Annotated in this window: 56 protein-coding genes and 2 pseudogenes (2 of these 58 cut by a window edge); 33 read left to right on the plus strand and 25 right to left on the minus strand. The window is 69.8% G+C overall.

Annotated features, from left to right (window positions below; translation table 11 throughout):
- Positions 1-10 carry the start of a YcnI family copper-binding membrane protein gene (locus tag EER30_RS49910; protein ID WP_127500367.1) on the minus strand. It extends 608 nt beyond the left edge of the window, so 10 of the gene's 618 nt are visible here — the first part of the coding sequence; its start codon is at positions 8-10; the stop codon falls past the left edge of the window.
- A 150-nt stretch (positions 11-160) separates the two neighbouring features.
- Here EER30_RS49910 and EER30_RS11440 point away from each other — a divergent pair, with 150 nt between their 5' ends.
- Positions 161-385 (plus strand): tautomerase family protein, encoded by a 225-nt coding sequence (locus EER30_RS11440; RefSeq protein WP_127500368.1) that lies wholly within the window; start codon positions 161-163, stop codon positions 383-385.
- Between the two features lie 166 nt (positions 386-551).
- Here the strand turns inward: EER30_RS11440 and EER30_RS11445 are convergent, their stop codons facing one another.
- The gene (locus EER30_RS11445; protein WP_205650188.1) at positions 552-1,343 is read right to left on the minus strand and encodes an IclR family transcriptional regulator; all 792 of its coding nucleotides are present in this window, start codon (positions 1,341-1,343) and stop codon (positions 552-554) included.
- Positions 1,344-1,545: 202 nt separating this feature from the next.
- Here EER30_RS11445 and kduI point away from each other — a divergent pair, with 202 nt between their 5' ends.
- From kduI to EER30_RS11500, 11 genes are all read left to right on the plus strand, one after another.
- Positions 1,546-2,325 carry a 5-dehydro-4-deoxy-D-glucuronate isomerase gene (gene kduI / locus EER30_RS11450; RefSeq protein ID WP_205650189.1) on the plus strand — a complete coding sequence of 260 codons (780 nt, stop codon included), beginning with the start codon at positions 1,546-1,548 and terminating at the stop codon, positions 2,323-2,325.
- Positions 2,322-3,077: a 2-dehydro-3-deoxy-D-gluconate 5-dehydrogenase KduD gene (kduD, locus tag EER30_RS11455; RefSeq protein ID WP_127500371.1), complete on the plus strand. Its 756-nt coding sequence runs from the start codon at positions 2,322-2,324 to the stop codon at positions 3,075-3,077. Before kduI ends, kduD begins: the two co-directional genes overlap by 4 nt.
- Positions 3,078-3,174: 97 nt before the next feature.
- Complete coding sequence (locus EER30_RS11460) at positions 3,175-4,248, plus strand: sugar ABC transporter substrate-binding protein (RefSeq protein WP_127500372.1); 1,074 nt, start codon at positions 3,175-3,177, stop codon at positions 4,246-4,248.
- 113 nt (positions 4,249-4,361) lie between these two features.
- Complete coding sequence (locus tag EER30_RS11465) at positions 4,362-5,246, plus strand: ABC transporter permease (protein WP_205650190.1); 885 nt, start codon at positions 4,362-4,364, stop codon at positions 5,244-5,246.
- Positions 5,243-6,754 carry a sugar ABC transporter ATP-binding protein gene (locus EER30_RS11470; RefSeq protein ID WP_127500373.1) on the plus strand — a complete coding sequence of 504 codons (1,512 nt, stop codon included), beginning with the start codon at positions 5,243-5,245 and terminating at the stop codon, positions 6,752-6,754. Before EER30_RS11465 ends, EER30_RS11470 begins: the two co-directional genes overlap by 4 nt.
- Positions 6,751-7,734: an ABC transporter permease gene (locus EER30_RS11475; protein WP_127500374.1), complete on the plus strand. Its 984-nt coding sequence runs from the start codon at positions 6,751-6,753 to the stop codon at positions 7,732-7,734. The genes EER30_RS11470 and EER30_RS11475 overlap by 4 nt, the downstream gene beginning before the upstream one ends.
- Before the next feature lie 14 nt (positions 7,735-7,748).
- Complete coding sequence (locus EER30_RS11480) at positions 7,749-9,233, plus strand: aldehyde dehydrogenase family protein (RefSeq protein WP_127500375.1); 1,485 nt, start codon at positions 7,749-7,751, stop codon at positions 9,231-9,233.
- Entirely contained in the window at positions 9,230-9,853 is a 624-nt protein-coding gene (gene eda, locus EER30_RS11485; RefSeq protein WP_127500376.1) for a bifunctional 4-hydroxy-2-oxoglutarate aldolase/2-dehydro-3-deoxy-phosphogluconate aldolase, read from the plus strand. Before EER30_RS11480 ends, eda begins: the two co-directional genes overlap by 4 nt.
- Positions 9,850-10,947, plus strand: coding sequence for a sugar kinase (locus EER30_RS11490; RefSeq protein ID WP_127500377.1), 1,098 nt, complete (start codon positions 9,850-9,852; stop codon positions 10,945-10,947). Before eda ends, EER30_RS11490 begins: the two co-directional genes overlap by 4 nt.
- 183 nt (positions 10,948-11,130) lie before the next feature.
- On the plus strand, positions 11,131-15,369 hold the full coding sequence (locus tag EER30_RS11495) for a LamG-like jellyroll fold domain-containing protein (RefSeq protein ID WP_127500378.1): 4,239 nt from the start codon (positions 11,131-11,133) through the stop codon (positions 15,367-15,369).
- A 577-nt stretch (positions 15,370-15,946) separates the two neighbouring features.
- On the plus strand, positions 15,947-16,459 hold the full coding sequence (locus EER30_RS11500) for a hypothetical protein (protein ID WP_127500379.1): 513 nt from the start codon (positions 15,947-15,949) through the stop codon (positions 16,457-16,459).
- A gap of 235 nt (positions 16,460-16,694) precedes the next feature.
- On the opposite strand, the gene EER30_RS11505 is transcribed toward EER30_RS11500, so the two are convergent.
- Entirely contained in the window at positions 16,695-18,773 is a 2,079-nt protein-coding gene (locus tag EER30_RS11505) for a DUF4153 domain-containing protein (protein WP_127500380.1), read from the minus strand.
- A gap of 270 nt (positions 18,774-19,043) precedes the next feature.
- Here EER30_RS11505 and EER30_RS11510 point away from each other — a divergent pair, with 270 nt between their 5' ends.
- The 6 genes from EER30_RS11510 to EER30_RS11540 all read left to right on the plus strand — a co-directional run bounded on the left by EER30_RS11510 (position 19,044) and on the right by EER30_RS11540 (position 24,573).
- On the plus strand, positions 19,044-19,382 hold the full coding sequence (locus EER30_RS11510; protein ID WP_127500381.1) for a hypothetical protein: 339 nt from the start codon (positions 19,044-19,046) through the stop codon (positions 19,380-19,382).
- A 62-nt stretch (positions 19,383-19,444) separates the two neighbouring features.
- Complete coding sequence (locus EER30_RS46995) at positions 19,445-20,533, plus strand: sensor histidine kinase (RefSeq protein ID WP_164842289.1); 1,089 nt, start codon at positions 19,445-19,447, stop codon at positions 20,531-20,533.
- A complete protein-coding gene (locus EER30_RS11520; RefSeq protein ID WP_127500382.1) occupies positions 20,530-21,192 on the plus strand; it encodes a response regulator in 663 nt (220 codons plus the stop codon). The genes EER30_RS46995 and EER30_RS11520 overlap by 4 nt, the downstream gene beginning before the upstream one ends.
- Positions 21,193-21,325: 133 nt before the next feature.
- Positions 21,326-22,783, plus strand: coding sequence for a multicopper oxidase family protein (locus tag EER30_RS11525; RefSeq protein ID WP_205650191.1), 1,458 nt, complete (start codon positions 21,326-21,328; stop codon positions 22,781-22,783).
- A 25-nt stretch (positions 22,784-22,808) separates the two neighbouring features.
- Positions 22,809-23,303, plus strand: coding sequence for a nuclear transport factor 2 family protein (locus tag EER30_RS11530; RefSeq protein ID WP_127500383.1), 495 nt, complete (start codon positions 22,809-22,811; stop codon positions 23,301-23,303).
- Positions 23,304-24,117: 814 nt separating this feature from the next.
- Entirely contained in the window at positions 24,118-24,573 is a 456-nt protein-coding gene (locus tag EER30_RS11540) for a hypothetical protein (RefSeq protein ID WP_127500384.1), read from the plus strand.
- A 69-nt stretch (positions 24,574-24,642) separates the two neighbouring features.
- On the opposite strand, the gene EER30_RS11545 is transcribed toward EER30_RS11540, so the two are convergent.
- Positions 24,643-27,504 (minus strand): M4 family metallopeptidase, encoded by a 2,862-nt coding sequence (locus EER30_RS11545; protein WP_127500385.1) that lies wholly within the window; start codon positions 27,502-27,504, stop codon positions 24,643-24,645.
- 190 nt (positions 27,505-27,694) lie between these two features.
- Between EER30_RS11545 and EER30_RS11550 the strand changes: the two genes are divergently transcribed.
- The 6 genes from EER30_RS11550 to EER30_RS11575 all read left to right on the plus strand — a co-directional run bounded on the left by EER30_RS11550 (position 27,695) and on the right by EER30_RS11575 (position 31,000).
- Complete coding sequence (locus tag EER30_RS11550; protein ID WP_127500386.1) at positions 27,695-28,699, plus strand: helix-turn-helix transcriptional regulator; 1,005 nt, start codon at positions 27,695-27,697, stop codon at positions 28,697-28,699.
- Between the two features lie 97 nt (positions 28,700-28,796).
- The gene (locus EER30_RS11555; RefSeq protein ID WP_127500387.1) at positions 28,797-29,216 is read left to right on the plus strand and encodes a YbaB/EbfC family nucleoid-associated protein; all 420 of its coding nucleotides are present in this window, start codon (positions 28,797-28,799) and stop codon (positions 29,214-29,216) included.
- 8 nt (positions 29,217-29,224) lie between these two features.
- A complete protein-coding gene (locus EER30_RS11560; protein WP_240669955.1) occupies positions 29,225-29,539 on the plus strand; it encodes a WXG100 family type VII secretion target in 315 nt (104 codons plus the stop codon).
- 3 nt (positions 29,540-29,542) lie between these two features.
- On the plus strand, positions 29,543-30,037 hold the full coding sequence (locus EER30_RS11565; RefSeq protein WP_127500389.1) for a WXG100-like domain-containing protein: 495 nt from the start codon (positions 29,543-29,545) through the stop codon (positions 30,035-30,037).
- A gap of 6 nt (positions 30,038-30,043) precedes the next feature.
- Positions 30,044-30,538 (plus strand): EndoU domain-containing protein, encoded by a 495-nt coding sequence (locus EER30_RS11570; protein ID WP_240669956.1) that lies wholly within the window; start codon positions 30,044-30,046, stop codon positions 30,536-30,538.
- 33 nt (positions 30,539-30,571) lie between these two features.
- Positions 30,572-31,000: a hypothetical protein gene (locus EER30_RS11575; protein WP_240669957.1), complete on the plus strand. Its 429-nt coding sequence runs from the start codon at positions 30,572-30,574 to the stop codon at positions 30,998-31,000.
- Between the two features lie 3 nt (positions 31,001-31,003).
- Here the strand turns inward: EER30_RS11575 and EER30_RS11580 are convergent, their stop codons facing one another.
- From EER30_RS11580 to EER30_RS11605, 6 genes are all read right to left on the minus strand, one after another.
- Positions 31,004-32,578 carry an acyl-CoA dehydrogenase family protein gene (locus EER30_RS11580; RefSeq protein WP_127500391.1) on the minus strand — a complete coding sequence of 525 codons (1,575 nt, stop codon included), beginning with the start codon at positions 32,576-32,578 and terminating at the stop codon, positions 31,004-31,006.
- Between the two features lie 244 nt (positions 32,579-32,822).
- Positions 32,823-33,305 (minus strand): GAF domain-containing protein, encoded by a 483-nt coding sequence (locus EER30_RS11585; RefSeq protein ID WP_240669958.1) that lies wholly within the window; start codon positions 33,303-33,305, stop codon positions 32,823-32,825.
- Entirely contained in the window at positions 33,274-33,957 is a 684-nt protein-coding gene (locus EER30_RS11590) for a GTP-binding protein (protein ID WP_127500393.1), read from the minus strand. The genes EER30_RS11585 and EER30_RS11590 overlap by 32 nt, the downstream gene beginning before the upstream one ends.
- A complete protein-coding gene (locus EER30_RS11595) occupies positions 33,935-34,312 on the minus strand; it encodes a DUF742 domain-containing protein (protein ID WP_127500394.1) in 378 nt (125 codons plus the stop codon). Before EER30_RS11595 ends, EER30_RS11590 begins: the two co-directional genes overlap by 23 nt.
- Positions 34,309-34,743: a roadblock/LC7 domain-containing protein gene (locus tag EER30_RS11600; protein WP_127500395.1), complete on the minus strand. Its 435-nt coding sequence runs from the start codon at positions 34,741-34,743 to the stop codon at positions 34,309-34,311. The genes EER30_RS11595 and EER30_RS11600 overlap by 4 nt, the downstream gene beginning before the upstream one ends.
- 34 nt (positions 34,744-34,777) lie before the next feature.
- Entirely contained in the window at positions 34,778-36,049 is a 1,272-nt protein-coding gene (locus EER30_RS11605) for a sensor histidine kinase (RefSeq protein ID WP_164842290.1), read from the minus strand.
- 543 nt (positions 36,050-36,592) lie between these two features.
- Between EER30_RS11605 and EER30_RS48545 the strand changes: the two genes are divergently transcribed.
- The 3 genes and pseudogenes from EER30_RS48545 (at position 36,593) to EER30_RS48555 (ending at position 37,602) form a co-directional block, all read left to right on the plus strand.
- On the plus strand, positions 36,593-37,039 hold the full coding sequence (locus EER30_RS48545) for a PAS domain-containing protein (RefSeq protein ID WP_240669959.1): 447 nt from the start codon (positions 36,593-36,595) through the stop codon (positions 37,037-37,039).
- A pseudogene (locus tag EER30_RS49680) lies at positions 36,942-37,169 on the plus strand (histidine kinase); the annotation flags it as partial. The gene EER30_RS48545 and the pseudogene EER30_RS49680, both read left to right, overlap by 98 nt.
- Positions 37,170-37,251: 82 nt before the next feature.
- Positions 37,252-37,602, plus strand: coding sequence for an ATP-binding protein (locus EER30_RS48555; protein ID WP_240669961.1), 351 nt, complete (start codon positions 37,252-37,254; stop codon positions 37,600-37,602).
- 15 nt (positions 37,603-37,617) lie between these two features.
- Here EER30_RS48555 and EER30_RS49370 read toward each other — a convergent pair whose 3' ends face one another.
- Positions 37,618-37,752, minus strand: coding sequence for a hypothetical protein (locus EER30_RS49370; RefSeq protein WP_255436560.1), 135 nt, complete (start codon positions 37,750-37,752; stop codon positions 37,618-37,620).
- A gap of 201 nt (positions 37,753-37,953) precedes the next feature.
- Here EER30_RS49370 and EER30_RS11615 point away from each other — a divergent pair, with 201 nt between their 5' ends.
- Positions 37,954-38,241 (plus strand): hypothetical protein, encoded by a 288-nt coding sequence (locus EER30_RS11615; RefSeq protein ID WP_127500397.1) that lies wholly within the window; start codon positions 37,954-37,956, stop codon positions 38,239-38,241.
- Here the strand turns inward: EER30_RS11615 and EER30_RS11620 are convergent, their stop codons facing one another.
- The 5 genes from EER30_RS11620 to EER30_RS11640 all read right to left on the minus strand — a co-directional run bounded on the left by EER30_RS11620 (position 38,242) and on the right by EER30_RS11640 (position 43,061).
- Entirely contained in the window at positions 38,242-38,724 is a 483-nt protein-coding gene (locus EER30_RS11620; RefSeq protein ID WP_127500398.1) for a hemerythrin domain-containing protein, read from the minus strand. It lies immediately after the preceding gene.
- Positions 38,725-38,799: 75 nt separating this feature from the next.
- Complete coding sequence (locus EER30_RS11625; protein WP_127500399.1) at positions 38,800-39,837, minus strand: glycosyltransferase; 1,038 nt, start codon at positions 39,835-39,837, stop codon at positions 38,800-38,802.
- The gene (locus tag EER30_RS11630) at positions 39,834-40,973 is read right to left on the minus strand and encodes a glycosyltransferase (protein WP_127500400.1); all 1,140 of its coding nucleotides are present in this window, start codon (positions 40,971-40,973) and stop codon (positions 39,834-39,836) included. The genes EER30_RS11625 and EER30_RS11630 overlap by 4 nt, the downstream gene beginning before the upstream one ends.
- 67 nt (positions 40,974-41,040) lie before the next feature.
- Positions 41,041-42,054 carry a glycosyltransferase family 4 protein gene (locus tag EER30_RS11635; protein WP_127500401.1) on the minus strand — a complete coding sequence of 338 codons (1,014 nt, stop codon included), beginning with the start codon at positions 42,052-42,054 and terminating at the stop codon, positions 41,041-41,043.
- A gap of 185 nt (positions 42,055-42,239) precedes the next feature.
- Positions 42,240-43,061 carry an ATP-binding protein gene (locus tag EER30_RS11640; protein WP_127500402.1) on the minus strand — a complete coding sequence of 274 codons (822 nt, stop codon included), beginning with the start codon at positions 43,059-43,061 and terminating at the stop codon, positions 42,240-42,242.
- Positions 43,062-43,321: 260 nt separating this feature from the next.
- On the opposite strand from EER30_RS11640, the pseudogene EER30_RS11645 reads away from it, so the two are divergent.
- Positions 43,322-43,892: pseudogene (locus EER30_RS11645) on the plus strand (AI-2E family transporter); the annotation flags it as partial.
- A gap of 118 nt (positions 43,893-44,010) precedes the next feature.
- Positions 44,011-44,397 carry an STAS domain-containing protein gene (locus EER30_RS11650; protein WP_127500403.1) on the plus strand — a complete coding sequence of 129 codons (387 nt, stop codon included), beginning with the start codon at positions 44,011-44,013 and terminating at the stop codon, positions 44,395-44,397.
- 37 nt (positions 44,398-44,434) lie between these two features.
- Here the strand turns inward: EER30_RS11650 and EER30_RS11655 are convergent, their stop codons facing one another.
- The 7 genes from EER30_RS11655 to tkt form a co-directional block, all read right to left on the minus strand.
- On the minus strand, positions 44,435-45,658 hold the full coding sequence (locus EER30_RS11655; protein WP_127500404.1) for an alpha/beta fold hydrolase: 1,224 nt from the start codon (positions 45,656-45,658) through the stop codon (positions 44,435-44,437).
- A gap of 8 nt (positions 45,659-45,666) precedes the next feature.
- Positions 45,667-46,080 (minus strand): PRC-barrel domain-containing protein, encoded by a 414-nt coding sequence (locus EER30_RS11660; RefSeq protein ID WP_127500405.1) that lies wholly within the window; start codon positions 46,078-46,080, stop codon positions 45,667-45,669.
- Between the two features lie 281 nt (positions 46,081-46,361).
- Positions 46,362-48,020, minus strand: coding sequence for a Na+/H+ antiporter (locus EER30_RS11665; protein WP_127500406.1), 1,659 nt, complete (start codon positions 48,018-48,020; stop codon positions 46,362-46,364).
- Between the two features lie 70 nt (positions 48,021-48,090).
- Entirely contained in the window at positions 48,091-48,540 is a 450-nt protein-coding gene (locus EER30_RS11670; RefSeq protein WP_127500407.1) for a DUF5994 family protein, read from the minus strand.
- Between the two features lie 122 nt (positions 48,541-48,662).
- Positions 48,663-49,388: a GAF and ANTAR domain-containing protein gene (locus EER30_RS11675; protein ID WP_127500408.1), complete on the minus strand. Its 726-nt coding sequence runs from the start codon at positions 49,386-49,388 to the stop codon at positions 48,663-48,665.
- Positions 49,389-49,429: 41 nt separating this feature from the next.
- Positions 49,430-50,164: a GAF and ANTAR domain-containing protein gene (locus tag EER30_RS11680; protein ID WP_240669962.1), complete on the minus strand. Its 735-nt coding sequence runs from the start codon at positions 50,162-50,164 to the stop codon at positions 49,430-49,432.
- A 173-nt stretch (positions 50,165-50,337) separates the two neighbouring features.
- Positions 50,338-52,548, minus strand: a complete 2,211-nt coding sequence (tkt, locus tag EER30_RS11685; protein ID WP_127500410.1) for a transketolase — start codon at positions 52,546-52,548, stop codon at positions 50,338-50,340.
- Positions 52,549-52,848: 300 nt separating this feature from the next.
- On the opposite strand from tkt, the gene EER30_RS11690 reads away from it, so the two are divergent.
- On the plus strand, positions 52,849-54,009 hold the full coding sequence (locus tag EER30_RS11690; protein ID WP_240669963.1) for a PP2C family protein-serine/threonine phosphatase: 1,161 nt from the start codon (positions 52,849-52,851) through the stop codon (positions 54,007-54,009).
- A 4-nt stretch (positions 54,010-54,013) separates the two neighbouring features.
- Here EER30_RS11690 and EER30_RS11695 read toward each other — a convergent pair whose 3' ends face one another.
- Complete coding sequence (locus tag EER30_RS11695) at positions 54,014-55,009, minus strand: diacylglycerol/lipid kinase family protein (protein ID WP_205650194.1); 996 nt, start codon at positions 55,007-55,009, stop codon at positions 54,014-54,016.
- Between the two features lie 27 nt (positions 55,010-55,036).
- Positions 55,037-55,339 (minus strand): sigma-70 family RNA polymerase sigma factor, encoded by a 303-nt coding sequence (locus EER30_RS11700; protein WP_127500413.1) that lies wholly within the window; start codon positions 55,337-55,339, stop codon positions 55,037-55,039.
- Positions 55,340-55,680: 341 nt separating this feature from the next.
- On the opposite strand from EER30_RS11700, the gene EER30_RS11705 reads away from it, so the two are divergent.
- Positions 55,681-56,046, plus strand: coding sequence for a DUF5994 family protein (locus EER30_RS11705; RefSeq protein WP_127500414.1), 366 nt, complete (start codon positions 55,681-55,683; stop codon positions 56,044-56,046).
- Between the two features lie 167 nt (positions 56,047-56,213).
- Positions 56,214-56,665 carry the 5' end (the start) of a fatty acid desaturase family protein gene (locus tag EER30_RS11710; RefSeq protein WP_127500415.1) on the plus strand. It continues 616 nt past the right edge of the window, so the window shows 452 of its 1,068 coding nt (coding positions 1-452); the start codon lies at positions 56,214-56,216; its stop codon lies off the right edge, out of view.

Genomic DNA, 56,665 nt, shown 5'->3' on the forward strand with positions numbered 1-56,665 from the left:
CACGCCACATTCCGCAGATTCGACCAATATCGAACCCATGTCAAGTATGTGAACCTGAGTCCGCCCAGCATTGCGGCACCCAGGGGCGGGCTGTAGGTTCGTTCACGCTAGTGAACTGAGGTCCGGTTCGTGGACGACATCTGAGAAAGCGGGGCCATCCATGCCTAACATCACCGTCGAGTTGCTCGCGGGCCGGACCGTGGAGCAGCGCAAGGCCTTCGCCCGCGCCGTGACCGATCACGCCGTCGAGATCCTCGGCGCGCGTCCGCAGGACGTCCGCATGGTGTTCACCGAGATCACCGCGGACACGGTGGCCAACGGCGGGGTCCTCGCCAGCGAGGACGCCAGCCGCGCCGGCGTTGTGGCGAAGTTCGACAAGCACTGAGCGGCGCGCTCGGGGCCGGCTGATGAGGTTGCCCGGCCCCGGCAACGCGCACCGGAAGAACGCGCACTGAAAGAACGCGCACTGAAAGAACGCGTACCAAGAGGGCGTTCCGCAGCGCGCGCCGAGAGAGGGTCACGGCAGCGCGTACCAAAGGGGAGAAAGAAACTCAGCGCAGCAGACGGTTGTCGCGCATCGCGGACAGGCGCGCCTTCACGCTCAGCAGGGTTTCGATGATGAAGTCCTCGCGGCCCTTGCCGAGGCGGCTGATCGGGACGGCGACGCTCAGCGCGTCCACCGATCGGCGCGAGAAGGGCAGCGCCACGCCGAAGCAGCGCACACCGAGGCAGGACTCCTCGCTCTCCTCCGCATAGCCGAGCTCGGCGGCCTTGTCGATGATCGCCAGCAGGGCGTTCCGGTCTGTGATCGTCTGCGAGGTGAGCGCCTTGATCTGGCCGGGGACCAGGGTGTCGCGAACGTCTTCGGGCATCTCGGCGAGCATCGCCCGGCCGAGGGCCGTGGTGTAGGCGGGTAGACGGCGGCCGACGGCTGAATACATGCGCAGCGGGTGCTTGGACTCGCGCTTGGCGGTGTAGATGACCTCCGCGCCTTCGAGGCGGCCCAGGTGCACCGTCTCTTCGGTGGCCGTTGCGATCTCGTCCATCACGGCGCCGGCCCGCGACAGCACCGGGTCGCCGTCGAGGTAGGCGGAACTGACCGTCAGGGTGTGTACGCCGAGCCGGTAGACGCTGCCGGTCTGGTCGGTGTCGAGCCATCCGCGGGCGCACATCGTACGTAGGAGCGCGTGCAGGCTGCTTTTCGGAATGCCGAGTCGCGTGGCCAGTTGCAGCTGGGTCCCGGGTCCGTTGGCGGCGATGTCGTCCAGCACGTCGAGGACGCGCGCAGCCGACTTGACCTGCGAGGTGGCGGAGCCGCCGTTGACCGTCTTCTCCGTGTCCACCAAGGCCTCCTCGTCATTCATGGGTCGCGGTCGCGAAGAAGCACCACACTACAGCACGGTTCACATAGAGGGACTGACTTCCACCCCTTGACCTGTGATCGGCGCCATAGGTATGGTCGCCCTCAGTTCACGTAGCTGAACCAGGTTCACGAACGAGGAGAAGGTTTTGATTGAGGTTAGGTATTCCGCATCTCCGTCAAGCGTGGAGACGGCGACGACCGCGGACCTGCGAAAGAACTTTCTCGTGGAGGACCTGTTCCGCGCCGGCGAGGTGCGCGGCGTGTACACCCATGACGACCGCCTGGTCGTCGGCGGAGCGGTTCCCGGCGCCGGTCAGCTCGAACTGCCCGCCTGGGACGTGCTCGGCGTTCCGTCCCACCTGACCCGCCGTGAGCTGGGCATCATCAACGTCGGGCAGTCAGGCCACGTGCTCGTCAACAATGAGAAGTTCGAGCTCCGCCACCTCGACGGCCTGTACGTCGGCCGGGGCAACGAGGTGGTCTTCGCCGGTTCCGACGCCGCGTTCTACTTCGTCTCCGCTCCGGCGCACGCGACCTATCCCACCACCCCGCTGACCCACGCGGAGGTCGAGCCGGTCAAGCTCGGCACGCCGCAGGGCGCGAACGAACGCAGCCTGTACCGCTATGCCTGGGGTCAGGAGCTGGAGACGTCGGTCCTCCAGTTCGGCGTGACCGTCATCGCCGACGGCTCGGTGTGGAACACCTTCCCGCCGCACCTGCATGACCGCCGCACCGAGGCGTACCTGTACCTCGACCTTGACGAGAACGACCGGGTCTTCCACCTGATGGGCAAGCCCGGCGCCGCCCGCCACCTCGTGGTGCGCAACCGTGAGGTCGTCATCTCGCCGCCGTGGTCGATCCACTCGGGCGTCGGCACCGGCCCGTACGCCTTTGTCTGGGCGATGGGCGGCGAGAACAACGACTACACGGACCTGAGCGCGGTAGCGCTGGAAGACCTGTGACGTCGCCGTTCGACCTGCACGGTCGCCGCGCCGTGGTGACCGGCGCCGGCCGCGGCATGGGACAGGCCATCGCCCTGGGGCTGGCCGGGGCGGGCGCCGACCTCGTCCTGCTGGGCCGGCCGGGAGCCCAGTCGTGTACCCGGGACCAGGTGGCCGATCTCGGCCGTGCGGTGGAGGTCGTCGACCTCGACGTCAGCGATCATGAGGCCGTCGAGCGGGCCGCGGCCGAGGTGAACAGCAACGGCCAGGTGGACGTCCTGGTCAACAACGCCGGCATCATCGATCGCCACGACTCGGTGGACGTGAGCCGCCAGTCGTGGAACCGCGTCATGGACATCAACCTCAACGGCCTGTTCTTTCTCTGCCAGGCATTCGGGCGCCCGATGGCCGAGCGAGGACACGGCAAGATCGTCAACATCGCCAGCCTGCTGTCCTTCCAGGGCGGCGTCCGGGTGGCGTCGTACGCCGCCAGCAAGCACGGCGTCGCCGGTGTCACCAAGGCCCTGGCGAACGAATGGGGCCCGCGGGGTGTGCAGGTCAACGCCATCGCGCCCGGCTACATCGCCACCGACAACACGACTGCGCTCCGGGCCGACCCCGACCGTTCCCGGTCGATCCTCGAACGCATCCCCGCCGGCCGCTGGGGAGAGGCCTCCGACATCGCCGGAGCCGCTGTCTTCCTGAGCTCGGCCGCCGCCGACTACGTCAACGGTCACGTCCTGGCCGTCGACGGAGGGTGGCTGGCCCGCTGACCCTGGCCGCCACCGCATCACGACCGTACGAAATGACGCCTCTTCTGTTTGGGCCACCGCGCCGGACTCTCCGGCACCGAAGAACTGAGGTCAGTTGATGAGAATCGCAGCCATACTGAGCCTGTCCCTCACCGCCGCCGTCCTAGCCGGATGCTCCGAGCAGCAGGCCGGCGCAGGAGACGACACGGCCGCCGCCTCGGGCGCTTGCGAGGCGTCGAAGGTCCGGCTGGTGGGTCAGGTCCGCAACGAGTCCAACCCGTACGAGGCCTCGTGGCTGGCCGGTGGCGACGCCTTCGCCAAGTCGGTCGGTCTCACGCAGGAACGCCTCACCTACGGCGGCGACTCCACCAAACAGCAGGAGCAGATCAGCCAGATCCTGGCCGGCGACACCAAGTGCCTGGTCATGAACGTGCTGCCGAACGGTGACTCGGACACCGCACCGATCGTCAAGGGCGCCGACAAGGCCGGTGCCTACCTGGTCACGCAGTGGAACAAGCCGGCCGACCTCAAACCGGCCGACTACCAGACGTGGCTCAGCCACATCACCTACAACGGCGTCGAGTCGGGCCAGCAGATCGGTGACGCCCTCGCCAAGAAGATCGGCTCGGGAGGCATCATCGCGTTGCAGGGTGTCCTCGACACGGCGGCGGCCAAGGACCGGTTCACCGGTCTCCAGGCGTCGCTCAAGAACAACCCGGACATTAAGCTGCTGGACCAGCAGGCGGCCAACTTCTCGCGCGCCGAGGCGCTGACGGTCACCAAGACGCTGCTGGCCAAGCACGGCAACAAGGTCAAGGGAATCTGGGCCGCCAACGACGACATGGCGCTCGGCGCTCTGGAGGCACTGCAGCAGGCCGGTCTGTCCGGAAAGGTGGCGGTCGTCGGCATCGACGCCGTGCCGGACGCCGTCACCGCCATCCAGAAGGGCGACATGACCGCCACCGTCTCCAGCGACGGGGCGTGGCAGGGCGGGATCGGCCTGGCGATCGGTTTCTGCTACGCCACCGGCAAGCTGAAGGTGGCTGACACCGCCGCTGACAACCGGGCGTTCTTCGCCAAGCAGTTCCTCATCACCAAGGAGAACGCGGCCGACTTCGCCCAGCCCAAGACCGACCCGGCCGACTTCGAATGCGGCAACGTCTTCAACCGTAAGGCCGGGCCCCTGACGTGACAGTGACATCCGAGGTCGCCACAGCGCCTCGCCGTAGTTCTCGGCGAGGCGCGTCGTTCCGGGACGCCGGTCCACCGGTCGCGCTGATCGTCATCTTCGCTATGTTCGCGGCCTTGAGCCCGCAGTTCCGCAGCGTCGACAACGTTCGGAGCATCGTGGACGCGGCTGCCGTGCTCGCCGTCGTGACCTGCGGAATCACGTTCGTGCTGATGATGGGGTCGATCGACCTCTCAGCCGCCGGCGTGATGGGCGCCTCCGCCCTGACCGTGTCACTTCTGGTGGCCAACAACCGCAACGACAACGACTTCGGGTTTCTCGGCATCGTGGTCGCCGTCCTGCTGGGCTGCGCGTTCGGCTCCCTCAGCGGGTTCGCTCTGGTCCTGCTGAAAGTGCCCTCGTTCATGGCTACCCTGGGGGTGTCGGCCATCGGGCTGGGCGTGGCGACCCTCATGTTCGCCGGCGTCCAGCCCAACATCTCCGACACCATGCTCGAGAGCTGGGCGATCGAGCGCTTCCTGGGGTTCTCCTATCTCGCCTGGATCGCCGCCGCCTGCATCCTGGTGGGCTGGCTCATCCAGCGCTACACCCGGCTCGGCCGGTACGCCTTCGCGATCGGCGGCGCCGAGGAAGTACTGACGCTGTCCGGAGTCAAGGTACGGCCGTACAAGGTCGCGGTCTTCACCTTCGCCGGCGCCTTCTACGGGCTGGGCGGCGTCATGGTGACCAGCCAGCTCGGCGCCGGCCTGGTGCAGGCCGGCAACGGATACGACTTCTCGGCCATCACCGCCGCCGTCGTCGGCGGCACCCTGCTCACCGGGGGCCGGGGCGGCGTCCTGCACTCCGCCGTCGGTGTCCTGCTCGTCATGGTGCTCACCAACGGTCTCGTGCAGGTCGGAGTCAGCCCCTACTGGCAGGGCGGGGTCGAGGGCGTCATCGTCGTGGCCGCGGTGGCCGCCGCCGTCATCCCGCAGCGTCGAAGGAACCAGGTGGTCAAATGAATGCTCTGGAGGTCCGCGGCCTGGTCAAGCACTACCCGGGCGTGAAGGCCCTCGACGGCGTCGACCTGGTGGTCCGGCCGCACGAGGTCCTCGGCCTGGCCGGTGAGAACGGCGCGGGCAAGTCCACGCTGCTCAAGGCGCTGGTCGGCCTGGTCGCCCCGGACAAAGGCCAAATCCTCGTACGCGGTGAGCCCGTCAAACTGCGCAACGTCGTCGACGCGGCCGACCACGGCATCGGGATGGTCTTCCAGGAACAGTCCCTGGTGCCAAACCTGACCGCCGCGGAGAACATCGTCCTGGGCAGTGAAGGGGCCGCGGTCCGCCGGGGCGTCTACCGCTGGGACACCATGCGCCGCCTGGCCCAGGAGCAGCTCGACAAAATCGGTTCGAACATCGACCCGCTCGCCCGGACGGACACGCTCACCTTCGCCGAACGGCAGATGGTCGAGATCGCGAAGGTGCTACGGATCGAGGAGCGCAGCCAGCATCCGCCGGTCATCATCCTGGACGAACCGACCTCGGTGCTCGAGTCGAAGGAGATCGAGACGCTCTTCGCGCAGATCCGCCGGCTGCGCGAATTCGCCTCGGTCGTCTTCGTCTCGCACCGCCTCGACGAGGTGCTCGATGTGTGCGACCGCGTGACCGTACTACGCGGCGGCCGGTCGGTCGGTGAGGTCGCCACGGCCGGCGCCGTCCCGCGCGAGCTGCACCGCATGATGATCGGGTCCACCGGCTCCGACGACCACTACCACGGGAACGCCGCCACACCCGTCGTGTCGGAGCAGCCCCGGCTCTCCGTACGCGGGCTCTCGGGCCGGTCGTTCCAAGACGTCGACCTGGACGTCGCGGCCGGCGAGATCCTGGCGATCGTCGGCGTGCACGGATCCGGTCGCGAGGACGTCTGCCGCGCCCTGTTCGGCGCCGAACCGACGACCGCCGGCGAGATCCGGATGGACGGCGCGAAGATCGAACTGCCCAGCACCCGGGCCGCGTGCGCCGCCGGCATCGGCTACGTACCGGCCGAACGCAAGGTCGAGGGCATGGTCGGCTCGATGTCGGTGGCCGAGAACATGACCCTGGCCAAACAGAAAGCCCGCTGCACGGGACCCTTCGTGGCCCCCAGGAAACAGGCCACCCTGGTCGACAGATGGATTCGCCGGCTCTCCATCCGTACGCCGCGACGCGACACCGCCATCGGGCGGCTGTCCGGCGGCAACCAGCAGAAGGTCGTCCTCGCCCGATGGCTGGTCGGCGGAGACGTACGGCTGCTCCTGCTGGACCACCCGACGCGCGGCCTGGACATCGGCGCCCGCTCCGAGGTGTACCGGCTGATGCGCGAGCTCGCCTCGAGCGGAGTCGCCACCGTGCTTCTGGCCGACAGCCTCGAGGAGGCCATTGGCATGGCCGACCGCATCCTGGTCATGAGCGACGGCCGGGTGACGGCCGAGGTCGCCTGCCCGAACGGCGGCAAGCCGAGCCCGCTGGACCTCGTGAAGGAGATGGTATGAGCACTTCCGTCGCCATCAAGCCGCCTGTCGAACCCGCGGTCGGCAAGGAGAGGACTCGGCTGACCGGCTTCATGCCGCTCATCGCCCTGGCCGCGCTCATCGCCGCTTTGACCATCGCCGACCCGGACTTCCTGACCCAGCGCAGCCTGACCGCGGCCGCGCGGACCGCCGCGCCGCTCATCGTGCTCGCCGCGGGGGCGACGCTCGTCGTCCTCTGCGGCGGCATCGATCTCTCCATCGCGGCGCTGGCCTCGCTGTCGACCGTCTTCCTGGCCCTGTGGATACCGGATCTCGGCGGCCTGGCCACGCCGGCGGTCATCCTGGTCGCGGCGGTGATCGGCGTGCTGCAGGGCGCAGCGCACGTATTGCTGCGGATACCCTCGTTCATCGTCACCCTCGGCGGGATGAGCATCCTCTCGGCGGTCGCCCTCGTCGTCTCCGGTGCCGGCACCGTACGAGTCGTGGACGACTCGACCGTCAAGTGGCTCGACCTCTACGTCGGCGGCTACGTGCCGATGTCGGTGATGGTCGCGGTCATCGTCGTCGCTCTGATCGCCGTGCTCCTCAAGGTCACCCCACTGCAGAGCTGGGTCTCGGCCACCGGTTACTCCGAGTCGGCCGCGCGGCTCGCCGGCACGCCCGTCGACCTGGTCAAGATCGGAGCGTTCGCCGTCTCCGGCGCCTGCGCCGGGCTCGCCGCGGTCATGCTGGTCTCCCGTCAGTTCAGCGGCGGCCCCACCATGGCCGACAACCTGCTGCTGCCGGCGGTCGCGGCGATCGTCGTGGGCGGCACCGCCATCACCGGCGGTCACGGCAGCGTGTGGCGAAGCCTCGCCGGCGCGCTCGTCGTGACGCTGCTGCGGGTGGGCCTGCCGATCGTCGGCGTGCCGTCCGCGTACGAGCAGATCCTGTACGGCGCGATCATCGTCGTCGCCGTCGCTCTCACCCTCGACAAGTCGAAAGTGTCGATCATCAAGTGACTGGGAAGGCCACTATGTCTGCTCTGCTGCCCGCCGTCCGCTCGTTCCTGTCCGCACCCAAGCAGCTGCTCATCGACGGCGAATGGGTGGACGCGAAGGACGGCAGAACCTTCGCCACCGTCAACCCGTCGACCGAGGAGGTGCTGGTTCAGGTCGCTCAGGCGTCGGCGGTCGATGTGGACCGCGCGGTGGTGGCGGCTCGCGCTGCGTTCGAGTCTCCCTCGCCGTGGTCGAAGATGACCCCGCGCGACCGCTCCCACCTTCTGTGGCGCATCGGCGACCTGATCGAAGCCCACGCCGACGAGTTCGCGCAGTTGGAGGCGCTCGACAACGGTAAGCGCGTCGAAGCGGCCCGCGACGGCGACATCGCCGTCGCGGCCGAGCTCTTCCGTTACTTCGCGGGCTGGGCGACCAAGATGGAGGGCACCTCCATCCCGATGTCGGTGCCGGGCCGCGAGTTCCACGCGTACACCCGCCGCGAGCCGGTCGGTGTCGTCGCGGGCATCGTGCCGTGGAACTTCCCGCTGCTGATGGCCTGCTTCAAGATCGTCCCGGCGATCACGGCGGGCAACACCGTCATCCTCAAGCCGGCCGAGCAGACCCCGCTGACCGCCCTGCGCCTCGGTGAGCTGCTGCTCGAGGCGGGCCTGCCCGCCGGCGTGGTCAACATCCTGCCCGGCTTCGGTGACACCGGGGCCGCGCTGGTGGAGCACGACGGCGTCGACAAGGTCGCCTTCACCGGCAGCACCGAGGTCGGCAAGAAGATCGCCGCAGCCGCCTCCACCAACCTCAAGAAGGTCTCCCTCGAGCTGGGCGGCAAGGCCCCCAACATCATCTTCGACGACGCCGACATCGACGCGGCCATCGCCGGAGCCGTGCTGGGTGGCTACTTCAACGAGGGGCAGTGCTGCGTCAACGGCTCGCGCCTCTACGTGCAGCGCGGTGTCTTCGATCGGGTCGTCGAGGGAGTGGCCGCGGCGGCTCGCGCGATCAAGGTGGGCGACGGCTTCGACCCGGCCTCGAACATGGGCCCCCTGGTCTCCCGGGAGCAGTACGACAAGGTGCTGGGCTACATCCGGGGCGCGGTGCGGGACGGTGCCGTGCTGAACGCGGGAAGCGGCGACGCGCTGGGCGACCGCGGTTTCTTCGTGGCGCCGACGCTCATCACCGGCGTCACCGAGCAGATGGCGGTGCAGACCGACGAGATCTTCGGCCCGGTCGTGACCGCGATCCCGTTCGACACCGAGGACGAGGTCGTCGCCGCGGCGAACAACACGGTGTACGGGCTCGCCGCCGGTGTCTGGTCGAACAACATCGGCACGGCTCACCGCGTCGGCGCCCGCCTGCGGGCCGGCACGGTGTGGCTCAACACGTGGCACGCCGACGACGTCACCCTGCCTCGTGGTGGCTTCAAGCAGTCCGGCTGGGGCCGCGAGCTCGGGTCGTTTGGCCTGGACGACTACACCGAGCTCAAGACCGTCATCGCCGAGCTGCGATGAGCGTCGCCGACGTCCTGAAGGGGCACCGGGTGGTGCCGGTCGTCGTCCTGGACGATCCCGGGGCCGCCGACGACCTCGGCGCCGCACTGGTCGCCGGTGGCTTGCCGGTTGCCGAGGCCACCTTCCGTACGCCGCGGGCGGCGGCGGTCCTGCGGCGCCTGGCCCAGCGCGGCGACCTGGTCGTGGGGGCCGGCACGGTCCTCACGACCCAGCAGGTCGACCGGGCCTACGAGGCGGGCGCCCGGTTCGTGGTCTCGCCCGGTCTGAGCGCCGAGGTCGTGCGCCGCTGTCAGGCGCTCGGCCTGCCGGTGATCCCCGGGGTCAGCACCGCCTCCGAGATCATGGCGGCGCTGGACCTGGGACTGGACACCGTCAAGTTCTTCCCGGCCGAGGCGTGCGGCGGTCTGCCCACCATCAAGGCCCTGTCCGCGGCCTTCCCGCAGATCAGGTTCGTGCCGACCGGGGGCATCACGGCCCGGAGCGCGCCGGCCTACCTCGACCACCCGGCGGTCGCCGCCGTCGGGGGGAGCTGGATGGTGGCGCCCGATCTGCTGGCCGCCGGGAACTGGGACGAGGTCACCGTTCGATGCAAGACGACCGTACAGGGAAAGGTTTCATGATCGAGATTCGTCCGGCCGCCGACTGCGAGTTCGACATCGTCGCGCTCGGCGAGGTGATGCTGCGGCTCGACCCGGGTGAGGGCCGGATCCGTACGGCCCGCCGGTTCGAGGCGTGGGAGGGCGGCGGCGAGTACAACGTCGCGCGCGGGATGCGCAAGGTCTTCGGGGTCCGGGCCGGGGTGGTGACCGCGTTCGCGGACAACGAGATCGGCCGGCTGATCGAGAACCTCATCATGCAGGGCGGGGTCGACACCTCGCTGATCCGCTGGGAGAAATACGACGGCATCGGTCGTACGGTCCGCAATGGACTCAACTTCACCGAGCGCGGCTTCGGGGTGCGCGGCGCGGTCGGGGTGTCCGACCGGGCCAACACGGCGATCGCCAACCTGGGACCGGGCACGATCGACTGGGACGACCTGTTCGGCCGCCGGGGTGTCCGCTGGCTCCACGCCGGCGGGATCTTCGCTGCCCTCTCCGAGAACGCGGCCGCCGTGGCCGAGGAGGCGATGGCTGCCGCGCAACGCCACGGCACGGTCGTCTCGTTCGACCTCAACTACCGGCCCAGCCTGTGGGCCGGCATCGGCGGCACGGCGGTGGCGCGGGAGGTCAACACCAGGCTGGCCCGGCACGTCGACGTGATGATCGGCAACGAGGAGGACTTCACCGCCGCACTCGGTTTCGACGTCGAGCACGTGGCCGAGGATCTGCGGGCGCTGCCGATCGACAGCTTCGCGTCCATGGTCAGCACGGTGGCCGAGACGATGCCGTGGCTCTCGGTCGTGGCGACGACATTGCGGACGGTCCACTCGGCCAGCGACAACGACTGGCAGGCGATCGCCTGGTCACCGGAGACGGGGGTGTTGACCTCGGTGGCGCGCGAGCACCTCGCCATCTTCGACCGGGTCGGCGGCGGCGACGGGTTCGCTTCCGGTTTCGTCTACGGCCTGCTTGAGGGGGAGGAGCTTCAGACCTGTCTGGAGCTCGGTGCGGCACACGGTGCGCTGGCGATGACAACGCCGGGCGACACCTCGATGGCGACTCGGGAGGAAGTCCGGGCGCTCGCCGGTGGCGGCAACGCCCGCGTACGTCGATAGCAGCGGGAGAACCGCCATCGGGAGCCGTCTGTTCGGATGTGATTCGCATATGAGAACACTGAAGAATTGCGTTCATATATATAGACGCAGTTCTTGACGTTGTTGTAATAAGTGACTTACGTTCAGGCCCCGGGTGGCGGCTCCGTCCTCGCCGCTACCACAGCCCGACTCGAGGGATCCCTCATGAAAGTGCTCTCGAAACGCCTCGCCGCCGCCTTTGTCACATTGACACTGGTTGCCGCGACCTGGGCCGTCCCCGCTCCGGCCCAGGCTGCCGTCCCCGATGGACAGCTCAACGTTCTGCTGTTCTACAAGCCCAACTTCCACGCCTCCAACGTGCAGGCCCGGCAGGCGGTGCGTGACCTGGCCACCCAGCTCGGCACGCAGTACAACCAGCCGGTGAACATCCAGGAGACCGACGATCCCGCCGCGTTCACCACCGCGAACCTGGCCGCCAAGGACGCCGTGGTCTTCGCGCAGACCGGTGGTGTGCTGTTCAACGCGTCGCAGCGCGCGGCACTCGAGGCCTACATCCGCGGTGGCGGCGGCTACATGGGCCTGCACTACGCGGCCTGGTCGGTCGGCGAGAGCGAGCACGACGTCAACCCGTTCTACGCCCGCCTGGTCGGAGCCGTCTCCGAGGGACACCCGGAGAATCCCGGCGTCCGCCCCGGCCGCGCGTTCGTGAAGGCCACCGGCCACCCGCTCACCCAGGGCGTGCCGGCCTCGATCACCCGCAGCGACGAGTGGTACGACTGGGTCGTCAACCCGGCCCCCAACGTACGGACCCTGATCGAGGCGGACGAGTCCTCGTACGGCGGCGGCCACAACGGCACCTCGCACCCGGTCACCTGGTGCCAGACGATCGACTCCGGCCGCTCCTGGTACAGCTCGATGGGCCACGAGGGCACCGCCTACTCCGAGTCCTACATGCTCGCCCAGATGAAGAACGGCCTCGCGTACGCCGCCGGGCTGCTGGCCGCCGACTGCTCGCCACCGACGAAGGACGGGGCCGGCGCCTGGAGCCCGGTCACGCCGTGGCCGCTGGTGCCGATCAACATGGCGTTGACCTCGGACGGCAAGGTGCAGTCGTTCGGCAGCGTCGGGGGCTGGGGCACCGACACCACGCCGTACGACTGGTCCGGCAACAGCTCGGTCACCCAGGGCGGCCAGATGGAGGTCGACATCTGGGATCCCGCGGTGGCCCGCAGCCTGGCCAACGTGACCGCCGGCATCATCCCGAACGTCACCTACACCGACCTGTTCTGCTCCATGCAGGTGCAGAACCCGCACGACCACTCCACGATGACGGTCGGTGGTGACGACGGCCTGGGCGGCAACGCCCCGAACGACGCCTCCGTCGGCGTCACCAGCTACTCGACCAACAACGGGCTACAGACCAAGGCACCCATGAACATCCCCCGGTGGTACCCGACCGGCACCACGATGCCCAACGGCGACATCGTCGTGCAGGGCGGCAGCCTCCGCGGCGGTCCGGGCGGACCCGGTGTGCTGACCCCGGAGATCTACACCCCGCAATCGGGCTCGGGCTGGAAGATGCTCGACGGCGCCCGCAGCCCCGCGGCGTACGGTGACGGCGGTTCGGACCACGCCGGCGCGGACGAGAACCGCTGGTGGTACCCCCGCGCGTTTGTCACGCCGGGCAGCGGCACCCTGTTCAACATCACCGGCACCCAGATGTACGAGCTCAACCCGGCGGGCAACAGCGGCACCGGTCAGGTGGTCCTGCGCGGCACGCTGCCCAGCAACGTCGCCAACCAGGGCGCCAACGGCAACCCGGTCGGCGCGACCTCCACCGCCACGATGTACCGGCCCGGCAAGATCTTGCAGGTCGGCGGCGGCTGGTGGGGCAACGGTGGCGGCCCGGACGGTGCGCGCGCCGGCTTCACAGTCGACATCACCGGTGGCGCGGCCAACCCGGTCATCGCGACGACCCCGCCGATGAAGCACCAGCGCCACTGGGCGACCTCGACGGTGCTTCCCGACGGCGACGTGCTCGTGACCGGCGGCGGTCGCGAGAACAACGGCAACGGCGGATACGTCACCAACGCCGAGATCTGGGACCCGGACACCCGGGCCTGGACCGAGGTCGCCTCGCCCTACCAGCACGCCCGGCTCTACCACTCGGCGGCGCTGCTGCTGCCCGACGGCCGTGTGATGGTCGGCGGCGGCGGTACCCCCGGACCGCGCAACTACACGGACGTCGAGTACTACTCGCCCTCGTACCTGTTCAACGGCGACCAGCTCGCCCCGCGCCCGGTGATCAACACCGCGCCCGCGAAGATCGGCTACAACGGCAGCTTCGCGATCACCGCGTCCGGCACCGTCTCCCGGGTCACGCTGGTCCGCAACGGGTCGGTGACGCACGGCTTCAACAACGACCAGAACTTCCAGGACCTGCAGTTCAGCCAGTCCGGCGGAACGGTCGACATCACCGCGCCGGTCAACGGCACGTACGCGCCCCCCGGTTCGTACATGCTGTTCGCCTGGGATGCCGCCGGCACCCCGTCGGTGGCGAAGATCGTGCAGATCGACCCCGCGGTGAAGTTGACGCAGCTGAACCCGCGGGTCGTCGACCAGTTCGAATACCCGCGCGTGCCGGTCGAGTGGCGGGCCAACGTCGCTCCGGCCACCGTCGACGTCGCCGCGGGCAACAGCCGGATGTCGCCGTGGACGGTCGCCAGCCAGGTCCAGCTGGTGCGCGGCACCGCCACCGGTCAGGGCGGCCTCGGTCTCACCGGCTACCAGCTCAGCCTGGGCACGGCGGGCAATATCAACCGCACTCTCAACAGCCTCACCCCGGGAACCACGTACCGGGTCTCGGTGCGCTACGCCCGCGACAGCCGATCCGCCGGGTCCGGCTCGGCCACGGCCGCACTGACGGTCGGCGACCTGAACGCCACTCTCACCGCTACGACGAGCCTGCCTTCGACGGGTGCCTACGGCACGTACTCCGGCACCTTCACGGCCGCGGCGAGTTCCGCGACGCTCACCTTGAGAGGCACCGGAACCGCCGGGATGATGGTCGACGACCTGGTGGTCGTGGGCGATGATCCGCCGGTGGCCACCGGTGTCCCGGTCCGGTACGAGTTCGAGGAGGGGCAGGGTACGACGGCCGCCAACACCGGCGCCGCCGGCGGGCCCGGAGCCGCCGTCCTGACCGGAACCACCGGCTGGTCCGCCAACGGGGTCATCGGCAAGGCGGTCAACCTGCCCGGTGGCAGCAACACCAACGCGGTGGACCTGCCGGACAACCTGCTGCAGAACGCGGCGAACTTCACCACCGGGTTCTGGGTGCGCCCCGACACCAAGAGCAACTGGACCGGTCTGTTCCACATCGGTGACGGGCTCGGCTCCGCCGGGAGCTACTTCCAGATCCAGATGCAGACGCAGGCGAGCGGGAGCACCGGTCTCGCCGCCACCTTCAAGGCGAAGACCGGGCCCGAGGAGCGGGTCTACGCCACTCCGGCCCAGGACGTGGTGGCCAACCAGTGGAACCATGTGGCCTTCACCCGCCAGGGTGCGGTCGGCACGCTCTACCTCAACGGTGTGGCGATCGCCAGCCGTACGAATCTGACGGTCGACATGAGCGCCATCGGCCCGACCGCCAACAACTGGCTGGGCCGCAACGGGTACGGGGACGCTCCGTTCGACGGTCTGATGGACGACGTACGGATCTTCACGTCCACGCTGAGTGCGGGAGACGTGGCCGCGATGTACGCCGAGGGTGCCCCGGTGCGGTACACCTTCGACGAGGGCCAGGGCACGGCGGCGGCGAACACCGGTACTAAGCCGGCGATCGGTGCGGCCGCCCTGCAGGGTGCGACGTCCTGGAGCACGACGGGCCGGTTCGGCAACGCGGTGAACCTGCCGGGCGGTGCCGCGGACTCGGGCAACGAGGTCCGGCTGCCGGACAACATCGAGGCCGGGCTGGACGAGCAGTTCAGCGTGTCGTTCTGGGCGCGCCCGGACACGCTCCCGAGCTGGGTGCCGCTGCTGCAGATCGGTAGCAGCACGGACACGTTCTTCCTGCTCCAGTCGGCTACGAACGGCGGCACCACCGGGTTCGGGGCCACGTTCAAGGCGCCGGGGGTGGCGGCTCAGGAGCGTCTCCTTCTCGGTGCCGGCCGCGACCTGCCGCTCAGCCAGTGGACGCATGTGGCGTTCACGATGAACGGCTCGACCGGGAGGATCTACTTCAACGGCGTCCAGCAGGCCATCCGGAGTGATTTCCCGATCAACATCGGCGACGTGGGCGTGGGCGGCAACACCGCGGCCAACTTCCTCGGTGGCACGAGCTGGGGCGACGCGAGGTTCGACGGGTCGATCGACGACTTCCGGCTGTACGGCTACGAGCTCAGCGCCGAGCAGGTAGCGCACTTGAATTCGGGTCGCCGGTGAACACGCCGTCCTGACCTCGGATGGCTGCCTGCCGGCTCACCTCGACCGGCAGGCAGCCGCCGCCCGTACGTTCTTCGGCCGGCCGGATCGAGTCGCACGGGCGCGATTGGCCAGGGCGGGTTGTCCACAATCGGCCCTCGGTCTTGGCGCCTGTGGATAAGTCGGGAGCCCGAGCCTTCGGCTGGTGCATCTTTGCCGCATGAACGATGCGGGCGCGGTACGGGCATATCTGGCCCGGATCAAAAGGTTGATCGCCGAGTGCGGGTGGGCCGGACGACGAGGGGGCTGGCCGCCAAATTCCCGTATGGCACAGCAACTGTTCGGGGAGCCATGGTGGTGACCCGCTCTGGACCTTGGGTATAGATCGCCACTACTCTCGTTGCAGCTTGCGTCGGCATGGTGACAGGGAGCGTTCATGGGGCGTAGTGCCGGAAAGTCCAGTCGTCCCGTGGCCCGTCCCGTGGCGCCTCGACATCGGCTTGTCACCGTGCTTCTGGCCGTGGGACTCCTCGCGGGGGTCGCCGTTGTCGCTGGGCTCATCGGGTATGCGGCCGGGCGGCCCAGCGAGACGGACACCATGGTCGCGGAGCTGGAGAGAGCCGAGGTGGCCCGGGACGTGCAACAGGTCGCCGACTTGACCACCATGGCGCGCGAGATCCGGGATCAGATCACGCCGATGGTCGCCGCCATGACTCCCGAAGCCGCGGCCGGGCAGAAGCCCGACGCCGCGCAGGTCGGCCGATGGCAGCAGGACATGGGGCGGATCGAAGCCAAGTTCGACGATCCACCGTCCGGCACCACCGCCACCAATGTGGCCCGCGGGGGTCTGCGGAACGCTGTGCAGCTCGTGCGCCTGTCCGTGGACGCCTACGCCGCGGGGCTCGGCGCGCCGGCCGGGCAACAGCACCAGTGGCTGGCCATGGCAGAACGCCAAGGTGTGCTGGCCGTGACGGCATGGTCGGTCGCGGCTACCCAGCTCGATCAGATCAACATCGATGCCGGGCACGGCCACCAGCACGTCCACCTCGAGCTCGGTCAACACGAGGGCGGCTTCACCGCGGACCACGAATCCGAAGGACCCGGGAAGTAGCCACGGCGAGCCAAAGGCGAGGATCTGAACCGCGTGACGTGCGTGCGCTGTCATGACGGTATGAGATTCGACGTCACTACGAAGGCCTCGCCGGAGCAGATTCCCCGATCAACATCGGCGACGTGGGCGTGGGCGGCAACACCGCACACCGCCGTCCGCCTGGTCCGGTTGGTGCGCGCCTGCCTCAACGGCCAGGGCCCGGGGCGGTGCTCCGGCGGGGCCGGAGCACCGCTGCTCATCGGCGGGTCTTGGGCAGGTCGAACTGGTCGGCCTTGCGGCAGTCCTTCTGGGTGCCGATGGCGCCGGGACCCAGGTCGGCCAGGACTTCGCGAGCCTGTTGGCGGCCGAGGTTCCAGGCGTACCAGGGGTCGGGTTCCTTGAGGTCCTCGGCGATCCAGCTCAGCGTGCACCGGCGTACCGGGTCGGGCAGTTCGGCCAGAGCGGGAGTCGCGTCGGCGGACAGGGCTCGCAGGTACCAGGCGTCGATCTTGCCGGAGCCCTCGTAGCGGGCCGCGTTGCGACTGGCCACATAACCCTCGGGGTCCAGGGCGGCCAGACCGAGCAGCATCAGGACGGCGAGACCGACGGTGGACGCGGGAATCCAGCGGCCCTGCCACTTGATGCCGGCGGCCGCGATCATCACGAAGATGAGGCCGAGCAGCATCTCGGACGCCATGACGAAGATCCGCTCGCCGGTGAAGCTGTAGACGCGCTGGTACTCCCACATCCGCGACAGTGCCGAGGCCACGACGACGACGCTCAGGGCGCAGAGCAGGCCCAGCAGCACGCGCAGCAGCAGCCGTTCCGCCGCGGTCTCCCGTTTCGACCAGCGGGCCAGGGCCGCGATCAGGGCCAGGGACAGCAGCGTCACCGCGACCAGCTGCCAGAAGCCGCTGCGGGCGTACTCGGAATAGCTGAGCCCGGCCGTCTTCAGCACGTGCCGGCTCCCGCCGAACAGCACGGTGAACTGCACCGCCACGAAACCGGCGAGGAGCAGCACCAGCGCGGCCCCGGCGGGCGCCCACTCGATCAGGCCGAACCGGCCCTTTCCGGCCGTGTCCAGGCTGGCGGTCGCCGGGGGCGCGGCGAGCGTGTAAATGCCGGACACCGCGAGCAGCCCGCCGGTCGCGGCCAGGAACATCCACTGGAAGATCGCGCCGATGCCGAAATCGGGTACGGCGTCGTCCAGCAGCTGGGAGAACGCGACGTCGGCCGACGACAGCAGCGCGCCGAAGACGAGCAGCACCACGGCGGTGAGGGCGATCGAGAAGAAGATCCGCCGGGTGATGCCCGGGTTGCGGCCCGCCTTCAGATGCCCGCGGACCCACGGGATGCCGGCGAAGGCCGCGTACGGGGCGGCGACCAGGCTGAACAGGATCGACCGGACCTGCCGGCCGCCGACGATCGCCAGCGCGGTGCAGCCGATCGCGCCCAGCACGCTGAACGTCACCAGCCACCACGCGTTGCGGAACGCCGGGACGAGCATCAGCGCGAGCGCCGCCGCGGCCCAGCCGGAACGGATCAGCCGCTCCCGGCGGGGCAGGTCCTTGGACTTCCGGACCGCGAACCCGACGCCCAGCGTCAGCGCCAGCCAGCCGAGGAACCAGCCGATCCCGACCCGGTTCAACGGCAGGAAGATCAGTAAGCCGAGAGCGCCGGCCAGCACACCGGACGGGACGGCCCAGCCCTGGGCCTGCTTCGGCGCGGGCCAGTGTTTCTTGCGGAACGTCTGCCAGGCGCTGGGCTGCCTCTCGTACGTGCCGAAGGGGCGCGCCGGGTGCGGGTACGGCTGAGGCTGTGGGCGCTGGGCGAGCGCCGTGTGCGGGTTCGTGGGCGGAACCACCCGGGGCTCCGGGACGGTGACAACCGGCGCGGCCGCGGGTTCCGCCGGCTGAACAACCGGCTCGGGAGCGGCGGCCGGGGCCTGATGCGGCGCGGCGGCCGGGGCCGGCTGGGGAGCGGCGGCCGGGGCTGGATCAATCGGCCCGGGAGGGGCCGGTGGGCCCGCCTCGGCGGGTGCAGTCGCCGTCTCGGCCGCCACCGGGGTCGCCGTCTCGGCCGCCACCGGGGTCGCCGTCTCGGCCGCCACCGGGATCGCCGTCTCGACCTGAACCATTGGGAGGAACACCGCGAAACCGCGCGTGCCTGATGGAATCTGGACCGGTATGGCCCAGGCCGTCTCCCCCTCGGCCCCCGGCCAGACCAGCGACGGGATCGCGTCGGTCGGTGGCATGACCAGCAACTGGGGTGCCGGCGTGGGAACGGCTTCGGCCGGGTCCGAGCGACCGGGCTGTTTCGGTGGCAGGTCCGCCACTGCACCCTCCTAGATTGTCAGTTCTACCCGAGCACGGCGACTACTGCGTCAGAACGGGTCCGTATCGCCGCGACGGGTGGAGAGTAGACCAAAGGGGCAACCCACCGCGAGGCCCAGAGCTGGAGCGGCCGCCCGGTGGAGGTCGGGTGGTCTACATTCACTCGGCGAAACCCACTGGGTGGCCGAAGCGCGTTAGGCGCCGCGTGGAGGAGGTACGGCGTTCGGGTCGTGCCGGGGCCGCCGGTGGTCGCCTGTGGAGTAGGAGTTGGTATGTCCGCGTTCGGGCCGGCCGTTTTCGTGTCTCGGGTGGACGGGAACGGGTTGGAGCACGGCGAGCGGGAACTGCTGGTCGCGTCGGCCCGGGAGGCGACCGTACGACTGGGGCTCAAGGACGAGGACGGCAAGCCGGCGCGGCCGCGCGAGCACGGGTACGACGGCGGGACGCTCGCGATCCTGCTGCACTCGGGTTATGCGTACCGGATGATGCCGCCGGAGATCCAGCGCGACCAGGACGAGGTGTGGGTCGCGGAAGGCGAGCGCGTGGCGGCCGCGCTGGAGCGGGTCGCGCCGGGGAGGTACACCTTCGTCGCGTACGGCGTCGAAGACTGATCGGCGCCGCGGCGGCGTACGAGCGGACCGTTCGGAGCTTGCGCAGTCCCTACAGTTGGGGCATGGGGCGGAAGTGGTCGGACGTGGCTGTCGCCGTCGGGGTTCTCGCCCTCGACGCCGGCACCGCGCTGAGCACCGCCGGCGGAGACGATCGGCCGCTGATGCCGTGGGGCTGGGTGCTGCTGGTCGCCGCGTCCGTCGCGCTGGTGTGGCGGCAACGGTTCCCGCTCTCTGTTCTGGCCGTCACCGCCGCGGCGACTCTTCCCTACTACACGCTTGGTTTCGCGGACGCGCCGATCGTTCTCGCCCTCGTGATCGCCCTTTACACGGTGGCTCGTGACCGGGGTCCGGGGCTGGCGCTGGGCGTCGCGGGCGGCCTTGCGGCGGCTTTCGCCGCGACGGCTGACGAGCCGCTCGCAGTCGCGGCCGGCGTCGTACCGGTGCTGTTGCTCCCGGTCGTGCTGGGTGAGGTGGCCCGGGGCCGGGTCCGGCGGACCGCGCAGGCGGAGGATCGGGCCCGCCTGGCCGAGGCGAGGGCCGAGCAGGAGGCGTTGCGGGGCGCCGCCGAGGAGCGTCTGCGGATCGCCCGGGAGTTGCACGACGTCCTGGCCCACCAGCTCGCCCTGATCAATGTGCAGTCCGGGGCCGCCCTGCACACCCGGGAGCCGGATTCGGCGTTCGAGGCGTTACGGGCCATCCGGACGGCCAGCGGGGACGCGTTGCGCGAGATCCGCTCGGTGCTGGGGGTGCTGCGCGAGCCGGTGCAGCCAGATCTGGCCGCCCTGCCTGAGTTGTTCAACCGCGCCCAGGAGACCGGCCTGACCGTCCGGGCCCGGGTGAGCTTGCCGCCGCCCGTGGTGCCGCCCGCGGTTCAGCTCGCCGCCTACCGAATTCTGCAGGAGGCCCTGACCAACGTGGTCCGGCACTCGTCGGCCGGCGCCGTCGATGTGCGGGTCGAGCAAACCGGCGGCCAGGTCGAGATCTTGGTCGAGGACGACGGGCGATCGGAGGGCGAGGTCGAGAACGGCAACGGTCTGCGCGGGATGGCGGAGCGGGCCGCCGCGGTCGGTGGCGAGTTCCAGGCCGGGCCACGGCCCGGTGGCGGCTTCCGCGTGCTGGCCCGGCTGCCGGCCGGGAACGGTGCACGATGATCTCCCTGGCCCTGGCCGACGACCAGGCTCTCGTACGGGCGGGCTTCCGCGCGATCGTGTCCGGTGAACCGGACATGACCGTCGTCGGTGAGGCGGCGGACGGTACCCAGGCTGTCGCGCTGGCCCGGCGGCTGCGGCCGGACGTGATGCTGATGGACATCCGGATGCCCGGCGTCGACGGGCTGGCCGCGACCCGGGAGATCTGCGCCGACCGCGGCCTCCTCGGGGTCAAGGTCGTCATCCTGACCACCTACGAGTCCGACGAGTACGTCTACGGCGCGATCCGCGCCGGCGCCGCCGGATTCCTGCTCAAGGACATCGAACCGGTCGACCTCATCCGGGCCGTGCGCGTGGTGGCCCAGGGTGACGCCCTCCTCGCGCCGTCGGTGACCCGGCGGCTGATCGCCGAGATGGCCGGTCGCCTGAAGCCGCCGCCGGCGCCGCCCCCGGCCGACCTGACCGCCCGGGAGCTGGAGATCCTTGATCAGGTGGCGGCCGGCCGGTCGAACGAGGAGATCGCCACGCGGCTGACGATCAGCTACGCGACGGTGAAGACGCACGTCAGCCGGATCCTGACCAAGCTCGGCCTGCGCGACCGGGCGCAACTGGTCGTCTGGGCCTACGAGTCCGGCCGCGCTGTGCCCGGCTGGCACCCCTGATACCTCCCGGGATGTACGCGCCGGGGGGCCGGATACCTCTCGGGGTGCAATTCCGGGTGGGGGAGACAACCGATTCCGGGTCGCCCGGCCGGATGCCACGATTGATTTTGTGAAACGTAGAAGTCTTCTTTCATTGGCGGCCCTTTCCGGTGCGAGCGTCATTGTCACCGGCTGTTCGGGCGAGGGCGGGGGCGGCGGAAACACCGGTCTGCGATTCGCGAACCGGCTGCGGATGCCGCCGCTCGCGGAATCGTCGAGGGACGCCGACGGTGCGAAACGATTCGCCCTGACGTTGCAGTCCGGCGGCCGTTCCGAATTCCTCCCCGGAAAGGTCACCCGGGACACCTGGGGAATCAACGGCGCCTATCTCGGGCCGACCGTCCGGGCCGCCCGTGGCGAGCGGGTCCGGATGGCCGTCACCAACCGGCTCCCCGAGGCCAGCACGCTGCACTGGCACGGGATGCGGCTGCCCGCCGAGATGGACGGCGGCCCGCATCAGATGATCGAGCCGGGCGCCACCTGGACCCCCGAGTGGACCGTCGACCAGCCCGCGATGACCTCTTGGTTCCACCCCCACCCGCACGAGCGGACGGCGATGCACGTCTATCGCGGTCTGGCCGGCCTCTTCCTGATCGACGATCCCCGCGGCCCCCGCCTGCCCAGTCGGTACGGCGTCGACGACATCCCGGTGATCGTCCAGGACAAGAAGTTCGACGGCGACGGCACGCTGGACACGGGCGGCGTGGATCGGGGAACGTTCGGCCTGCTGGGCGACACGATCCTGATAAACGGCGGCTACGACCCGTTCTTCACGGCGACCACCGAGCTGGTCCGGTTCCGCCTGCTCAACGCCTCGAACGCGCGGGTCTACCGGATCGGGTTCGCCGACGATCGCGTCTACCACGTGGTCGCCGGCGACGCCGGTCTCCTGGACCGCCCGGCCGCCGTGGATCGCGTCAAGATCAGTCCGGGCGAGCGGGCGGAGATCGTCGTGCGGTTCGCTCCGGGCGAGAGCGTCGTCCTGAACAGCCGGGGCGAGCCGGCGAAGGCCGCCAACGACATCGAGGAGGACGACTTCGACCTGATGAAGATCGTTGCCTCGGCCCGGCCGGCCGCGGGCGAGCCGTTGCCGGCCAAGCTCGGCGGCCCCGGCCCGGCGGCGGTGCCGCCCGGCGCCCGCGTCCGGCAGTTCTTTCTGACCGGATCCGAGATCAACGACCGGGACATGGACCTGACCCGGATCGACGATGTGGTGCCGGCCGGTGCGGTGGAGATCTGGGAGATCGACAACGTCACGTACGCCCACAATTTCCACATCCACGAGGTCGCGTTCCGGATTCTCGACCTCGACGGGGCTCCGCCGCCGCCCTATCAGGCCGGCCCCAAGGACACTGTCTTCCTGCCCAAGAAAGCGAAGGTGCGGCTGCTGGTGCAGTTCGGCGGTTTTGTCGACCCGGTCAACCCGTACATGTATCACTGTCATCTGCTGAGACATGAGGACAAAGGCATGATGGGCCAGTTCGTGATCGTCGAGCCGGGCACCGAGGACCGGATCTCGCGAACGATTCCGGCGGCCCACCACCACGGATGACAACCACAGCCGACAGGGAGTTCCCGTGAATCAGCCAAATGACGCCATCGCCTCCTGGCGCGCCGCCGGCGAGGCCCGTGACGCTGCCGGTACGATCGCCGCCCTCAGCCCCGATGTCCGACTCGTCTCGCCGATCACCGAACAGTTCGTCTTCCGAGGCCACCAGCAGGTACGCGACCTGCTCGAAGTGGCCCTCGCCGCCATCGACGAGCTCACCTACACCGACCAGGTTCGCGACGACCGTACGGTGGCGCTCTTCTACGAGGCGAGAATCGGTGCGACCCGCCTCTACGAAGCGCAACGGCTGCGCCTGGACGCCGACGGCCTGATCAGCGAGATCACCCTCTATGTCCGCCCGTTGCCGGCGCTCACCCTGCTGATGACCCGCCTGGGACCCGACCTGGCCCGGCGGAACGGGCAACCGGGCCTGGCCCGGCTGATTCCGCTCGCCGGCGGCATGCTGCACTCGATGGCCGACACCGGCGAACGGAAGATCATGCCGAGAGCGGCACCCCGGTAGCGGTCCTTCGGGGATTACTGCCGCTGGGCGGGCCGACCTGCGGGAAGAGTCTCAAGAAGTGGGGCGGGACAGCCCTCAACAACGGCTTCGTTCGCAGTCTCGCGGTCGGGCTGGTCGTCGGGGGTGGCATCTGCTGACGTGTTGATAGTCGGTAGTGCTCACTGGTTGGCAATAGTGACGGTGTCAATGGAAAGAATGGGCAGCGGCCACCGGTACCCGTAGGCAGCCGTGCCGCGACGCCACGTGCCAAATCCTAGGCAGACGACAATATGTCTCTTGACTAGTTGTTATGCGGTACGGGAGACTGCTTTCGTCCCGATGGGGGCGGGCAGGAAGGGGGGCCGTGAGCGATGGTGTGCGTTCCGGTGTCGTCTCTGCGATCTCGGCGGCTGGCCGTGATGTCAACGTTTGTGCAAGGGCGCGTTGCAGGGTCGCTTTTCCAAGACCTGCTCGGCATGGGGCGCGGTGACAACCAAGCCGGCTCTGTCCGAGCGCGAATTCGCCTGTGAGGCGTGCGGGCTGGTCATCGACCGGACCGGAACGCCGCACTGAACCCGGCCGCTCTCGCGGTCGAGTCGGACAACACCGCCGGGAGTGGCTCGGTGGCAGCACGTGGAGCCGACCGGAAGACCCGTGTATGCGGGCAGGTGGCTGTGAAGCGTGAACCCGGCACGACATCAGTCGGTCAGACCGGGACCGTCCTGCCGCAAGGCAGGACTACCGACCATGTGCTCACCAAAGCACACTGAGAGGTAACGGCGGTATGGCATGTGGTGATGCTCGATATGTGTGACGCGATCGGGGAATCTCGTTGATGGAGTTCGTTGCGGGGATCGCGGTGGCTGTCGCGGTCGCCGCGGTCGCCGCGGTCGTCGCTGCCGTGGTGCGTCGCCGTCGGCGTCGAGCGGCTGAGCGGGCCGCCGAGGCTGGTGCCGCTCCCACCGTCTTCGCCGCCGTCCGCCGGCTAGATGCGAATCTCTGGCGGGGGCGCTGGCGCCACGGCTACGCGACCGTTCGAAAAGGTGAGGTCCAATGGCGTCCGCGCTGGCCGCGGCCCGGGCCCGCCGTCGAGCTCAAGGATGTTGCCGTCGAGGGCAGGCCGAGGCGGGCCGAATGGTACGAGAACTGGTGGCTCGCACCCGGCGTGCGGATCTATCGCCTCACGGCCGCCGAGCACTATGAGCTCGCCGTTGTGGATGAATCGAGGGACCTTTTCGAGAACGTCCTCGCCGGACGCGAGACGATATCGAGGTACAGGCGTTTTCGATAGGTCCGGCCGAGGTCCGAGAAAGCGGCGCGCCGGGAGATCCCGGCGCGCCGCCCTTGTCACGTCAGTGGCTCACTTGCAGGACTTGGTTCCTGTCGCGTGGGCCAGGCCGACGCCGGACGCCGACGAGTCCTTGAAGATGACCTCTCGTCCCGCTCCCGCGGTTGCGTACATCTGGGCTCCTGGGCTGCACGACGCCGGGCCGAGGTACTTGCCCTGGAACGTGTACTGCTTGAGCTTCGGGTTGAGGACGTTGTTCGGGTAGCCGCCGGTCTCGATCCAGGTCTTCACCGGCGCCTCCTCGGTGACGGTGAGGGTCGTGTCGGACAGAGCGACGGTGACTGCGCGGATCGCCTGCTCCGAGTTCTCCTCGAACAGCAGCCGGCTGGTGCGAGCGGCGAAGTCGTAGAGGCGTACGGAGTCGTAGTACGCACCCTTGGTCCACTCGCCGTCGACGATGGTGCCGTAGTCGCGGTCGGTCATCCAGGCGACGCCGGTGCGGGACAGGTCCGGGTAGCTCATCCGCTCAGCCCCGGCGTCGCCGCCCGCGTACGTCGTCTTTCCGGACGCGATGTCGTACACCTCGACGCCCAGCGACCACCAGGCGCCGTTCGCGTCGGGCTGCTGGTAGTTCTCGTAGCGGATGTACGAGATCTTGCCGTTCTTGACGCTCGGCGCCGTCGCGCTGCCGAACCAGTCCGGGTGCGCCAGGGTGTGCACGGTCTTCGAGCTGCCGCGCAGGTAGCGCACGACGTCGAGGTAGCCCTGCGCCGGGTCGTACTGGCTCCAGACGACGACGTCGCCGTCGAAGCCCAGGCCGTCGACGCGTTCCGGGGAGCTGTAGAGCTCCTTGACGGGGCCGCCGCCGACCGGGGCCGACAGGATGCGGTTGGTCTCACCCGTCGGCGATGAGGGGTTCAGGCCGATCGACAACCACACGACCCGCTTGCCGTCGGTCTGCGGGAAGCTGTGGATGGTCCCGTCGTTCGGGGAGATCCGGTACGGCTTCCCGTTGCCGTTCACACGGCCCACCCAGATCGCGGTCGGCTCGGTGCGGTTCGCGTCCGCGCGCGGCACCGCGTACCAGCCGCCCGCCGCGCTCGCCTTCATGTCGGCGTACATGCCGGTGTTGAGCCGGTCGATCAGCACCTCGGTGCCCTTGCCGTACAGGCTCGCCTTCCACTTCGCGGTGATCCCGCGCGAGTCGAACGCCGTCTGCACGACCTTGAGGTCCTTCTTGTCCAGGCGGAACGACTTGGCCGAGGCGAGCACCGCGTCCCGCGCGTCGACGAAGTCGGACATGGGCGTGAGGTAGTCGGTCAGGGCGCGGTAAACGATCTTGTCGGCGACCTTCTTGCCGAGCGCCTGACGCAGGTCCCACAGCGCACCGGACACGATCGTCGAGTTGAGGTGCACGCCGCCGTCGTCCATCGAAGGCGTGTCCAGCAGGTGCTGGAAGTCCGCCGTGGTGGCGCCGTCGTCGAGGTCACGCAGGGCACATTGAGCCGGCGCCAGCGTGCGGCAGAGGTCGCCGCCGAGCAGGCTGGCCTGCGGGTCGGACATCGACGTGCCCGACGCGTCGACGTCGATGGCGTTGCCGAAGTAGTCGGCGATCGCCTCGTTGAGCGCGCCCGGCTGCCCGGCGTACACGAGGCTTGCGGTGTGCTCGACCACGCCGTGGGTCATCTCGTGACCGACGACGTCCGGGTCGGCGGCCAGCGGCAGATATTCGGCGTCGCCGCTGCCGTACACCATGCGGGTGCCGTCCCAGTAGGCATTGACGAACCCGGAGCCACCGTACGTGATCCCGACGATCGAGTTGATCGCCATGCCCTCGTCGTCCAGGCTGTTACGCCCGAGCTTGTCCTGGTACCACTCGAACACCTTCGCGGCGTCGTAGGCGGCGTCGACGGCACCGGCCTCGGTCAGGTCGGCGCCGAGCTTGGTCGACGGCGACGCGAACGGCGCGAGACCCTCGGGCCACTGGTCGCCGAGCAGGTCGTAGTAGTCCCAGCCCCGGCCGTCCCAGGTGGTGAGCGGCGCGGTGTGGGTCTGGTCCTTCATCAGGTACGAGCCGGTCTCGGACTGCACCAGCGGAAGCGAGACGGTGGCGCCGTGCAGGGTGGTGCCCTGGCCGACGACCGCTGCCGTGCCGTTGCCCGCCGGGCGCGGCTTCGTCCGGGCCTGCGGTGCGGCGGTGCCGAGGGCGGCGGCCTGCTGGCCCGAGGCGAAGGACTTGATCCGGCTGACGCTGAGCAGCGGTACGCCGTTCGTCGCGCCCACGTACACGTCGCGGAGCACGGGCCGGCCCGAGACGACGTCCTTGCCCTTGACGAGCACGCGCCGCGCGAGCACACCGGTGCCGGTCGGCATGACCACGAGGCCCTGGTCGGTGCCCGCGAGGTCGGGCTTGGAGGCCACGACCGCCGCGCCGGGGTTCAGGCTCTTGCGCACCTCGTCGACCGCGCGGGAGACGGCGATCGCGGTGGGGATCGGGGTGACGCTCGTGTCGACGTCCAGGTTCGTGAAGTAACTGCCCGACGTCCCGGTCACCGTACGCTTGCCGGCCGTCTTCTCCGTGCGTACGACATATTGCGCGCCGAACACGGGCAGGCCCTTGTACTTCTGGTTCAGCCGGACCGTCTCCCGTTCGCCCTCCGTCTCGACGCTCGCGGTGGTGAGCGTGCCGGCCGGATCGCCGATCCGATAGCGATCCTTGTGGCCCGCGAGGTGGGCCTTGGCGGCCTTGTCCGGTGCGACCGTGGCGTCGACCGGGTCGGCGACGTCGTCGACGAGCGTGGGGGTGTCCGTGGCGGGCGCCACCGTGAGCTCATCCGACGCCGGGGTCTCCGCGTACGCGGCCTGGGCGGTGGTCCCGAGGATCGCGGCCGTCGCCAGAACGGCGATGGCGGGTAGTGCCTTGGGTCTGCGCAACTGGTGCTCCTGCGAGGTTGTGAAGGGTTCACCCACCTCACCCCCGGGTCGGCCGCCGCCACAAGAACGATCTTGCGCATTTGCGCAAGTGCGCAGCTCCGGCCAGCTGGTTCTTACACATTCGTAATCCCCGATTCACCGGAGTGGACGGCGCTCCTAGCATGATCAGGTTGGAAAGGTGTCAGAACGTATGGACGAATCGGACATACCGTGGTCGGTGGCCGGTCTTGATCCGCTGGCCGGCCGGGTGCTGGAACACCTGATGGCCGTACGATCGGCGGACCGCGACGAGGTTGCGTCGGCGGCCGGGGTGTCACCCGCGGAAGCGGAGCGAGCACTGGCACTCCTGGCCGACTCGGCACTGGCGTCGCGGATCGCCGGTGCGGAACCGCGATGGGCGGCCGCTCCGCCCCGGCCGTCACTCGGTGCCCTGCTGGCCCGGCGACGAGCCGAACTCGCCCGGGTCGAGGAGCTCGCCGAGCGGCTCTACGAAGCGCACGAGGCGGTGTCCGGTCCACGCGCCACAGACGTGGTGGAGGTGCTGACCAGCGAGGACGAGGTGCCCGCGCGCTATCACCAGCTGCTGACGGAAAGCTCGTTCGAGGTGCTGCATCTGGCGAAGCCACCGTACGTGGCGGGGGCGTCGGCGTCGGCCGAACTGAACCCCGGCCTGCGGATGCGATCGGTGTACGAGACGGACGGCTTCACCGACGCGGTGTCGCTCATGACGGCGCTGCGCGGTTCGGGCCGGGGCGGCCGGCTGCGGCTGACATCGCAGATCCCGGTGAAACTGGTCGTCTTCGACCGGGCGGCCGCGCTGCTGCCGATCTGGGGCGACCGCCCGTCGTCGGGTTCCTTGGTGGTGCACTCGCCCGCACTGGTGACGGCGCTCGTGGCGCTGTTCGAAAACGTGTGGGAGCGAGCCGAACCGGTGTCGCTGACGAGGCGGCGCGACCCCTCGGACGCGGACGACGACCTGCCGGCCTCGGGGCGCGACCTGCGAACCCGGGAGATCCTGCGCATGATGGCGGTCGGCATGAAGGACGAGACGATCGCCCGCATCCTCAACATCAGCCGCCGCACGGTCCAGCAACACATCAGCGACGCGGGCTCCCTGCTCGGCGCCCGGACGCGCTTCCAGATCGCCGTCCTGGCCACGAAGCGAGGCTGGCTGACCGACCACGACGACGGATAGCGCGGGTTCGCCACCAGGGCTCGACTCCGCTCCGTAGTGGACAGGTGTCGATACCGTCGCGGCTCAGGTGCGAATGTCCGTGCGCGAGGAGGTCGAGATGACCAATCCGATCGATCCGTCCGGCCTGGGCGGGACGCTGTCCGATGTGGTGGCCGCGCTCGGCCGGGTTCACCGGCCCTCCGGCGATCAGGAATCGCCCATCGGTACGGGCGAGGCCGCCGACGGCCGGATTCGCGTCCGGGCGGCTCTGCCCGGGCGGATCGAGAACCTTGAGATCGAGCCCTCGGTGCTGCGGCTGAGCGGCGAGGAACTGGCACGGGAGATCGAGTCGGCGGTCAACGCCGCGCTCGCCGACCTGCAGCGCCGGGCTGTGGCCGCCGCCGGTCCGGCGGACCTCGGCGCGCTCACCGAACAGCTCAAGGACGTCCAGTTCAACGCCGAGCGTCAGTTCGCCAAGCTGACCGCGTCGCTGGTCGAAGCGCAGGAGCAGCTCACCCGCCGGGCCGGCGACCGATGACCGGCTTCATGATCGATCCCGAGCGGCTCTCGGCGTCCGGGTCGGCCCTGCGGAGCGTCGCCTCGCGGCTCTCCTCCGAGCTGGCGTCGTTCCGGTCCGAGCTGGCCGGGTTCGGCGCGCCCTGGGGCAGCGACGACATCGGCTCGCTGATCGGCGCCGCCCACGACGAGGTCTCGTCGTGGGCGTTCGAGTGCTACCAGGACGCGCTGGACGAGATGGCCTCCGCCGGCGCCGACGTGGTGGAGATCAGCGCGCAGCACGCGGAGGTGGACGAGAACGTCAGCCGCCGGTTCGGTGCGCTGCTCAATGAACTGGGGCGCTGACGCATGGCCCTGGAGATCCCGGGCGAGCTTCGATCGCTGCTCGGCGTCCTCGGCTACAGCTGGCCCGAGGCCGACGAGACCGCGCTGGTCGAAATGGGCCGGGCGTGGATGTCGTTCTCCGACCGGCTCGAGGCCATCGTGTCGGATGCGACGTCGACCGCCTCCGAGGTGTGGACCGAGCACGAAGGCGAGGCCGTCGCGGCGTTCCAGGCCTGGTGGGCCCGGGAGGACAGCCCGGCCAAGGCGCTCCTGGACGGCGCGAACGCGGCCACACTGACCGGCACCGGGCTGATGATCTGCGGCGGGATCGTGCTTGCCCTGAAGGTAGCGGTCATCGCCCAGCTCGCTCTGCTGGCGGTGGCGATCGCGCAGGCCGTGGCGACCGCGGTGCCCACGTTCGGCGCGAGCCTGGCCGAGATCCCGATCTTCCAGCAGATAACCAGGACGATCGTCGGGAACCTCGTGCAGGAGGCAACACTTCAGCTGCTGGACGGGTGACCGGGAATGGCCCGGGGCTCCGGCAAGCTGATGCGGGCCGCGCTGCGGTTCCTCCGCAAGACGCGCAAGCGTTCGCGGCCGGATCGGATGAACCCGCACTTCACGACCCACACCATCGGCGGCGGCCACGTATGGCCCGGCAAGCCCAAAGGCTCCGGTTACCACTACCGTCCCGGAGGCGAGGATTACCCTGACCGCCGGATTGTGCCCGGGTCGAAGGTCACCCACCGGAACGGCGTGTACGAGGCTGAACCTGAGTTCTTCGACCCGACCCTGAACCCCCCGGCCGGCGCATGGAAGCCGAAGTCCGGCAACAGAGGCTTCAGCACGTTCTTCCCCGATGACTGGACACCGGCACAGGTCGACAACGCGGTGTCCGGTGCCTTCAAGAACTCGACTCAGGTAGCCGAGAACAGATGGATCGGTACCTACAATGGCGTCACGATCGAAGGTTTCTACAACCAGTCCGGCGGCTTTACGCATGGCTGGCCGGTTCCCTAACGCACCGAGAGGCCTGCGGTGAGTGTTGTCAGCTTGCGGATCGATCCCACGTACCGCCGTCCCGTCTACCACGTCGAGGACCAGCGATACGACCTGTTGGGGGAGTGGCTGACCACCGACATCGGTACGTTCTTCCTCGTCGCCCTCGACGCTCTGGCGATGGCAGACGACGTCGCCCACGGCAGGCCGCCGTTCGACGAATGGAGCAGCGAGAACTACGCCGTGTCGTTCACGCCCTCAGCCCTGCTCATCACCAACCTGTGGGTGCCTGGGGCCGAAGGGGAGTTTCCGGCTGGCGTCGCCCGGGAGGCGATCGAGGACTACTGGAGTTTCCTGGTCGGCCAGCCCGAGAGGGACGTCGTCCGGGAGTACCGTCCCGACCTCCCGGAATGGCAGGCCAATCTGCTGCGCTGGGAGGAGAAGTGGGGCCGCCCTCATCCGTACCGGGGACGGCTTTTCTGAGCGTCAGCGGAGTAGTGGGTCGGCTCTCCACTCCTCGGCGGGCCAGCGGCGTTGGTCCACGTCGCCGATGACGTTGGTGTAGCCGGCTACGTGGTTGGCGAACTCGGCCCGGGTGGGCAGGTCTTGCTGGGAGGCCGGCTGGGCGTTGTCGAGGCGCCGCTGCAGTTGGTGTTCGGTCCACGAGGCGGTGTAGCTGTGCATCGCGGACCGGTGCGCCGATTCGCTGGTCACGACGGTCAGCAGGGTCCAGCACACCAGTTCGCCGACCACGGCCGCGTGAATGTGCTGGTCGGCGCCGTCGCGGGGGCGGTGGGCGCCGATCTCGGCGACGCGGTCGATCAGTCTGAGCACCTGGGCGGTCGGGTAGGCCTGCTGGACCAGTTTGGTGAACTCGTCGGGATTCTTGATGAGCATGGTCCCCAGGTAGACCGTGATCGCCTCGGTGGAACCCTCGAAGATCCGGAACAGTCGATAGTCGCGGAAGTGCTGGCCGACGGTGTTGGTGTCGAGGAAGCCGCGGGCGCCTAACACTTGCAGGGCCGTGTCTATCGCGTTCCAGCCCAGTTCGCAGCCCAGGATCTTCGCGCAGAAGTACCAGGCGTCGGGCACGTCCTGGCCCTGGTCCCGCCAGGTCGCGATGCGCGAGATCAGCGTTTCGACGGCTTGGGCGGCGGCCCCGGCCTCGGCCAGCACCTGGCGTATGCGGCCGTTCTCGGCCAGGGAGCCGGTGGCGACCTCGCGGCCGTTCGCGAATCGCTGGGCCAGGTCGAGGGATCGCATGGCCGCCCCGAGCGCCATCGCGGCCAGCACCACCCGGCCGCCCATGAAGGCCGCCTTGGCTGTGCTGAGGCCGTCCCCTTCGGCGCCCAGCAGTGCGGACGCGGGCACTCGAAGGTTCTGGAAGCTGAGATCGTATTGCGGCACCGCGCGCAGGCCGAGGGTCAACATCTCGGGTCCGATCCCGAAGCCGGGCGTACGGCTGTCGACCACGAACCCGGTGATTCCCCGGGGCCGGCCGTCGTCGCCGCGCAGGGCCGCGAAGACGTTGACGTATCGGGCGTCCCCGCCCAGCGAGATCCATTTCTTAACGCCGTTGATCGTGTAGGAGCCGTCCGGGTCGCGGACCGCGCTGGTCGTCATTCCGCGGATGTGGGAGCCGATGCCCGGTTCGCTGATCGCGCTGGTGGTCAGCGCCTGTCCCGCGGCCAGCCGGGGCAGCACGCTGCATTTGACCTGCTCGGTGGCGGAATTCAGGATCGGCGCGATGCCGAGGGTGTTGTGCACCGCGCAGAACACGGCGAGGTTGGCATCGATGGCCCCGAGTTGGGTGAACACGCGATTCATGTCGGCGTGGGACAGATCTTGTCCACCGTGTTCCCGGGGGATCTGCAGGCCGAGCAGGCCGACGCCGGCGAAGTCCGATATCAGGGCCGGCGGTAGGGATCGGCGCTCGTCCATCAATCGGGAGTTGAGGAAATTGCGGGCGTACTCGCGCAGGAACTCCAGCATCCTGGTCGTCGAACTCGACTCCGGCCGGTCGTCCGTCGCTGTGCGCAGAGCATTGGCGTCGGTGTCCATCGTTCACTCCCCGGGAGGATGCTTCGGCATTCCCGTCCAAGGGATGTCGAGATGCGCGCGGCAAGATCCGGCCGTTATGGGTCTTGAACGTACGTTCGTCTATGTCCGTCCGGACTCTACAACGGGTCCATGGTTTCGCAAAGTGGTCGCGCAGCTACTCAAAGTATTCGCGTTCTTGGCGGTGGCGGGGAAAGACGAGGTCGGACCGCCTCCGGTGGAGTGCGGCCCGACCCGAGTGATTGTTCTAATTTCCTTCCCGAGCATGGATCTGCGCGACCAGTTCGGCGGCGAGCGCCTTGATCGTCTCGAGCCCCGGCCGGCCCCAGGGGCGCGGTTCGAGGTCGACCACGCAGACCGTGCCGAGCGCGACGCCGGTCCGATCGATCAGAGGTGCGCCCAGGTAGGAGCGGATCCCGATCTCGTCCACCACGGGGTTGCCGGCGAACCGGGGATAGTCGCAGACGTCGTCGAGCACCAGGGCTTTGCGCCGGACCACGACGTGCGGGCAATATCCGTGCGCACGGGAGAACGTACGACCGGCCAGGCCCGCCCGCACCGGCCCCGGAATGGTGCCACCGGCGTACAGGCCGCCCAGGTACTGACGTTCCGCCTGGATGAAGTTCACCATCGCCAGCGGCGCCCTGGTGACGTCGCCGACCCGGCGGGCGAACTCGTCGAGCCGAGGATCCGCGTCGTCACCCAGGCCAAGCTCGTGCAACCGGCGCATGCGAGCGGGCACCTCCGGATCCGCCGGGGTGAGGGGATGGTGGCCGGACAGGTCGTAGATCATGCCGGGGCTCCGTTCGATCGGCGGGCGTGGAGGCGAGGAGACGGTGCAGCAGGTTGACGAGCACGCCGGTGGCGGATCGCCGGTCGCGCGCGTCGCAGTGCGCGATCGGAACGTCCGGCCTCAGGTCGAGAGCATCGCGGAGGTCGTCCAGTTCGTACCGGCAGGTGCCGTCGAATTCGTTGACCGCGATCAGGAATCCGATGCCGCGGGACTCGAAGAAATCGACGGCCGGGAAACAGTCCTCCAGTCGTCTGGTGTCGGCCAGCACGACAGCGCCGATGGCGCCGCTGGACAACTCGTCCCACATGAACCAGAAACGCTCCTGTCCGGGGGTGCCGAACAGGTAGAGCACATGATCCTCGCTGATCGTGATCCGGCCGAAGTCCATCGCGACCGTGGTCGTCGATTTGCCCTCGACGCCGGTCAGCCGGTCCGTGCCGGCGCTCGCGGTGGTGAGCAACTCCTCGGTGCGCAGCGGCTCGATTTCGCTGATCGCTCCGACAAACGTGGTTTTGCCGACGCCGAAACCGCCCGCGATCAGGAGCTTGAGCGCGGACGGGAACGCGTCAGAGCCGTCGTTCAAGGGCATTGAGAATGGTCTCCAGTACGGCCGGATTCTCCGAATCAGCCATCGGGTCGGGGGAGCGGGTGTCGACCACGCCCCAATCCACCAGATCGGAAAGCAGGATCTTGGTGACAACCGCGGGAAGCCTCAGCCGCGCCGCGACCTCGGCGACCGTGGTGACGCTGTCGCAGAGCCCCAGCGCCTGAGCATGGTCCGGTCCGAGCTGGCCGTGCGGCCGGCGTCCGGTGGCGATCACCATCGACAGCAGATCCATCCTGGTGGTCGGTTCGGTCCTGCCGTCGCTGACCGTGTACGGCCGGATGAGCCGTCCCGCGGCGTCGTCGAACCAGTGCTCATCGTCGGCCCGCAGCACGCTCACCGGCCGCGCACGTCCAGGAACTCGGGTTCATGGCGGGCCGGCGTCGACAGGTACGGCCGTACGCTCTTGACCATCTGCGCCATCTCGTAGCCCAGCACCCCGGGGTCGGCCGTCTTGCCGGCGACGACGGCGAGCACCGCCCCGGACCCCGCCGCCGAGACGAACAGCAGCGACTCGTCCAGCTCGGCCACCACCTGCCGGACCCCGTCGCTGCCGTCGAACCGGGTGCCGGCACTGCGGGCCAGCGAGAACAACCCGGAGGCGATCGCGGCCAGGTGGTCGGCGCCGTCGTCGTCCAGCCCGTGCGCGGCCTTGCGCAGACCGTCCGACGACAACAGCAGCGCGCTCTTCGTGTCCGGGACGCGGTCGACCAGGCCCGTCAACAGCCAGACAAGGTCCTGAGGCGTACGTGCGGGATCGGTGAGCGACATGTGAGCTGGGCCTTTCTGATAGCGGGGCCGGTGGTCAGCCATGGCTTCCGGAGCCGGGCACGTCTGCCTCACCCCGCGAGACGCCGTTCAGGAACGACGACATCAAGCCCGGGTGATGCTCGCCGGCCGGCGTCGAGTCCGGGCGAGGGGCGCCGAGCTGCAACTGCGGGGCCATGTGGGTCTGACTGCGGCGCCGCGGAAGCGGAGGCCGCGACGGAGCGGCGGCCGGTCGGACGGTCAGTCGCGTGATCTCAGCCGTGTCCTGCGCACCGCTCGGCGCCGGGTCCCGTACGGGAATGCGCTTCTGCAGCGGGACTCGTCGCTCGAGCGGAGGCCGAACCTGGAGCGGCTCCGCGGCCGGGGTCAGAACCGGTGCCTGCGGCGCTTCCGGTACGGATCCAGGCGCCGAACCCATCAGCAGAGGCGGCAGGATGACCACGGCCTGGATGCCGCCGTAGATGTTGGCCTGCAGCTGTACGACGATCCCGTGCTGGCGGGCGATCATCGAGACCACGTAGAGCCCGATCCGCCCGTCCCGCAGCAGGTCGTCGAGGTTGGTGTCGTCGGGGTTGACCAGCAGCCGGTTGACCTGGTCGAGGTCGGCGCGCTGCATGCCGAGCCCGCGGTCCTCGACCTCGATCGCCATTCCCGACGTGACATGCTGCGCGCGGAGCAGCACCTGGGTGTGCGGCGGCGCGAACATTGTCGCGTTCTCGATCAGCTCGGCGACCAGGTGGACGACGCTGGCGACGGCGTGTCCAGGCAGGGTGCCCTCGATCGGCGGCACGAGTTTGACCCGGGAGTAGTGCTCGACCTCGGCGATAGCGGAACGGAGCACCTCGGTCAGCGCCACCGGCCGGCTCCATTGCCGGCGCGACACCGACCCGCCGAGCACCGCCAGATTCTCCGCGTGCCGCCGGATGCGGGTCGCCAGGTGGTCGACCTGGAAGAGGCCCTTCAGCAGATCGGGATCCTCGACCTCGTTCTCCAGCCCGTCCAGCAGCTTGATCTCACGGTGGACGAGCGACTGCAGCCGTCGGGACAGGTTGACGAAGACCTCGACGTGGCGCCCGTCGGTGTGAACGGCCGGCGTAGCCGGGGCTCGCGCCTGCCCCAGTAGTTCGGTGAGCCGGTCGACCTCGGCGCGGGCCTCGGCGAGGGCCGCCCCCGACTCGACGGCCGAGGTCTGCGGCCCGCCCGACGGGACGCCCGACTGCCGGGCGGCACGGACGGCGAACCCGGCCACAGCCAGCACGGCGACGGCGACGATCAAATAAAGGACGATCAAATAAGGATCTTCGGGCATGAGCATCTCTCATTATTTGGTGATGCGGCAATGTCCGTGGAAGTCATTCACTGTAGAGGTAGGGAGGTGCATGACCAAGGCGGGAAACCGACCCACCATCGATCTGATGAATTGGTCGGCCTCAATGTTGATCGACATAATCAGAATGGGTGAATCGGCCGTGACAGTGGACCTGAGCGAACGTTATGGTCCTGCTGGGAGCAGTGTGCGTGCCGCCGCGGGGCTCAGCCTGGAACGACGTGCGGCGAGAGCTTGCGCCGACACGCTCCACCCGCCGATGAGACAGGCGCCGACGGCACGACACTCCGGCACCGACCCGGTCTCTGGCCCCACCACCACGGCACCGTCACGGCCCGGACGAACCCCGCGGGCGGCGGCACCCGTATCACGGTCACGCTGCCCGGACGGCAGCCCGCCGGGACCGATACGCCACTGTTCGCCCCGTCGGCGTTCACCAGCTCAGCGCCGTAGCCGATATCGGGCCTGGGTGAGTCGGCTTTCGCGTACGGTGTCCCTTAAGTGCCTTTGGTGAGGGTGGGCGCAGTGGAGATCGACTATCGGGCGTTGTTCCGTAGCGCGCCGACGGCGTTCGTCGTGCTGGATCCGGATCTGGTCATCGTCGAGGCCAGCGACGCGTATCTGACCGTCACGATGAGAGCACGCGCGGACCTTGTCGGCCGGCCCGTGTTCGACGCCTTCCCCGACAACCCGGGCGATCCCAACTCGGACGGGGTGGCCATGTGGGGCGCCTCGCTACGGAGGGTTCTGCGCGATCGGGTCACCGACACCATGTCCGTCCAGCAGTACGACATCCCGAATCCCGGGGAGCCTGCAGGCCGTGGTCGACAACCTGGACGCCGCGGTGATCAGCTGCGACGCGGCCGGGCGGCCGGTGCTCCACAACGACGCCGCGCGTGCCTTGGTCGGCACTCGTCTGGAGGGTGCGCCGGCCGAACAATGGGGGTCGCGTCTGCACCTGCACACCGCTGACGGGCTTCCGATGCGCTACGAGGAACTACCGGTCGTGCGCGCACTGCGTGGCCAGCGGGTCCGCGACGTCGAAGTGTTCGTTCGCCTCCCGGAGCAACCGCAGCGCCCTCTGCGTGTTCACGGCCGTCCGGTCTCCGGTCTGCCCGGCCTGGCCGCGGTGGTCGCCATGCACGATGTGACGCTGCACCGCCGCACCGCCCGGTTCAAGGAATGTGACCTGGAGGTATCCAGCAAGCAACGCCCTCACCTGGACCGACGAGCACGCCACGGTGGGGATCAACCTGCACGTGGACGACCTCGCCGCCGTGCTGACCGTGTCCAAAACCGGCGAACCGTTGCGCGCCGGCGAATGTGCCCGGCTGTTCGAACATTTCTTCCGCGGCGACTCCACCCGCTTCCGCGGCCTACCGGGCACGGGGCTCGGGCTGACCCTGGCGCGGGCCATCACCGAACAACACGGGGGCACCATCGCGGTCAGCGAACCCGATGAAGCCGTCACCACCTTCACCGTACGCCTTCCAACCGGTCACGTGGGTTCAACCGCCCGCGATCGGGGACGGTGACCAGCGGGCTGGCATTCAGTGCGTCGTGGCCGGGATGTTCGAGGTGTGCCCGTTCTCTTTTTCGCGCTTCAGGCGTTTTTCCGTCTGCTTCTCTTTGATCGTCCTGCCCTTTTTCTTGACGTTCGCCTTGGTCCTCGATTCCTTGGACATGATCGGGCCTCCCTGAACGGGTAGGTGGACGTGCGGCATGGTCGGTCTGCTCGCGGCTCGAGCGTCAAGCGGAAGGGCGCCTTCGGCCGCGTAATTCGCACCGTGTGGTGAGCCTACGCCCCTTCCCGCTTCCGAGATGATCCTGAAGTAGGCAGCGAGCGTACGGCCCAAATGAGCGCGTTCCACGCTAGCCTTGCGGCAATGGCTACTTTTCGCAGTGTCTCCGCGCTTCTCTCCGCCGACGGCGTCCGAACGCCCGGCACCGTCGCCCTGTTCACCGAGCCCGGGCGCAAGGGCAAGGTCGCGCCGTGGGCGGGTGACTTCCGGGTGGCCAACGACGCCGGCCAAGGCCCTGAGGACGCAGTCGGCAAGACCTTCACCCTGGAGATGCCCGACGGCAGGTCCGGCAAGGTCGTGGTGCAGAGCCTCAAGAGCGGAAAGGGCGGCGTCATGCTGGCGCTGATGGGTGAGGGCGCGTCGCCCTTCTGATCAAAGGGTCAGCGCCGCTTCTCCGTCGAGAGCCATGATCTGGACGTCCCGCATGGCGCTGGCCATCATGTGCAACCGATCGGCCGGCACATGACTGCGGAGCAACGGAAACTCGTCCCTCTCCTGCTCCGCGGCGTGGTCGCGCAAGGCGTCGGACAGGCTCGCGAACCGGGTGTCGAAGTCCGGGTGCTCGACGCCCAGCCGGGCCAGCTCGGTCAGCGACCGGTCAATCTGCGCGCCTTTCACCTGAGAGCCCAGGGCGACGGCGTCACCGCGCGGCCCGGTGTTGCGTACGGCCGGGTGAGCAACGGTGGTCTCCCCGAGTTGGTGCAGGTGGACGGCTTGCTGCAGCTTGGCCAGCAGATACTTCTTACGGCCGCGCTCAGACCCGCGCACGTCGACGCACAGTTGCCGGATCTGTTCGTGCTCCCGGCGCAGGGCATCGACGATGTCGGGCGATACAACGATCTTGAAAGACTGCACGGCGACCCCAGACGTCGGCGAGACGGCGCCGAGGTCTGGGGCGGTGACACCACTGACAGTACGCCCGTCTCGTCGCTATCGGGTCCGGTGCTGAAGGGTGGAGATGAGGGCGAGGGTGGATTCGGCGCCCTGGTTCAGGTTGGGCCCGTGCAGGGTCAGCCCGTCGTACCCGCCGCCGGTTGCGGGGTCCCACATGGCCCGGCCGATGTCGTTGGCGCCGAGGAACCAGTCGACGGACTGACGTGTTCCGGTGTGCCAGCCGGCGTCGCCGGTGCTGGCGGCCGCGGTGGCGCAGGCGTCGGCCAGCGCCGCCACCTCGATCGGTTGCTGGTCGTGGCGCAGCCTGGGGTTGCCGCGGAGCCAGCCTGACGACGGGAGCACCGACAGGTGGCCGTCGCTGATCTGGATTTCCAGCAGCCAGGTCAGCATCCGCAGGCCGGCCGCCCGGACCGGGGTGTCGTCGAGAAGATCGCCGGCGACGATGAGGGTCTCGGCGAGGGCGGCGTTGGCGTAGCTGAGCCGTTCCTCCGGCCACGGCCAGCGCGGGTCCGGCCCCGGACGGCCGATGACCATGGCGGCGTCGGCGAGAAGTTCCGCGGCCGGCCCGTTGCCGGGATCGGTGCGGAGCAACTCGGCCGCGCCGAGCCCGGCGAACGCCATGGCCCGTGGGGCGGTGGCCCGGCACGACGCGCCGAGGGCGAACGCGAGCAGGGCTTCCTGACGGATCCACGGAACCGGGCAACGGGCGGCGGCGGTGCCGAGGCCCCAGAGGGCGCGCCCCCACCAGTCGCCCAGACCGGGCTGGTCGGTCCAGCCCCGGTGGAACCCGAGCCGGTTGTGGAAGGCGCCCTGGGCGTCCTGCGCGTGGGTGAGGAAGGTCAGGTAACACTCCGCCAGCCGGATCACCTCGGCCGACGGGTCGGCCTCGCGGCTGGCGACGACGAGGCCACGGGCGACGTCGTCGGTGCAGTAGCCGTGTGCGCGGCGGGCGGTGGCGTGGCGGGCATGTTCGAAGAGGCCGGTGTCGTCGGTGAGCCGCACCAGATGCGCGAACGGGGGAGCGGGAACGTCGCGGTCGGGTCTCGGCGCCAAGGTCGCCGTCCTGACGGTCACGGGCGCGCCACAGCGACCGGCCTGGCACCGGCGGTGACAAGCGTCGTCGCGAGCTCGTGGTATCGCCGCGCGACGGCCGGCCAGCCCATCGCCGGCCCGGAGTGGCCGTTGCGTTCGAGCAGAGTGGCGGCCAGCGCGGGCCCGGCGATGATGCTGCGGATCGCCGCCGCCAGGGCGACCGGGTTCCGGTGGGGCACGAGCAGCCCGGGGCCGTCGGTGAGCAGTTCCACCGCGTGCGGGAACGGGGTGGCGACGACCGGGATCCGGGCCGCGACCGCCTCGACGAGGACGCCCGAGGTGACCTGCTCGGTGGAGTCGTACGGGAGCACGACCACGTCGGCCGAGCGGACGAGGGCGCCGAGGGCCGCGTCGTCGAGGTAGGCCGGTTCGTAGCGCACCCGGTGGGCGACGCCGAGGGCCGCGCCGAGCTGGTGCAGACCTTCCCGGTACGCCTCGCCGTGCAGTTCGGCGACCTTGGGGTGGGTGCGGCCGGCCACCGTGTAGACGGGTGCCGGCTCGACGTCCCGCAGCAGCGCCAGGCCACGTAAGGCCCATTCGATGCCCTTGCCCGGCCCCAGCAGTCCCCAGGTCAGCAGGTGCGGCTGGGTGCGCCCGGCGGTCCTGGCGCCGGCGTAGCCGGAGGCGCCGTGCGGGATCACGGAGATCTTCGCGGCGTCGACCGCGTAGCCGGCGATCAGCCGGTCGTACGCGGCCCGGGTGATGGTGACGACCGCGCCGGCGGCCGCCACGATCCCCTCGAGCAGCGATTTCTGGTTCGGAGTGGGATGGGTCAGCACGGTGTGCAGGACGACGACGCTCGGCACTGCGAGCCGGTGCAGCACGGAGAGGACTTCCTCGCCGTCGCGGCCGGGGTAGATGCCGTACTCGTGCTGGACCACGGCGACGTCGAAGGTGTCGAGTACCTGGGCGGTGTCGCGCCAACCGGCCGGCGTCGTCGCCGTCCAGGTGTGCACGACACCGGGTGCGGGCGCCAGGTCGTCCCCGTTCGCGGCGACGCGCACGATGCCGCCCGGAATGCCGACTGCGCCCAGATGAGCGACGAGGGCGGAGTTGAACGTCGCCAGGCCGCAGCGAGTGGGCGGGTGAGTGCTGAGGAATCCGTACCTGATCGTCATGGGCGTGCCTTTCGGTCGTCGGCCCGCCGCGGTTGAGCGCCGGCCGGGTCGAGAGAGCGGAGCGGGTTCAGCGCCGGCTCTCGACGATGAGCTTCTCGTAGACGGCCAGGTAGTCGGCGACCATCCGGTCGGCGCCGAAGCGCTCGCGGGCCCGTGTCCGGCAGCCGGCCCGATCGATCGTGTGGATCGAGTGCACGGCCTCGACAGCGCGGTCGACATCACGTACGAGACGGCCGGTGACACCCTCGTCGAGGATCTCGGGCAGGGCACCGCGCGGGTAGGCGATGACCGGCGTGCCGCAGATCATGGATTCCACGACCGACAGACCGAACGGCTCGTCGAAGTCGATCGGATGCAGAAGCGCCGCCGCACCGCCGAGGATCTCGCCGCGGCTTTCCGGGCCCACCGCGCCGAGGAAGACGACCCGATCACCGTCTATGTGCGGCGCCACTTCCTCGGTGAAGTAGCGCTCGTCCTGGACCGGGCCGCACAGGGTGAGAGGACGGCCGGCCCGGCGCGCGATCTCGATCGCCGTACCGGTGCCCTTGTCGGGGTGGATCCGGCCGAAGCTGACCAGCCCGGGCCCGCCGGACGGGTTGAACGGGAGCTCGTCGATGTCGACCCCGTGGTGCACCGTCGCGACGTAGTCGAGGCCGGGGCTGCGGTCGGCATCCGAGATGGACACGAACGAGGAGCCACTCGCCTGATATGCGGGCAGAATCCGCGGACTCGAGAACCCGTGCACGGTGGTGACCAGGGGCGCTCGGCAGTGCTGCGTGAAGGCGAGGGGGAGCCAGTCGAGGTGGCTGTGGACGATGTCGAACTCACCCGACCGGGCCAGGGCGTGCGAGACGTGCATCGCTTCGGCCACACGGCCGTCCACCGAAGGATCGTCCGCGTACCCGCGCGGGCACACGCCGTCGAGCCGGGCCGCGGTGATCGAATCCAAGGTCGCGAACAGGGTCACGTCGGCACCCGCGGCGACGAGGCCTTCCGCGAGCAGACCCGTCACCCGTTCCCAGGGGCCGTACGCTCGCGGTGGAGTCCGCCACGCCACCGGTCCCAGCAGGCCGACCTTCACGCGGATGCGGACGTGGCCGGCTCGGCCGGCGCGGCCGCATCGAGGTGGATCGTGGCCAGGACGACTGCCGTGGATATGATCATTTGTCTGCTTCCTGAACGCTGGCGGTGAACCGAAGCCGCCAGAGTCTGGAGCGACGATTGCCAGCGTACGCCTGTTGGCGGAACTGGCACGGTCGGTGCTCGTCAGGCCAGGCTGGCCCACACCACCTTGCCGCCGCGAGCCGGCATCGCCCCCCAGGCCGCGGCGATGGCGTGCACCAGCGGCAGGCCCCGCCCTCGGCTGTGCAGCGGTCCCGGCGGGGTGACGGCCGCCAGCCGGTGGTGGATGAAGGCCGGGGCGCTGTCCTGAACAGCCGTGTGCAGCCGGGCGGCGCTGCGGAAGACGGTCACGACGAAGTCGGTGCCGGCATGCTCGACCGCGTTGCCGGCCAGCTCACTGACTATCGACATGGCGTCGTCGGCCAGATGCTCGAGATGCCAGGCGCGACACGCCTGCCGCACCAGATCACGGGCGGTGCGTACGCATACGGGGTGGGGTTTCAGCTGCGCCTGCCACCGGTCCGCGGGTGACATCATCGCGGCGATCGCGACCTGGGCCTCGGGCACACCGCCGAAGACCCGTGGCCGCGGTCCGTCGGCGCGGCGCAGCTGCCGGCTCAGCGCGCCCCGGTCGGGCAGGCAGAACACCAGGCGGACCGGCGACGGGGCCAGACGTGCCTGACGCCACGCCGCCATCCAGAAGGTCAGACTGAGCCCGGCCACGTCCGTCAGGTGCTGAAGATCGACGATGACGGAGACCGTCGGGCCGGCCAGGCAGAGCCGCAGGCTGGCGGAGACCTGGTCACCGAAGGGCGGCGACCATTCGCCGTAGAGCCCCAGCTCGACCACCGAGGCGGTCGCGTCGCCGCTGGCGGTCACCGCTGTTCCCCGGCGATGGGTCGTCGTGGTGAGCAGGTACGGGGGTTCGAACGGTCGTGCGCGTCGTTGATCGTCGGTGGCGGTCATCGTCGTCCGTCCACGACCGACGAAGGCGCTGTCGGGGGGACGACGGGGTCGCTTGCTGGCACGGCTCGCTCCTGAGCACCTCGGTGAGAATGCACTGCCGAAGTCTGGAGCAGCCGGCGGAAAGGATTCATCCCCCGCCTTACCCGACGATATAACACCGGCCACGAAGGTCGCCCGTCTGTCCGATGATGGTTTGTCCGGTGCGGAGCAGGGTATCCGCGCCCTGCACGTCTGACGCCGTGGCCGCCTTCGGCGGCCTCACGCTGCTCGTAGCCTTCGTCGACGCCGTCGGGATCGGCATCGGCCTGGCGATTTTGCGTGCCGCTCGCGCTGCCGCTGGCCGCGCTGGTCTTCCTGGGCGGCTTCATCCCGGTCATCGGCGCCACCCTCACCGGCGCCGTGGCCGTTCTGGTCGCTCTCGTCACCGTCGGCCCGGTCAAGGCACTCATCGTGCTCGCCGTCGTGATCGCCGTCCAGCAACTGGAGGGCCACGTCCTGCAGCCCCTGATCATGGGACGCGCGGTGGCTCTGCATCCCCTGGCCGTCATTCTCTCCATCGCCACCGGTGTGCTCGTCGCCGGCATCATCGGCGGTCTGATCGCCGTTCCCCTGCTCGCGGTGGTCAACACCGCCGTGCGCTGTCTGGCCGGGCATCCGAACGGCGAGCCGGTGCCGGGCGGGGAGCCGCCGGGCACCCAGCGCACCGCCGACCACGACGCCGTCCCGGTCAGCGGGCCAGAGCAGCGTGCGGCTGATTCGGTCACCACGAACGGCGAGCAACCGGCGGCCGTCGCGGCGGCAGCGGGAGGTGAGAGTCGAGACGGGTCGTGAGAATCAGTGTCGGCAAATCAACCGGGACACGCCCGTGGAGCGTATGGTCGAGCGTGCGGCCCGTGACGAGCCGCGGCCCCGGACCCTGGCACACGATGATCCATGTCAGGGGTGGAATATGCCGCACTACAGCATGGCCGGCTGCACCGTTTCCGTGCGTGATGCCACCGCCGGAAGTGTCGTCGAAGTTTGCGTCTCCGGCGACCTTGATGGCGACGCCGTCCCGATGCTGACCGAGATCACGAACCATCTGGCCGGGCTGTCCGCGAGGCGCGTCGTCCTGGAGCTTCGGCAGCTCGACTTCGCCGGATCAGCCCTGGCCAACTGGATCATGCGGCTGCAAGGGCGGCTGGGCAGTGGAACGCCGGTCGTGGTGTGCCATCCTCGGCCGACGGTGCGCTGGGTCCTGAGGACCACCGGGATGGCCGAGCTGATCGATGACGGCCGGAGCGAGCGGGCGACGGCCGACTCCGCGAGCACTCGGCCCCGGCTGCGGCTGGTGTAGGAGCCGCCGATCTGGTGCGCGCTTCGTTCGGGCCCGATCAGTCGTGGTTCCGCCGGGCGATCTCCGCCCACACGATCTTGCCCGCGCGGCCGGCCCACCGCGCCGGCCGATTGCCCCATCGACGCGCGGTCGCGGCGACGATGAGCAGTCCGCGGCCGCCCGGCACGACCGGCGACGGGGTTCTCGGTGTCGGTGGTCGCGGGTCGGTGTCGGTCACCTCGACCACGACGGCGTCGGGCCGGCGCTGCAGGTGCAGCTCGCCGCCGCCGTCGGTGTGCCGGGTGAGGTTCTCGACCAGTTCGGTGGTGACCAGCAGGACATCGTCGGTCTGGTCGGTCATGTTCCAGTCGTGAAGAACCTGCTCGACCATGCGCCGTGCTTGCGCCGCCGATGTCGTGTGCGTCAGCGGCATACGCCGGTCGTCACTCGGGGACTCCGCCAGCCGGCCGACGGCTGCGGCAAAGGCGACCGCCTGCGCGGCGACCAGTGCCCCGGCGGTGGTCACGGCGTTGTGCGCCGCGCCGGGGATCTCGGCCGTGTCGGCCGCCGGGGCCAGGGCGGCCGCGCGGGTGACCCACTCGGCGGGAGCGATCGGATCGTACTGACCGCGCAGGACCCGGATCGGGGCCGCCACGACGGGAAGGCGGTGTTCGATGTGGTGAGCGACGGCATGCTTGAGCGTGCGCAGGATGCGCCGTACCCCCGCGTCACGCAGGTCGGCCAGGATCATGGTCGCCTGGCGAGGGTCCTCGCGGAGCAGGTCGTTCGCCCAGCGGCGGATCTGCGCGCCGGAGGTCGGAGCGGAGGGATCGACCGTCGGCCCGACCAGAATGAGGGCGGCGACCAGGTCGGGCCGACGGATCGCGAGCTCCACGGCGATCTGGCAGCCGAACGAGTTGGCCAGCACCAGGATGGGACCAAGGTGGACCTCGTCCATCCAGGCGGCGACGAAATCGGCGTGCTGCTCGGCGGTCAGCGCCTCGGCCGGGTCGCCGGAGAAGCCGAAGCCGGGCAGGTCGGGCACGTACACCGAGCCGGGCAGCGCCGCGGCGGTCGGCATGAGATATCGGTGCGACACCGCCAAGCCGTGCAGGAGGAGCCACGCCGGTGCCTGCTCGGCGGGGTCGATGCGCTGCCGGATGTGCAGGCGCAGCCCATCCACCGTTGTCAGGATGCTGACGAACCCGTCGGCGGCGACGGGCGCCGCACGGGTCAGCCGCCGCTGGGCGGGGCTCATGCGGGCGGTGCGAGGCCGGGGCATGCCGTTGACTAACCCACGACCGGGCGGCGAACCGGGGCCGGGGGTTGCCGGCTGGTCACCACGTATTTCCGCAGCCGGACGGTCTCGGAGGTCGCTCGGTAGCCATGGACGGAGCCGAGACCGTAGTAGGTGTACAGCTTGTCCTCTTCGCCCGGGCCGATCTCGCCGTCGGTGTCGACGCGTGGGGCGTTCTTGACACGGTCCTTGTCGAACGGGACCTCGAGCCGGTCGTCGGTCAGGGTCGCCCGGTTCAGCGGCACAAAGGATTCCCTGGTGCCGGCGAGGCCGGTGCGGACGCTGAGCCATTCCGGCTCGCCCGTTCGATCGTCGAGGTAGACCTGGCCGGCGGAGCCGATCTTCCCACCGCCGGCGGCGTAGACGTCGGCGCCGTTGATGTACTGCAGATCGGACTGGTTGATCATGTGGGTCCCTTCGAGGGCGGCGAGCGCGCGGTCAGAACCCGGGAGAACGAGCCCTGACCCCTGAAGGCACCTTGATCGCTCGGCGGCGAGTTCCGTGGAAACCGGCTGGAACGCCGTCCTCGGTGGCGGCGTCGAGTGTGAGCCGCTGGGTGGACGGTTGCCCCGGACTGTCTCGCCGACGGATCCGGGTGGCAAAGAAGCTTGTTGCGCTCTGGATGCCCACGCCGTGTCAGGGCAAACATGCCGGCGTCAGTGCCGGTGCTCCCGCGGCCGTGACGACGTCAGCCACGGCGGGCCGGCCGATCGGGCAGCAGCCGTTCTTCGTGATCGAGCTCGCGTTCCAGCACGCGCAGACCTTCGTCGGGCAACCGGCCGGCATCGCGCCAGCGCAGGAGCTCCTCCCGTTGGGCGTCGATCGCCACCCGGCGTACGTGCAGGGCCGCCTCGTAGCGCGGCGAGACCGGCAGGCTGGCCGAGTCGTTCTCGCGCAGCAGGGTGAGCCTCCCTTCGTAGCGGGCGAGCCGGGTGCGCAGCTGGCCCCTCATCGTGTCGACGACGTGCCTGGGCATGTCGTCATGGTCGTCGGCGCGCAGCTCGTCCAGCGCGACCAGGGCCGCCTCGACGGACGCCGAACGCGCCTCGTTGCGCAGGCGGGCCTGGTCGTTCTCGTCCGCGTGCAGACCGAGCCGCCGGACGATCGGTGCGAAGGTGAGGCCCTGCCCGACCAGGGTGACCAGCACGACGACGAACGTGCAGAACAGCAGCAGATCGCGGGCCGGGAACGGCGCGCCGCTGCTCGTCACGAGCGGAATGGTGGAGATCGCGGCGAGGCTGATCACCCCGCGGGTGCCCGACCAGCTCAGCGCGACGACCTCGGCGCCGGTCAGCCGGTCGGCTGCGGCGACGCCCAGCCGGGACGGGGTGCCGGTGCCGAGGCGGGTGTGCAGAGAGCGGGGGAGTGACTGGGTCAGCAGCAGCCACAGCGGCCGCAACAGCAGGACGACGCCGAGGGTGATCGCGACGGCGGTGACGACGGTAGCGGCCTCGTACTGGGCGAGGCCGCGGATGACCGCGGGCAGTTGCTGACCGATGAGCAGGAAGACGAAGCCCTCGAGCAGGAAGTCGACCAGTCGCCAGACGGCGCTGGTCTGTAGCCGGCCCGCGCCGGAGGCCGACCGCGGCGTGTGATGCCCGACGATCAGGCCGGCGATGACCACCGCCAGCACGCCGGAGACGTGGATCCGTTCGGCGAGCACGTAGGCACCGAACGGGGTGGCCAGCGAGATGGCGTTGGCGATCATCGGGTCGCGGCTGAGCAGCCGCGACAGCAGCCGGACGGCGAAGGCGATCAGACAGCCGACGGCGACTCCGCCCGCGGCCGCGACGACGAACCGGCCGAACGCGGCCGGCGCTGAGAAGCCGCTGCCGGTGGCCGCCGCGACGGCGACGCTCAGAATGGTCAGGGCGGTGGCGTCGTTGAGGAGCCCTTCGCCCTGGATCAGCGTGACGATCCGCGGCGGCAGCCCGACCTTGCGTCCGACCGCCAGAGCCGCGACCGGGTCCGGCGGCGCGACGGCCGCGCCGACCGCGATGCCGACGGCCAGTGTCGCACCCGGGACCAGCCAGGCGAAGCCCACGCCGATCAGCACGGCGGTGAGCAGCACGAGGATCACCGACAGGCTGATCACCGTACGCAGGTTGCGGCGGATCCCGAGCAGCGACGAGTCCAGGGCGGCGCTGTACAGCAACGGCGGCAGCACGAGGGTCAGGACGAGATGCGGGTCGAGGGGCACGTTGGGGCCCGGCAGCAGCGCGTAGCCGATCCCGATGATCGGCAGCAGCGCGGCGGCGGGCAGCCCCGTCCGGTTGGCGATCCACCGTACCAGCACGACCACCGCGACGGCGGCCAGGGCGAACACGACGAACGCCTCGACGCTCACTGACCATCCTTCCTGGACCACGTCGAGTCCGAATTCCGGTCGGCGGCCGCGCCGCGCGGGCTACCCCAGGTCAGGCGGTCTGCCGCATCTCGGCCAGGAGTTCGGGTGTGTGGCGGCGGTCGTCGGGGTCAGCCGCGGCGGCCAGCCCGACGTCGGCTGACTTCCGGCTGGCGCCCGGCGGGATCACCAGCAGGTCGAATCGGTCGCGCCCGAAGTCGCTCATGAGGGTGACCAGGCCGGCCGGCTGGGAGGTGAACCAGCCGAGCCGCAGCGCCCCGCGGCCGGCGCCGACGCGACGGGGGTGGGGCTGGTCCCACTCCGAGGTGTTCAGCAGTACGTTCGTGATGTCACCGCGGGAGCCGGCTAGCGCGTCCACCAGGGCGGGCAGCTCGGCGACCGCGTCGGTCGAGCGGGGCCACCAGGCCCCGTCGAGGACGGTGGTCCGCGACGACTGCGGGTCCAGCCGCAGGCGTACGCCGTCGTCCGATGTTTTCTTGGTTCGAGAGATCAGACCGGTCATTGCAGTGCCTTCCGATCGAGGAATCGCGCCATCAGGCGCCGGGCGCGTCGCGCTCGTCGGAGGATGCCGGGAAACCGGTGTAACCCCAACCGTACGCGCCCCGGCGGCGAAACGCGGCTCGGCTAACGGTCGGCCAGGTCGGGCAGGACGGGGAGGTCGGCGACGATGTTGCCGGCGACCTCGCTGAGGCGCCGGTTGTTCCGGCGGGCGAAGTCCCGGATCAGCGCGAACGCCTCGTCGGGAGTGACGCCGTTGGCCTGCGCGACGATGCCCTTGGCCTGCTCGATGACAACGCGGCTGTTCAACGCGCCCTGCAGTTGGCCGGAGAGCACCTCGCCGCGCCGGATGGCTCGTTCCTGGAGCAGCCCGATCACGGCGACGTCGGCCAGTGACTGGACGACGAGAATGTCTGATGCATCGAGCTCGGTGGCGCTGCCGAACACGCCCATCGCACCGATGACCTCTTTGCGCAGCCGCAGGGGGAAGGCGTGCACCGACTCGAAGCCGGCCAGAGCGGCGCGTGGTGCGAAGCCGGGCCATTTGTCCGTTGCGGCGGCCAGGTTCACGTTGATGACCGGCCGGCCGGTGTGGAACGCGTCCAGGCAGGGACCGTCGCCGTACTGCAGCTGGAACAGCTCCATGAGGCGGGCGCTCTCGTCGGACGCGGCCATGAAGGTCAACCGATGGCGATGGTCGGCCAGCATCAGCCCGACCTCGCCGGTCTCGAACAGCCCGGCCACCCGTCGGGTGAGCATCTGCAAGAACTCGACGACGTCGAACTCGTCGACGAGGGTATCGGCGGCCTCGACGAACAAGGTCGCTAGCCGCTCGGCGGAAACGGTGCTCACAGCGGACAACCGCCCTTCTCCGGATTCCGTGCCGACGGCGGTCACAACTGGCCGCTATCGAAGGAGAGCCTACGCGCAACGACGTCGCGTGCTACCTCTCCCAGCGCACTGTCCTCGGCATATGCGTGGGCGCGCAGCCGGGCCAGGGCGTCAGCCAGAGAAATACCCAGTTGCACCGCTACCATCCCTTGGGCCTGGAAAAGTTCCGCTCGCTGCCCGGTGACCTCGTCCAGCCCGTCGGCCATCGTGCCGGGCGCGGCTCGCTCCTGACCGTCCAGCAACGTTGTCACCGCCATGTCGGCGAACGTCAGCGCGTCGCGGAACTCGCCGTCGGTCAGCGGGCCCGGCTCGACCCGGAAGACGTCCAGGGCGCCGAGGCGTGCGGCGCCGACCTGCAGCGGAAACGCGAACACCGCGCGCATGCCGAGGTCGTGGAGCGCGGGCGCATAGCCCGGCCAGCGCGTCATCGCCCCGTTGGCGAGACAGGGCACGAGCACCGGCTGACGGGTGGTGAACGCGTCCAGGCACGGACCCTCACCCAGCGTGAACTGCAATTCCTCGATGGGCCCGTAGGCCTGCTCGGACACTGCGGCCACACCCCGCATCCCTTCCTGCCCGACAACACTCACCCCTACGCCTGAGGCCGAAAGGGTGCGTTCCGCGGCCGTGCACAAGCGGCGCAGGACCCCGCCGACGCCACCACGGTCGCTTGCCCGGGCCGGCTCGTCGGCCACGAGGCGAGCCACCCGGATGATGCCGTCATCCACGACGATCACCAGGCCGCGCCCGTAGGGCTCTCGGCCGCCAACGGCTTCTCATGGCTGCACCTCTCCCTGACTCGGGGAACCGCCGAGGTCCAGGGCAGCAGCGTCCGAATGTTCGACTGTAGCCGTGACACTACGCCACGGAAGCAGCCGTGTCCCGGCCGTCGCCGACCGGGTCCGGCCGGTCAGGCGGGCCGGTCGCCCGCGCCGCCGGCCGTGGGGCTGGCGGTCTGCTGGGAGCCACCGGGGCGTACGGGGCCGGTGGTGTCCCGGATGCTGTCGAGGGCGGCCGCGGCGACGGCCTGCGCGGTGATGCCGAACTCCCGGAAGAGCCGCTCGTGGTCGGCGGAGGCGCCGAAGCGCTCGAGGCTGACGATGCGTCCGGCGTCCCCGACGATCTCGCGCCAGCCCTGACCCACCCCGGCCTCCACGCTGACCCGCGCGCGCAGCGGGGGCGGCAGGACCTCGTCACGGTAGGCGGCCGGCTGCTGGGCGAACCACTCCCGGCAGGGCATCGAGATCACCCGGGCGGTGACACCCTCGGCGGCGAGCAGGTCGCGGGCATCGAGCGCGATCTGCACCTCCGAGCCGGTGCCCACCAGAAGGACGTCCGCCTCGGTGTCCGCGCCGGCCAGGACGTAACCGCCGCGGGCGGCGCCGGCAACCGGGGCGTACGCGTGCGGGCCTCGCTCCAGCACGGGCAGGTTCTGCCGGGACAGGACCAGGCCCGCGGGCCGGTCGTTGTGCTCGAGCACTGTACGCCAGCAGACCGAGGTCTCGTTCGCGTCGGCCGGCCGCACCACGTCGAGGCCGGGGATGGCGCGCAACGCGGCCAGGTGCTCGACGGGCTGGTGGGTCGGCCCGTCCTCGCCGAGGCCGATCGAGTCGTGCGTCCACACGAAGGTGGCCGGCAGCTGCATGAGCGCGGCCAGGCGCACGGCGGGCCGCATGTAGTCGCTGAAGACCAGGAAGGTGCCCCCGTACGGGCGGGTCAGGCTCTGCAGGGCGATGCCGTTGAGGATCGCGCCCATGGCGTGCTCGCGGATCCCGAAGTGCAACGTCCGGCCGTACGGTCCGCCCGTCCACTCCCGGGTCTGGCGGTCGGTCGGGATGAAGGAGGCCGCGCCGGACATGGTGGTGTTGTTGCTCTCGGCCAGGTCGGCCGACCCGCCCCAGAGCTCCGGCAGGACCGGCGCCAGCGCGGACAGCACCTCACCGGACGCCTTGCGGGTCGACATCCCCTTGGCGTCGGGCGCGAACGAAGGCAGCGCCGCGGTCCAGCCACCGGGCAACCGCTGATCCAACAGCCGGTCGAGCAGCGCCGCCCGGCCCGGGTTCGCCTCGCGCCAGGCCTCGAAACCCGGCAGCCATTCCTGATGAACGTGGGCGCCCCGCGCGACGGCTTCACGGGTGTGGGCCAGCACCTCGTCGTCGACGGCGAACATGACCTCCGGGTCGAAACCGAGCACCCGTTTGGTCGCGGCAACCTCGCCGGCACCGAGGGCGGCGCCGTGGGCCTTGCCGGTGTTCCGCTTGGTCGGGGCGGGCCAGCCGATGATCGTACGCAGCTGGATCAGTGACGGGCGTCCGGTGTCGGCCTTCGCCGCCTCGATCGCCGCCTTCACCGCGTCGATGTCCTCGACGTATTTACCGGTACGGGTCCAGTCGACGGTCTGCACGTGCCAGCCGTACGCGGCGTATCGGGCGGCCACGTCCTCGCTGAAGGAGATGCCGGTGTCGTCCTCGATGGAGATGTGGTTGGCGTCGTAGAACACGACGAGGTTGCCGAGCTGCTGGTGCCCGGCCAGGGAGCTCGCCTCCGCGGTGAGGCCCTCCATGAGGTCGCCGTCGGAGGCGATCACGTACACGTGATGGTCGAAGGGGCTCATGCCGGGTGCGGCGTCCGGGTCGAGCAGGCCGCGTTCGCGGCGGGCGGCCATGGCCATGCCGACGGCGCTGGCCAGGCCCTGACCGAGCGGTCCGGTCGTGATCTCGACGCCGCGGGTGTGGCGGAACTCGGGATGTCCCGGGGTCGCGGAACCCCAGGTGCGCAGGGCGCGCAGGTCGTCTAGCTCTAGGCCGTACCCGCTGAGGTAGAGCTGGGTGTAGAGGGTGAGGCTGGTGTGCCCGGCGGACAGTACGAAGCGGTCCCGGCCGAGCCACTGGTCGTCGTTCGGGTCGTGCCGCAGAACGTCGTGGAAGAGCAGGTGGGCCAGCGGGGCCAGGCTCATCGCGGTGCCCGGATGGCCGTTGCCGGTGCGCTGCACGGCGTCGGCGGCCAGCAGCCGGGCGGTGTCCACGGCCCGGACGTCGAGAGCGTTCCAGCCGACGGTCTCCGCGATCGGCGCGGGCACCTGCCGGGGCAGCGTCGCCGCACCGTGATGAAGCTGGGTCATGGGGATCCTCACCCGCCCTCACCCGCTGAGGTCGTCGGCTGACGACCTCTCGCCGGAGCGGCGAAGTCTCATCGCCGGATGCCCAGGGCCGGCGACGCGAAACCGCTGGACGCCGCTCGATCGGCTCACGCCCGCCACCGATGGTGCAGATGACGTGCTGCTCCCCAGGTGGGAGACTCGGCCGGTGAAGCAAAAAGTGCGCCGCCCCGGCGATTGTGCCGCCGCCTAGTGTGGCCTCGGGGGCGCCTGTCGCGTCGCGAGCGCCGGCCGCCGGGGGCGCCCGCCGCGTTCCCGGCGCTGGTGGAGGACGACCTCGACGATCTCTACGACAACGCGCCGTGCGGCTTCATCTCCACCCTGCCGGACGGCACGATCGCCAAGGTCAACGCCACCCTCCTGTCCTGGCTGGGCTACGCGGGCTCGGACCTGGTCGGCCGCCGGCGCTTCGTCGACCTGCTCTCGCCGGGCAGCCGCCTGTTCCACGAGACCCGCTATGTGCCGCACCTGCGGCTGTACAGCGAGGCCAAGGGCATCGCGCTCGAGATGCGCGCCGCTGATGGCACGCTGCTGCCGGTGTTGATCACCTCGATCGCCAAGACCGGCCGGAGCGGCGCTCCGCTGTTCATCCGTACCACCGTCTTCGACGCCCGGGAGCGACGGGCGTACGAGGACGAACTGTTGCGGGCGCGGCGGGACGCCGATCGGGAAAGGGATCGGCTGCGTCTGCTCGTCGGCGGCCTCCAGCGCAGCCTGCTGCCCGAGACCCTGGCCGCCCCGCCCGGCATGACGACCGCGTCGCATTACCACATGGCCTCGGCCGACGAGGTCGGCGGAGACTTCTACGACCTTTTCCCCCTGTCCGGCGACCGGTGGGGATTCTTCCTCGGTGACGTGCGCGGAAAGGGGGTGGCCGCCGCCGCGGTCACCGCCGCCGCCCGGTACACGCTGCGCGCGGCGGCCGTCTACGATCCCGAACCGATCGCCGTCCTGCGCAACCTCAACACCGTCCTCTACCAGGAGTACGCCGCCCGCAGTCACCGGCACTGCACCGTCATCTTCGGTGTCCTCGAGCGTGGCGCCGGTGGCGTCACCGCCACGGTCGCCTCGGGCGGTCACCCCCCGCCCCTGGTGATCCGCGCCGACGGCTCGGCCGACTACCACACCACGACGGGCGGCACGCTGATCGGCATCCTGGCCGACCCGCGCCTGGTCGCCCGGACGATCTCCCTACGCGCGGGCGACACGCTGATCCTCTACAGCGACGGGCTGACCGAGGCTCGCACCCGTGGGGGCGGTCGTTACGGCGACCGGGCGCTGCTCGACTTCGCCCGGAAGCTGGGCCCGGCCGGCGCCACGGCGGTCGTCGGCGCGCTCGCCGGCCTGCTCACCACCTTCGCCGAGGTCGACGACGACGTCGCGGTCATAGCGCTGACCGAGGGCGGCAACCGCCCGTCGGCGTGACGCCTCAGACGCCTCGGGCCGCGGCCTCGCGGATCTCGTCCGCTTCGCGGTGGACCGCCGCGGCGTCGTGCGCGAGGTCGGGGTCGGTCGCCGGCTGCGGCACACAGAGCAGCAGCGCCTTCGGCTCCACGGTGACCAGCAATTGTCGCCCCGGGTCGATGAGGTCACCGTCGAGCTGGCGGGGCTGGGGCCGGGTGCTGCGAACCTCGATCCGGGCGGCCGTGAAGGTCTCCATGCGGGCGATCGTGTTCTTACGGCGCAGGACGCCCCAGCCGAGCGCCACCCAGTGCCGCAAAGTTCTGGGGCTCAGGACGGCGACGTCGAGCAGTCCGTCGTCCGGCTGGGCATCGTTGAGCAATCGCAGGTCCCCCTGCAGACGCCCGACGTTGCCGACGATGACGGTGCGGGGGCGCCGGGCGAAGGACGGCCGGTCGTCGAGGGTGATCTGGACCCGCATAGGACGGTCGCGCAGATGCCGGGCTGCTCCGGCCGCATAGGCGAGCCAGCCGATGTGCTTCTTGGCGGTGTCGTTGGTCGCGTCGAGCATGTGGGCGTCGAATCCCATGCCGGCCATCACGGCGAAGCGCTGCTCGCCGACGGCGCCGACGTCGATGCGGCGGCGGCCGCCCGCGAGGACGACCTCGACTGCGGTGGCGAGGTCGCCGGTAAGCCCGAGGTTGGTGGCCAGCAGGTTGCCGGTGCCGGCGGGCAGGACGGCCAGGGCGACATCGGTCCCGGCGAGGGCGGTCACGCAGGCCATCACCGTGCCGTCACCGCCACAGGCGAAGACGATCTCGGCCCCGTCGCGCATCGCCTGCGCGGACTGGCCGGCGCCCGGGTCGTCGGCCGTGGTCTCCAGCCAGATCGGCTCGGGCCATCCGGCCGCGGCCAGCGCAGCGGTGATGGTGCGGCGCAGCTCGGCGGGATCGGGCACCTTGGTCGGGTTGATGATCACGGCGGACCGCAGGCCGCCGGGTCGCGGCGAATTCGCTGCATACATGGGCATATGTCCTCGGTTGATGTCGGCTCAGTCGTTGTTCTGGTCCAGCGCGTCGCGAAGCTGTCGCAGCGATCGAGCGATCAGACGGGAGACGTGCATCTGGGAGATCCCGACCTGCTGGGCGATCTCGGTCTGGCTGTGGTTGCCGTAGGAGCGCAGGATCAGAATGGTCTGATCACGCCGGTCCAGGGTGGACATCGCTCGATCGAGGGCGGCTCGGGCCTCGACCAGTTCGAGCTCGTGATCGTCGCCGCCCAGGGGCAGCCAGGCCTCGATCGCCCGGGCACGAAGCGCCGGCCGTGAGTGGTGCCCCGCGGGAAGGGAGCACATCGTCGTCAGGAGATCGGACGGCGTGGAGTCGAGCGGACAGGAAAGCCGCCAGGGGCACCAGGCATGAATTCCCTCGATCAGAAGGTCGCCGATGCCTAGGTCTGGGGCAGCGAGCTATCGGCTCGCGTGCATCAGTGTAGACCCGTCCCGGCCGCTCGGCCGCGTCCCAGGTCCGTTCGCACGTCCCCCGCTCGACAGCGCGTACCGTGGAAGTCGAACCGGCTCAGCCGGTGTGCACGGCCGGTGGCCGTGCACCTCACGGCCTCGGTAGTCCTCGTCCTCGCCCGTTCTCGCCGGGCCGGGCCCCGCGCCTGCGTTGGTCCTCGACGACGGGAAAGACAGTGACCTCCCTGGAATATCGAACCGATCCGCCGACCGCGCTCGATCCGCCCCGCGTGGGGCTCGAGAAAGTCGCCGAACATCACCTGCTGCTGGACGGCTGCTGGTGGCCCAGCTCGGACGACCTCGGCGCACAGTTGCGCGCCCTGGTGCCGGTCCTAGATCAGGTGCGCGGTCCGGTGGGGCGCCTGCTGCTCAGTGCGGCGGGCTGGGCCACCCGGCCGCATCAGGTGGTGCTCGACGACCGTACAGTCAGCCTCGGCTACCTGGCCGATCAGCCGCCGTCGATGATGACGGTCCGCTGCGTCGACGGCGGCACCTTCTTCATGCGGGTCGCGCCGTCCGGCCCGGCGCCGGACCAGGGGTGACTAAACCCCCTGTTTACGGCCCTGCCGAGCGGGTATTTTCGTAGCACCGCAGTCGCCGCCCCGGGCGGTGACGCGTCGGCCGTCCAGACTCCGCGGCCCCAACGTCAGTTCTCGTTTGCCGGCCCCCTCGACGTCGTCGAGCGTGGCAAGCAGGTTGGAGTCGCGCCATGAGCGCATCGGTAATACCGCGCCCGAAGACCACCGGCAGTGATTTCGCCGCCTTGAACCGGCAGATCGTCGAAGCCGGGCTGCTCGAGCGCCGGCCCGCCTACTACGCCGTACGCATGATCGTCGTGACCGCGATGTTCGTCGGTGGATGGGCGGCCTTCTTCCTGATCGGCTCGTCCTGGTGGACCGTCGCGGTGGCCGGTCTGCTCGGCGTGGTCTTCTCGCAGGCCGCACTGCTGGCCCACGACGTGGCTCACCGGCAGGTCTTCCGCACGAAGAAACCCAGCGAGCTCGCGGGCCGGATCATCGCCAACCTCGGCGTCGGGATGAGTTACGGCTGGTGGATGGACAAGCACACCCGCCACCACAACAACCCCAACCACGATGACCTCGACCCGGACGTGCAGCCCGAGCTGCTGATCTGGGCCACCGAGTCGGCCTGGGGCCGTCG

Source organism: Actinoplanes solisilvae (genome assembly GCF_003999975.1).
GTDB lineage: Bacteria > Actinomycetota > Actinomycetes > Mycobacteriales > Micromonosporaceae > Actinoplanes > Actinoplanes solisilvae.

Bases quoted from the DNA above. Each gene is read 5' to 3' on its own strand.
- EER30_RS11440 (WP_127500368.1), top strand. From the start codon at position 161: ATGCCTAACATCACCGTCGAGTTGCTCGCGGGCCGGACCGTGGAGCAG.
- EER30_RS11460 (WP_127500372.1), top strand. From the start codon at position 3,175: ATGAGAATCGCAGCCATACTGAGCCTGTCCCTCACCGCCGCCGTCCTA.
- EER30_RS11470 (WP_127500373.1), top strand. From the start codon at position 5,243: ATGAATGCTCTGGAGGTCCGCGGCCTGGTCAAGCACTACCCGGGCGTG.
- EER30_RS11475 (WP_127500374.1), top strand. From the start codon at position 6,751: ATGAGCACTTCCGTCGCCATCAAGCCGCCTGTCGAACCCGCGGTCGGC.
- EER30_RS11480 (WP_127500375.1), top strand. From the start codon at position 7,749: ATGTCTGCTCTGCTGCCCGCCGTCCGCTCGTTCCTGTCCGCACCCAAG.
- eda (WP_127500376.1), top strand. From the start codon at position 9,230: ATGAGCGTCGCCGACGTCCTGAAGGGGCACCGGGTGGTGCCGGTCGTC.
- EER30_RS11490 (WP_127500377.1), top strand. From the start codon at position 9,850: ATGATCGAGATTCGTCCGGCCGCCGACTGCGAGTTCGACATCGTCGCG.
- EER30_RS11495 (WP_127500378.1), top strand. From the start codon at position 11,131: ATGAAAGTGCTCTCGAAACGCCTCGCCGCCGCCTTTGTCACATTGACA.
- EER30_RS11500 (WP_127500379.1), top strand. From the start codon at position 15,947: ATGGTCGCGGAGCTGGAGAGAGCCGAGGTGGCCCGGGACGTGCAACAG.
- EER30_RS11510 (WP_127500381.1), top strand. From the start codon at position 19,044: ATGTCCGCGTTCGGGCCGGCCGTTTTCGTGTCTCGGGTGGACGGGAAC.
- EER30_RS46995 (WP_164842289.1), top strand. From the start codon at position 19,445: ATGGGGCGGAAGTGGTCGGACGTGGCTGTCGCCGTCGGGGTTCTCGCC.
- EER30_RS11520 (WP_127500382.1), top strand. From the start codon at position 20,530: ATGATCTCCCTGGCCCTGGCCGACGACCAGGCTCTCGTACGGGCGGGC.
- EER30_RS11540 (WP_127500384.1), top strand. From the start codon at position 24,118: ATGGAGTTCGTTGCGGGGATCGCGGTGGCTGTCGCGGTCGCCGCGGTC.
- EER30_RS11550 (WP_127500386.1), top strand. From the start codon at position 27,695: ATGGACGAATCGGACATACCGTGGTCGGTGGCCGGTCTTGATCCGCTG.
- EER30_RS11555 (WP_127500387.1), top strand. From the start codon at position 28,797: ATGACCAATCCGATCGATCCGTCCGGCCTGGGCGGGACGCTGTCCGAT.
- EER30_RS11560 (WP_240669955.1), top strand. From the start codon at position 29,225: ATGATCGATCCCGAGCGGCTCTCGGCGTCCGGGTCGGCCCTGCGGAGC.
- EER30_RS11565 (WP_127500389.1), top strand. From the start codon at position 29,543: ATGGCCCTGGAGATCCCGGGCGAGCTTCGATCGCTGCTCGGCGTCCTC.
- EER30_RS11570 (WP_240669956.1), top strand. From the start codon at position 30,044: ATGGCCCGGGGCTCCGGCAAGCTGATGCGGGCCGCGCTGCGGTTCCTC.
- EER30_RS11580 (WP_127500391.1), bottom strand. From the start codon at position 32,578: ATGGACACCGACGCCAATGCTCTGCGCACAGCGACGGACGACCGGCCG.
- EER30_RS11585 (WP_240669958.1), bottom strand. From the start codon at position 33,305: ATGCGCCGGTTGCACGAGCTTGGCCTGGGTGACGACGCGGATCCTCGG.
- EER30_RS11590 (WP_127500393.1), bottom strand. From the start codon at position 33,957: ATGCCCTTGAACGACGGCTCTGACGCGTTCCCGTCCGCGCTCAAGCTC.
- EER30_RS11600 (WP_127500395.1), bottom strand. From the start codon at position 34,743: ATGTCGCTCACCGATCCCGCACGTACGCCTCAGGACCTTGTCTGGCTG.
- EER30_RS11605 (WP_164842290.1), bottom strand. From the start codon at position 36,049: ATGCCCGAAGATCCTTATTTGATCGTCCTTTATTTGATCGTCGCCGTC.
- EER30_RS49370 (WP_255436560.1), bottom strand. From the start codon at position 37,752: ATGTCCAAGGAATCGAGGACCAAGGCGAACGTCAAGAAAAAGGGCAGG.
- EER30_RS11615 (WP_127500397.1), top strand. From the start codon at position 37,954: ATGGCTACTTTTCGCAGTGTCTCCGCGCTTCTCTCCGCCGACGGCGTC.
- EER30_RS11630 (WP_127500400.1), bottom strand. From the start codon at position 40,973: ATGACGATCAGGTACGGATTCCTCAGCACTCACCCGCCCACTCGCTGC.
- EER30_RS11640 (WP_127500402.1), bottom strand. From the start codon at position 43,061: ATGACCGCCACCGACGATCAACGACGCGCACGACCGTTCGAACCCCCG.
- EER30_RS11650 (WP_127500403.1), top strand. From the start codon at position 44,011: ATGCCGCACTACAGCATGGCCGGCTGCACCGTTTCCGTGCGTGATGCC.
- EER30_RS11655 (WP_127500404.1), bottom strand. From the start codon at position 45,658: ATGCCCCGGCCTCGCACCGCCCGCATGAGCCCCGCCCAGCGGCGGCTG.
- EER30_RS11660 (WP_127500405.1), bottom strand. From the start codon at position 46,080: ATGATCAACCAGTCCGATCTGCAGTACATCAACGGCGCCGACGTCTAC.
- EER30_RS11670 (WP_127500407.1), bottom strand. From the start codon at position 48,540: ATGACCGGTCTGATCTCTCGAACCAAGAAAACATCGGACGACGGCGTA.
- tkt (WP_127500410.1), bottom strand. From the start codon at position 52,548: ATGACCCAGCTTCATCACGGTGCGGCGACGCTGCCCCGGCAGGTGCCC.
- EER30_RS11695 (WP_205650194.1), bottom strand. From the start codon at position 55,009: ATGTATGCAGCGAATTCGCCGCGACCCGGCGGCCTGCGGTCCGCCGTG.
- EER30_RS11700 (WP_127500413.1), bottom strand. From the start codon at position 55,339: ATGTGCTCCCTTCCCGCGGGGCACCACTCACGGCCGGCGCTTCGTGCC.